This is a genomic window from Nonomuraea sp. NPDC049378 (assembly GCF_055586745.1).
This window is the reverse complement of the sequence record NZ_JBVJHP010000044.1, coordinates 1-44,114: the sequence shown is the minus strand read 5'-3', so window position 1 is coordinate 44,114 and position 44,114 is coordinate 1. Positions and strand designations below refer to the sequence as shown.

The window sequence follows — 44,114 nt, the reverse complement described above, 5'->3', positions numbered from 1 at the left end:
AACCCGGCCAGCAGTTTCGGATCGTCCAGAAGCGAGGCCACGCTCAGCGAGATCATGTTGGCGGTGGTCTCGTGACCGCCGACCAGCAGCAGCAGCCCGATTCCCGTCATGGTCTCGCGGTCATAGGCGTCGATGTCGCGGTACTTGTCGATGAGCCGGCTCAGCAGGTCCTCGCCCGGCTCGGCCTCCTTGCCCGCGACCAGGTCGTTGATGTACTGGCGCAACCACAGTGCGGTGTCACGTCGCTGGTCGCCTGTCGAGTTGCGACTGAGAATGATCTTGGTTCTGCTCTGGAATTGGCCGCGGTCGACGTAGGGCACTCCCAGCAGCTCGCAGATCACCAGCGACGGCACCGGCAGCGACAAGGCTTCCACGAGGTCGGCCGGCCGCGGTCCGGCCAGCATCTCGTCGATGGATCGGTCGGTGATCCGCTGGATCTCCGGCCGCATCTGCTTGACCCGCCTGACGGTGAACTCGTTGGTGATCATGCGCCGGTGCTGGGAATGCTCCGGCGGGTCCATGGCGACGATCGTGCCCTTCAGCGGCACCGAGGCCACCCCTGGAACGAGTTGCGGGAAGCCGGGGTTCGCGCGGTTCGAGCTGATCTTGTTGCTGGACAGGAACTCCCGCGCGAAGGCGTGCCCGGTGATCAGCCACGCTTGCGTGCCGTCCTGCAGGGTCACCCGCGAAATCGGTGCCTCCTGTCTGACCTGCGCGTACTGCGGCGGCGGACCGAACGGGCAGGAGCGGGGCATCGGGAACGCCGGAGGAGTCTGAGCGGCGGAGATTGTCATGATGTCACCTCTCGAAATAAGAAACCATTGGTTTCTTGTTCACAAGATAGGCTCGGCGATCAGGAAACGCAAGGTTTCTTGGGAGCTGTGATGCCGAACACACCGAGGACGGACCCGTCCGCAGTCGAGACCATGTCGCGCCGCCGGGGAGCCGAGCTCGAGAACGCCATCCTGGACGCGGCTCGCGAGGAACTGGCCGAACTGGGTTACGCGAAGTCCACCATGAGCGGCATCGCCAACCGGGCCGGCACCAGCAAACCCGTGTTGTACCGCCGCTGGAGCAGCCTGCCCGAGCTGGTGCTGGACACGCTGGGGAGCCGGTTCGCCAACGTGCCGGTCCCCGACACCGGCGACCTGCGCGACGACGTGCTGGCCCTGTTGCGCCAGGCGCAGGCGAACCTCGCCGACACCCGCCGCGACACGGTCTCCGGACTGATCGCGGACACGGTTCACGACCCGCAGCTGGCGCAGCGATTGCGGGACCTCATCGCCGGCTCGACCCTGTCGGACGCCATGTCCACGGTGCTGGAACGCGCGGCCGAGCGCGGTCAGATCCCACCCGGCCCCTGGCCGCGACGCGTGATAACCCTGCCGATCAGCCTGCTGCGGGACGACTTCGTGGTCTTCGGAATCCGGCCATCCGACGCCGACCTGGCCGCGGTCACCGACGAAGTCTTCCTTCCTCTGCTGGGTTACGCGTCCAGCATGGTCCGGAACCGCGATCGTCCGTCGAGGTGAGCATGGCTGCGGCGTGGCCTGGCCGTGTCTCGTGGTCGCGGGCCGGCCGGGGCGGAGCTGCTACTTCCGCGGCAAGAAAAAGGGGGATGCCGTGTCCGGCACGGCTCGTGAACAGCTAGCCGAGTTGCTTGATGCCTGTGCGAAAGCGGCCGGCGTCGAGCGTCTTGCGGAAACTGGCCGAAGGAGCGATCGTCACCACACCGCGATGACGAAACAATCAGGACCAGCTTCTGGATCTGGCGGCACCGCTCGGACGGATCGAAGTCGCGATGCATGACATCGATACTGATTATCGCGACATTGTGTCGGAGTGGTTCACCGAATCCATGAGCATCACTTTCTCCCATGGCATCAGCATCGACGAGGTGGCCACAGCCTTCGACGACCTCGACACCGGCCGCTACCTCACTTACCCCGAAGCGGTTGAGGAGAGCTACGAGGCGTTCGAGGCCGCCGGCATCGGATGCGCGGCCATCGTGGGCGAACTGGGCGAGTGGGTAGTAACCGTGGAGCCCGACGGCTACAAGGGAAATCTCTGGCACGTGTTGCAGCGCCTGTCACGGTTCGACCGAGCGATCAGCGTGTTATGCGGTCACGGAACGTACAATCTGAGCTACGTCGTACGCTCCCAGATGGTCGCAGACCTTCGACTCTGGGATTATTCGCACAGGTCGGCCATCGAGAGCAGCGAGCTGGATCCATATGTCGACGGCCTGGAGTTCACCGAAAACGATCTTCTTGTGAAAGCGTCTGCTCTCGCAGTTTGCGCGCGGATGACAGGTGAGCGTCTCGACAGCGACTGGCTGAACCGCCGGCACCGCCGGCTGATATGGGAGGATCCGGACTGAGCCGAGTTGTTCCTGGGCACCTGTGCGGCGCACGCTTGGGAACGACGACGTCCATGGCAGAGCGGGGTCAACGGTCACCCGCCGGGTGTGGGCGTGCGCTGGTCCGTGACCGGAGCGGGGCGTTGCCCCGTGTCCCTTCGCGCGAGGAGCGCTCGCCGCGCCGACACGATCACGGCCAGGACGACGAGGCCGAGGATCACCATCGTGACGGGCCGTCCGAGGACGTATCCGGGGTTTCCGTCGGAGTAGGCCAGGGTCTGGCGCAGCGAGACTTCGAGCGTGGGCTGGAGGACGACTGCCAGCACGAAGGGCGCCATGCTGAACCCTGCCCGGCGCAGCATGAATCCGAGCAGTCCCGCGACCAGCATGACCACGACGTCGAACATCGAGTTGTTCTCGGCGTACACGCCAACGACGCACAGGCCGATCACGAGCGGCATCAACGTCTGCGGCGGGATGGACAGCAGGCGGGTGAAGAGTCCCACCAGCGGAAGGTTGAGCACCAGCAGCATCAGGTTGGCGATGTACATCGCGGCGATCACGGTCCAGAACAGGTCGGGCTGGTCCTCGACGAACGTCGGGCCGGGAACGATGCCGTTGAGCAGCAGGGCTGCGAGTACGAGTGCCATGGTCGGCGCGAACGGGATCCCGAGCGCCAGCAGCGGAACGAACGCCGCGCCGGCCGCGGCGTTGTTGGCCGCCTCAGGGCCGGACACCCCCTCGACAGCGCCCTTGCCGAACTTGTCAGGGTTCCTGGAGATCTTCCGCTCGACGACGTAGGAGGCGAACGTCGACAGCACGGCGGCGGGGCCGGGCACCAGTCCCAGCAGGAAGCCGATCACCGAGCCTCGCACCGCCGCCGGAGCCGCCTGGCGGGCCTCCTGCCCGCTGGGCAGGAGTTCCCTGAGCCGTGGGGCCTTGACGGGCTTCGGGCGCCGGCGCCGGCCGACCATCGTGAGCGCTTCCGCCACGCCGAAGGCCCCCATGACCAGGGCGATGAAGCTGAAGCCCTCGGCCAGGGTGTCGGATCCCATGGTGAACCTCAGGTCACCGCCGGCCGGGTCGATTCCGACCGTGCCGATCGCCAGGCCGGCGCAGATCATGACGATCGCTTTCGCGACGGAGCCGTCGGCGAGCGCCGCCAGCAGCAGGAGTCCCGCGACGCACAGTGCCAGGTATTCGGGCGGACCGAGCTTGACCGCCAGCCCGCTCAGCCACGGCGCCGACATCATGAGACCGAAGATGGCGATGGTGCCTGCCAGGAACGACGAGAGCGCCGCGATGGTCAGCGCGGGCCCCGCTCTGCCCCGTTTTGTCATCTCGTGGCCGTCGAGCGCTGTGACCACCGACGACGCCTCACCGGGTACGTTGAGCAGGATCGAGGTCGTCGACCCACCGTACGTGGAGCCGAAATAGATGCCGGCGAAAAGGATCAGCGATCCTGTCGGGCCCAACTGCGTGGTCATCCCGAGCAGGACCGACATCGCGCCGATCGGCCCGATCCCGGGCAGCACGCCGACCATCGTGCCGAGGACCACGCCGACCAGCGCGAGGATGACGTAGGCCGGATCGGCGAAGGCGGCGAAGCCCGCGCCGAGGTTGTCGATCGCGTCGCCCACGGGGCGTCCTTCCGTTCAGAACAGGCCGAGCGTGCCGCCCGGCAGGGGGACCGACAGCCAGCGCACGAAGATCAACCAGGTGGCCGCGCCGAAGGCGAAGCCGAAGATCACGGCGCTGCTCCATCGCGAGACCCCCATGACCTTGGCCATCAGGACCAGGGAGATCGCCAACGTCACGATCATCCCCACGGTGTCGCCCACCGCCGGCACCAGCAGGGCGGCGGCCAGCACGCCGGCGATCCGCCACCAGCGCACCTCGCCGTCGCCCTGGCCTTCCGCGTCGTCCTCCGGTGGGGTGACGCCGCTCGGCGTCCGTCGGCGGCTCTGTAGAAGGACGACGCCACTGGCGGCGACCAGCACCAGCGCGACGACGAAGGGAAAGAAGCCCGCCCCGCTGTCCGCCAACGTCCCCAGGCCCTCATCGAGGGCCAGCGCGCCGTACAGCAGGCCCAGCACCAGCAGCGCCCCGGCGGCGATCGCATCCGGCTTGGCGATCCCTCGCACAGGACCCGTTCCCCTCATTTCGGCGCGATCAGGTTCGCCGCCTCCGCGGTCTTCTCGGCCAGCCGCGCCTTGGCCGTCTCACCGTCGGCCCCGCTGACGACCAGCCCCAGCTTCCGCGCCGCCTCGGCGAACTTCTGGCTCTTGACGGCCGAGCCGAACACCTCGCTCAGTTTCCGCTGGACGTCGCCGGGCAGTCCCTGCGGCGCGATCAACACGTTGTACGCCTCCCACTCCAGGGCGACGTCCTGCTGGGCGAAGGTGTGGATCTCGGGGGCGAGCTCGACGGACTCGGCGGAGGCGATCCCAAGCGCGCGGAGCTTCCCGGCCTTCAACTGCGCCATCCCGCCGGCCAGTTGCATGACGCCCACCTCGACGTTGTCGCCGAGCAGGGCCGTGACGGTCGCCTGGTCGCCGTCGAACTTGACGTGCTTGAACCGCGTCCCCGTCAGCTGCTCGAACTTCCCGGCCGGGATGGCGTAATTGAGCGGACCCTCGGCGATCGTGATGGCCCCTGGGCGGGCCTTGGCGGCTGCGACCAGATCGCCGATGCTCTTGTACGGCGAGTCGCCGGGAACCACGAACAGCACCGGCGACGTGGTGACCTCGCTGATCACCGAGATCGCCACCGGGTCGTAGGAGACCTCCTCGGTACGCGGGAGCAAGGTCAGCGGGCCGTCCGGCACGAGGCCGATCGTGTGCCCGTCCGGTTTGGCGCGCAGCGTCGCCGTGGTGCCGACCGAGCCCGCGCCGCCCTCCCTGTTCACCACCTGGACGCGCCGGCCGAGCTTGCCCTCGTCGTTGACGACCTCGACCAGCGAACGGGATGTGGCGTCGATGGCGCTTCCGGCTGGATAGGGCACGATGAGCTGGATGTCCCGTGTCGGATAGCCTCCCTGGGACGCGGGCGCACCGCATGCCGCGGCGACGAGTACGACGGCCGCGAGGAGCGCGGGCGCACGGCCGCGCCTGCCGACCGGACGAATACTCATGGGGCACCTCCTGGAGGGGGCAGGGGAGGATGGGTTCCCGGCCCGATGGTGGCCGTGGCGACGATCGAGTCGTGCCAGCCGTCGTCGCCGAAGTCGTGGGCGTCTCGGTGGAGCCGTTTGAAGAACAGGTGCGCGCTGTGCTCCCAGGTGAAGCCGATCGCGCCATGGAACTGCACCATCGCGGCCGACATCCGGCGGGCCAGGTCGGCGGCGCGGCTCTTGACCACCGACGTCATCAGCGCGGCGTCGTCGCGCCCGGTGTCGTGGGCGTGGGCGGTGTACCACAACGCGTCGGTGATCGTCGTCCATGCGACGTGCAGCTCGGCCAGCTCGTGCTGGATCGCCTGGAAGCCGCCGATCGCCCGGCCGAACTGCCGCCGCCCGCGAAGGTGATCAAGAGTGATCCGCATCGCCGTGCCCGCGGCGCCGACGAGGTCCGCGCTCACCAGCACGGTCAGCCGCTGGACGATGCGCTCGAAGACGTCGTCGTGCGCCCAGCTCAGCGGCTCGGCGGGCACATCGGCCACGGTCACCCGGGCCGCTCGCATGGTCCGGTCGACGGGCTCGACCGCGCGGATCGACACCCCGGGATGTCCGGCCGCCACGACGAACACAGCGGGGCCGCTCGCCGACATGGCGGCGACCAGCATGATGTCGGCGTCCTCCGCATGGCCGACGATTCCGGCGTCGCCGTTGAGCATGCCGTCGGCGGTGGCGGTGACGGCGATGCCGTCGCGGTCCCACGAGCCGCCCGGAGCGCGCAGGGCGGTCGCTCCGACGAGCTCGCCCGCGACCATCGGCGCGAGCCAGCGGCGCCGCTGCTCCGGGTCGGTCGAGGTCGCGAGGACGTCGCAGGCTGCCATGGCCGTTCCGACGCCCGCCGGCGCGAGGCCGGCCCCCAGCGCCTCGGCGACCACGGCGAGGTCGAGCAGCCCGAGTCCGAGACCGCCGTCCGACGGCGCGGCCGTCACCCCGAGCCAGTTGAGGTCTGCCGCCGCACGTCGCAGGCCGGCGTCGAGCCCGGCGGAGGGCGTGTCGGCGTGCTGCGCCACGCGCGCCAGGTTCAGGTGGCGATCGAGCCAGCGCCGTACGGCGTCGCCCATCGCCACCTGCTCTTCACTGAGCCCAAAGTCCATGTCACCGGTCCACTTACGCGAATGGCACACAGTCCACAGTGCATGTGTGAAGTACGTCAAAGACGTGAAATCAACCCGACTCATTGCATTTCCCAATGAGTCGGTCATGGGTTTTGCTCTTTGACGCTCCAGGACGGCGGTGCTCAGGATGGGCGTGCGCGCAGGGCCGGATCGGACAAGGAGTGGTGCACGGCATGGATCTTCGATACTCGTCGGCGGCGGAGAGGTTCCGGCGGGAGATCCGCCGGTGGCTGGAGGAGTCCGTGCCGGCGAGGTGGCGCCAGCCGCGTTTCTGGATCGACCGGGACGGGAGTGAGGAGTCCCTGGAGCTGCGGCGCCGTTGGGAGAAGGACCGGTTCGACAACGGCTTCGCCGGCGTCGACTGGCCCGTCGAGCACGGCGGGCGCGGAGCCGATCACGAGATCCGGGCGGTGCACGACGAGGAGATGGCGCGGGCCCGCGCGCCGATCGGCCCCTTCCTCGGCCTGACCTACCTCGGCACCGCGCTGCTCGGCCCCACGCTGCTGCGCTACGGCAGCGACGGGCAGAAACGCACGATCCTGCCGCGGATCCTGTCCGGCGACACGATCTGGTGCCAGGGGTTCTCCGAACCGGAGAGCGGCAGTGACCTCGCCGGCCTCTCGACCACCGCCCGGCGTGACGGCGACGTCCTGGTGGTCTCCGGCCAGAAGACCTGGACCTCGCTGGCGCGCCACGCCGATGCGATGTTCGCCCTCGTCCGCACCGATCCGAAGGCGGAACGACGTCGCGGCATCACCTTTCTGCTGATCGACTTGACGCTGCCGGGGGTGCACGTACGCCCGATCCGTCAGATGTCCGGCTCGCACGAGTTCGGGGAGGAGTTCTTCGACGAGGTACGCGTGCCCGTCGACGGCAACGTGGTCGGCCGGATCGACGACGGCTGGGCCGTGGCCCGCTACCTGCTCTCGGTCGAGCGGAACGCCTCGCCGATCAGCCAGTACGTGGAGTTCAGCCACGAGCTCGACGACGTGATCGCCGCGGCCCGGCACACCAGGAAAGACGGCCGCCCGGCCATCGAACACCCTGCGATCCGGACACGGATCGCACGCTGCCGGGCCGACCTGGAGCTGCTCCGCGTTCGCGGCTACGACGCGATGACCCGCGTGGCGCGGGGTCAGGACCTGGGCGCCGGCGCCTCGGTCACCAAGCTGCTGTGGTCACGGACCAGGTTGGCGATCGCCGATCTGGGCGCCGACGTCCTCGGTGCGGACGGCCAGCTGAGCGCCGACGGCGGGCATCTCAGCCATCTCCGCTGGCGCCACCTGCACGTACGCGGCCAGCGGATCGCCGGCGGCACCGCGCAGATCCAGCGCACGATCATCGCCCGCGACCTGCTGGGCCTCCCCCGGTGAGCGGGACGGCGATCGGCTCGGGAACCGTGCTGTTCCAGCTGCGCGACGGGGTCGGCACGGTGACCCTCAACCGGCCGGAGCGCCGCAACGCGATCTCCTGGCACCTCGTGCAGGACCTGCTCGCCGCCATCGAGCGGGCCGGTTCCGAACAGGACCTGCGCGTCCTCGTCCTCACGGGTGCGGGCGACGACTTCTGCGTCGGCGCCGACCTCGCGCGGGTCGGGTCGGACAGTGTCCAGGACCAGGAGACGCGCACGCTGCGCGGACGTTCGGTGGCCGACGACCGCGAACGGCTGAGCCGGGCCTCGGCCATCGTGGAGACGCTCGTGCACTTCCCCTCGCCGACGATCGCCGCCGTCAACGGCGCCTGCGCCGGTGCGGGGCTCTGCCTCGCGCTGGCCGCCGACTTCCGGCTCGCGGCGCGGGAGGCGGTGTTCAACACCGCGTTCATCAGCGCCGCGGTGTCCGGTGATCTGGGCAGCGCCTGGCTGCTGACCCGCGCGGTGGGCGGCGCCCGCGCGCGGGCGCTGCTGCTCGACCCGGTCAAGCTCACCGCCGCCGAGGCGGCCGACCTGGGACTCGTGACCGAGACCACAACCGATCTGGCGGCACGGATCGGGTCGCTGGCCGGCAAGCTCGCCGCGCAGGCACCGAAGGCGATGCGCTACGCCAAGCAGAACCTGGCGGACGCCGGAACGGCCACGCTGCCCGCATACCTGCGGCGGGAGGTGCCCCGTATGGTCGACTGTGCCCGCAGCGGCGATGCGCGGCGGGCCGCCCAAGCCTTCCTGGAAAAGCGCAGACCGGTGTTCACCGGAGAGTAGGAGTGGCATGATCCCCCCTCTCGCGGGAGTTCGCGTCGTCGAGTTCGGCCACTACATCGCCGCACCCGCGGCGACGCAGATGCTGTCCGACCTCGGCGCCGAGGTCATCAAGATCGAGCCGCCCGCCGGCGACCAGGCACGCGGCATCGGCGCCTACGGCGAGGGCATCGTCCTGGCCTACAACCGCGGCAAGCGCTCGATCGTGCTCGACCTCAAGCAGGCCGGCGACAGGGAGACCGCCCTGGGCCTGATCGCGGAGGCGGACGTCGTCGTGCAGAACCTGCGGGCCGACGCACTGGCCCGCCTCGGTCTCGGCCCCGACGACCTGCGGCCGGCCAACCCCAGGCTCATCTACGTCTCGATCCGCGGTTTCAGCTCCCGAGGCCCCTCGGCGAACCGGGCCGGCCTCGACATCGCCGCGCAGGCCGAGAGCGGACTGATGTCGATCAACGGCGAGCTCGACGGTGATCCGCTCCGGGTCGGCTTCCCCATCGCCGACGTCGCCGCCAGCTACGCGGTCGTCCAGGTCGTCCTCGCCGCGCTCCTCCGCCGGGAGCGCACCGGCGAGGGCGGGGTCGCCGAGGTCTCGCTGCTGGATGCCGCGATCCACCTTCAGTCGGCGATGTGGGGCGAATGGCACGCCTCCGGCCAGGAGCCGCGGCGCAAGGGAAACGGCCAGGCGACCGTCGCTCCCGCCGCCGACCTCGTACGCACCGCCGACGGGACCATCGTGTTGTCGGCCTACACCGCCGACCACTTCGCGCGGCTGTGCCGGCTCATCGACAGGAAGTGGATGCTCGACGACCCGCGCTTCGCCGACAACCCCGCCCGGGTCGCCAATCGGGAGGCGCTCCTGGCGGAGATCTCGCAGGCCATCGGCGTCCTGCGAACGGAGGAGTGCCTCGCGATGCTGGCCGACCACGGCATCGTCGCCGCGGAGGTGCGCACCTACCACGACGTGGCCGAGGCGCCGGACGTGCTTGCCTGCGGAGTCCTGACCACGGGGGTCGGGCCGGACGGTGACCGCTACACCGTTCCATCACTGCCCTTCACCCTCGACGGAGTCACCGTCGAGGCGGACAAGACGGTGCCCCACGCCGGGGCCGACTCGGGCGGGCCCGGCTGGCGCGGCGCTTGACCTGGTGAGCAGGGCGCACATTGGATCGCACCATGAACGTCCGCGAGCTCGAATGCTTCCTCGCCGTCGTCGACCAGGGCAGCATCACCCGGGCCGCCTCCGCGCTCTACCTGGCACAGCCGTCCCTGTCGCAGATCATCCGCCGCCTGGAGAGCGACCTCGGCGTGGAACTGTTCCGCCGGGTCGGGCGCGGACTGGTGCTCGCCCCGGCCGGTGAGGCGCTTGTCGGGCCGGCCCGCCAGGTCGTCCGTGACCTGCACCATGCCCGCCAGGTCGCCGAGGGTTACCGGGGGCTCGAACGCGGACGGGTCGACCTGGCGATCTCCACCTCCCTCACGTCCAACTTCCTGGCCGCGTGGGTAGGTCACTTCCGCCGCCAACATCCCGGGTTCACGGTCCGGCTCAAGCAGCACGACGGCGACACCGACGAGATCGTGCACCTGATCAGGTCGGGCGAGGCCGAACTCGCCTACGCGGTCGCGCCCGTGTCCCGGCAGGGAATCGACTGCTTCCGCATCGGGGAGGGCGAGGTCGTGCTGGCCCTGCCGCCCAGTTGGCGCGCCGAGTTCCCCGACCCGATCCCGGCCGCCCTGCTCGACGGCCTGCCCATGATCGTCGATCGGGGGTTCGGGCGTGCCTACCTCGACTCCATCGGCGTCGAGCCCACCGTCGTCGTCGACGTCAGCGAACCCGCCGGACTGGTGCCACTGATCATCGCCGGCGCAGGAGCCGCTGTCCTGCCGATGCGCCAGGCCCTGGACGCTCGACGCAGGGGAGCGAGCCTGCGCATGATCGAACCGCTGGCCGTACGGGCGATCTACGCCATCACCTCGACCTCCCCGCTGTCGATACCGGCCCGCCGGTTCCTCGAACTCAGCAGGGAGAACCTTGATCGCTGGCGGCGGGCCGTGACCAGACGCACCGACCGGGGCATGACGCTGCTGGAGGCGTCCATCGACGCCGACGATGTGATCGAAGCCGCGTATCAGCGGCTGGAGGAGACCCCTGACCAGCCGCCGGCGCCCCTAGCTTCCGCACCGCTCCCGCCGCAGGGGTCCTGACTTCCGGGCTCATGCCGGCCCGCTCCGGAGCGCGATACTGGCGAACACGTTGTGATCCGGCATCATCGTGGCGCGACTTCGAGGAGCGGCGTGTGGATCCCGTTGATGAGCACTTCGCCTTGCTGCTGAAGGCGGGCTGCCGAGGGAGCTCTGCCTGACCTGGTGCCAGGGGAACGACCTGGGGGGGTGGGTGGTCGCGCTCGAACCGCGGGGGTTCGAAGGCAGCAGGAAAGAGGTGCTGACGCGCCTGTCACGCTCGGGGCGGGCCTTGAGCGTCTACTGGAACGCCGAGATGGACAGCGCCGTCGCCTATGCCGCCGGCGGGCGGATGCTGACCACGTTCGATCTCGTGAACCCGGGCGAGCGCACCGGCGACGACCCGCACGCGCTCGACCCCCTGCTGTCCCAGATCGGCCTGGACGGCGGGCTGCCGACGCAGGCGAGGCGGCGACCGCGGTGGCCGTGAACCTGTCGCTGCCCCGCGCCGACGAGCTGCGCGTGCGGGTCCTGCACAACGCGGTCAGGCACATCGCCTACGACCTGCGGCATCCCTCCTGATCGTCCTTCGGCCCGGCCACGTGCTTGTCGCGTGAGGTTCGGTGTTGTCGACGGCCGTGGCGAGGTCGTGTCAAAGGAGAGGGCGGGATACCCTGCCTGCGGCGCCTCGAACCACGTGACCGGAGGAGTCGATGCTGGGATGACGGCAGAGCGACCGATGCCCACACAGGACGACGTGCTCGGCTACTTCGACACGCTGTCGAACTGGGGACGGTGGGGCGACGACGACGAGCTCGGCACCCTGAACCACATCACCGACGACGTCCGGCTGGCGGCGGCGCGGGCCGTGCGCCACGGCAGGAGCGTGTCGTGCGCATGGGAGGTTGCCGTACCGGAGGAGATGGAGCGGTCGACGACGACGTGCCCGTGCGCCGCCGACATGCCGGGGGCCGAGAACATGCCGGTGGCCGCATTCCACGCCGACCGGCGGTGGGGCTTCTCGTCCGAGCGGATCGGCGTCACGTTCCACGGCAACACCCTCACCCACATCGACTCGCCGTGCCACATCTTCTGGGACGGCACGATGTACAACGGGCGGTCGCACTCGCTGGTCGACGCCGCGACGGGATCGGCGTGGGCGTCCGTCACGGCGGCGGCGAACGGCATCATCACGCGTGGTGTCCTGCTGGACGTTGCGAGCGTGCGGGATGTGCCGTGGCTGGAACCGGGGCAGGGTGTGTTTCCCGACGATCTCGAGGAGGCCGAGCGTCGCCAGGGTGTGCGGGTACGATCCGGCGATGCGGTGCTCCTGCGGACCGGCTACGGCCGCGTCCGGCACGAGACCGGCGCGGTCAGCGGTTTCACGCAGGCCGGGTGGCACGCGTCCTGCCTGCCGTGGCTGCATGAACGGGAGGTCGCGCTGATCGGCGCCGACACCCCCCAGGACGTCCAGCCATCGGGGTACGAAGACGTGTTGATGCCGGTTCACGCGGTGAGCCTCGTCGCGATGGGTCTGTGGATGCTCGACAACTGCGACCTGGAGACGTGCGCGGCGACGGCCGCCGAGCTCGGCCAGTGGGACTTCCACCTCGCAGTCGCGCCGGTCCGCTTCGCCGGTACGTCCGGGAGCCCGGTCAACCCGATCGCCACCTTCTGACCGCGGTTCACGAGGAGGTGCGACGCCATGAGGGAAGCGGCCCGCATCTGGAACGCGAGCAACGAGGATTCCCTGGTCATGGGGCATGAGGTGCCGAAGGTTGTGGGCGCAGGCCGTCCATCATGACCGTGACGAAGCCGGCGGCCAGTTCCGGGGAGCTCTCGTTCGAGCGTGCGATCGCGTAGGCCGCCTCGCCCAGCAACACCGTGGTGACGGCCGGGTGAAGGTCGGCTCTGATCGCTCCGGCATCCTGCGCCCGGCCGATCAGGTCGTGCAACGTGTTGCGGAGTTCGGCGCGCCGCAAGGTGGTCAAGGGGACCTGCAGGCCTTCGAGCTGTTCGCTCATGATCCAGTGGGCCGCTTGAAAGTTGATCAGTTCGAGCAGGAAACCGCGCCGCCGCGCAGTCCGGTGGCGGGCCCGCGTGGGTGTCGTGGCTGACACCGCTCGGCTGGGCGGAGGCGCTGCGGCCCTACTCCGGGGAGCGCTGGTGGATCCTCGCGCTCGCGGCCGGCGCCGTGGTGACCCTGATCGTGCTGGGCGTGGCACTGTCGGAGCGGCGCGACCTCGGCGCCGGCATGTTCCACGCCCGCCGGGGCCCGGCCGCCGCCGGACCTCGCCTGGGCAGCCCGCTGGCGCTGGCCTGGCGGCTGCACCGCGGCCCGCTGATCAGCAGGATCGCCGGACTCGCCGTGGTCGGGCTCGTGGGGGGCGCGATGTCGGCGAGCCTCGGGACGCTGATGGACAACAGCGGCGCCGCGGCCCGAGAGGCGCTGGCCCGGCTCGGCGGTCCCGGCACGCTCGTCGACCAGTTCCTCGCCCCCATGATGACCATGCTCTGCCTGGTCAGCGTCGGCTTCGCCATCCAGGCCGCGCTGCTGCTCAGAGACGAGGAGCGCGACGGGCGGGCCGAGCCCTTGCTGGCCACCCCGGTGCGTCGGCTGCGCTGGGCGGGCAGCCACTTCGTGTTCATACTGCTCGGCCCGGCGCTCGGGTTGATCGCCTTCGGGACGGCCGCCGGTCTGGCGCACGGCCTCAACACGGGCAACGTCGCCCGCGAGCTGTCCCGCCTCCTCGCCGCCGCTCTCGTGCAACTCCCTGTCGTATGGGTGTTCACCGGGGTCGCGCTCGCCCTGTTCGGGCTGCTGCCCCGGCGGGTCGCCGGCACGTTCGCGGTGGCCATGGTGAGCCTGCTGTTCGGCTGGGTCGGCCTGGAGTTGCAGCTCGACCAGTGGGTCATCAACCTGTCGGTCTTCGAGCACGTACCGAAACTTCCCGGCGGGGTCATGACAGCCACGCCACTCATCGTCATGACCGTCGTCGCGGCGGCCCTCGTCGCGGTCGGCCTGGCCGGATTCACCCGACGCGACATGCCCACCACCTGAGCCTGGAAATCTCTGGCCCTACTGCCGTTACGACGTCGCTGCGGCCGTCCGTGGCGGACCTGCCCGCGGGGACACCCTGCGCACGTGGCTCCGCGAACACGACGTCGGCGACCACGCACTCACCGTCGTCTCAGCCGACATCACCCATCCGGCCCACGTCGCGGCCGCCGCGAAAGCGAACGTCCCGATCCACTGATCTCACAACTGGGAGGAACCTCGCGATCGAAATTGTGGATGCTGCGCTGAGATCTCGGCGATTCTCTGCGCTGGACATCCTGGAATACGCCGGTAACGCTGACTTCTGCCCTGCCTTGGGAAATGAGGATACGGGGGAACGGAGAGCAAATGTCTCGTTCGCGTGTGACGACCTTGAGAGACTGGGGCGCCGGCGCGGTCATGAGTCGTGAGATCGACAGAGGGGATCTCTGCGCCGGCGCACGCATGCTCGATCTCGGCGTGACCGTGCTGGAGGTGAAGAGGTTTCATCCGGTGACGGCTCAAGGCGAGCCGTGCCGGGCGGGCACCGAGCATGACGACGTGGTCCATCTCATCGTGCCGCAGCACGGCACCGTGAACGCGACCTGGTCGGGGCTGCGCCACACCGTGACCGTCGGTGATATCTACGCGCTCGACCTCGCCGGGTTGGAGGAGATGAACCTGCAGGCCGACGGACGTGACCATCTGGAGTTGGTCATGCTCGCCGTCCCGAAGCCGCTGCTGCCACTGCGCGGGGACGCGATGGCTGCTCTCCTTGGGCACGGCGTGTCCACCGACGGCGGAATGGCTGGGCTGCTCAAACAGTTCATCGACGACCTGTCCGACGAGAAACTGTCGCTCAGCCCGGCGGACCGGCGACGGCTCGGGGTGGTGCTGGTGGATCTCGTGGCCGCGTGTCTGTCCGGACCACTCGAATCCGAACATAACCCACGGTCGAGCTCTCAACGGGAGGCCCTGAGCCTGCGCCTACGCGCCTACATGCAGCGCCATCTGCATGACCCCGAGCTCAGCCCGCGGACGGTCGCGGCGGCGAACTACATCTCGGTCAGCTACCTCCACCGACTGTTCCAGGAGCAGGGCGACACGGTCTCGGCGTGGATCCGCGACCAGCGCCTCGGGCGCATACGCCGTGACCTCGCCGACGCCGCGATGGCCGACGTGCCGATCTACGAGATCGCTGCCCGCTGGGGGTTCGGCCAGCCAGGGGACTTCAGCCGGGCCTTCCGCACGGCCTATGGCGTGTCGCCGCGCGAGTTCAGGTCCGGAACAGCGTGCCGCTCCTGAACTCGTGGGCGGCGGAGGCCGCCTACGACCCGGCAAGGCCTTCCCGCCGTTCCGGTCACCGCGTCATCTTCGGCCATCTTCGTCGGCCCGCGCGGAGCCGGTCAGCGTTGCGGGCGGCGGCCCAGCTTGTCGGTCCAGCCGAACTCCTCGAAGGTCACCCGCGTCGTGTCCTCGCTCTTCTCGGTCACCGCGTACTCCAGCAGCTCCGCCGTGTCCTTGTTGACGATCAGCTGGAACTCGTACCCGTCGTCGCTCTTGACCGCCAGGCTGACCCCCTCACGCCCGGCGGCGTCCTCGACCTCGCCGTTCGAGGTGATGTCGGGCTGGTCGGCGAGGATCTGGAAGAGGGCCGCCCGGGTGCCGGGAGTGGTGGGGGCGGTCATGAGATCGACGGTGGTCTGCCACAGGTGGAGGTCGAACTCCTTGTCCGGGTCCGGCAGCTTCGCGAACTGGGCACGCAGGCGGCCGGCCAGCGCCTTCTTCGACGTGGGCAGTTCGCCGACGTTCTGCATGGTGATGTCCATGTTGGGGATCGACAGCGGCCGCGGCAGGTTGTCGTCGACGCTCTTGGGTCTGTCCTCCAGCAGCTTCGGCGAACCCTGCTCCCTCCACTCGGCCTCGTCCTGCGGCGAGGGGAAGACGACCTCGCGGTCCGCTCTCTTCACGCGGTGGGTGCCGCCCGTCCGCTTCGGCCGCCACCGCTCCTCGGTCTCGACGATGTACGCCTTGTACGGCGGCCCGTCGGGGTAGATGCTCTTCCGCAGCTGCTCCACCTTCTTGTTGTACTTCTCGTTGATCGCCACCAGCTCGTTGTCCTCCGCGCCGGTCCTGTCGACCTCCGCCTGCTCCTGGTGCCGGAGCTTCTCCGCCCCGGCCCAGAACTTCTCGGGCCAGTGGAAGGTGGGATGCGTCGTCCGCCGGCGGACGTACCAGTAGTCGCCGGACGTGGCGGTCTCACGCAGCGCGGTGTCCGCGGCGGCGAGCAGGAAGGACCGGGCGTCGATCCGGGTGGCCGGCGACGCCCCTGTGTCGCCGGCCGTGCTCCGCGGGGTGCGCGAAGGGTCCGCCGCGACCGGCGGGGTGTCACCGGCGGGCGCGCCGGGCAGCACGCCTGTGGAGACGACGACCGCTCCGGCGGCGACCGCGGCGACCGCGCCGGTGGCCAGGAGGAACATGGGACGGCGAGCCATGATCGCTCTCCACGTGGGTGTCGGGTTCCTGGTGCTGCGAAACGTTCTGGCGAGGTCCTCGCGGCGGCGCCGGCGGTAGCTCGCCTCGGCACTTTCGTCCAGCTCATCGGGCCTGAGCCGAGCGAACATACGATCGGTCATGTCTTCCCCCTACGGGTGGATCCTGCGGACGTCAGCTCTCCTCGGCGAAGCGGCTGCGGGCCGGTCGCACCGGTCGTCGCGCGGCCTCCACCTCCTGGCGCAGCCTGCCGTTGAGCCGCTTGCGCGCCCGGTGCAGCCGGACGTTGAACGCTCGCGCCGAGCAGCCCATGACCGTCGCGGCCTGATCGGGCGTCAGGCCGTACCAGGTGGCCAGGATCATCGCCTCCACGTCCTTCTCGGGAAGGGCGCGCAAGGCGGAGATGGCCTGCTCCCGGTCCACCACGTGCTCGGCGACATCCCAGGCGACGTGCTCCCGCTCACTGGTCAGCACGGCAATCCGCTCGACCAGGTTGTTGCGCCGGTACCGCACCTCGCGCTGCTTGGCGAGTTTGTTGCGGGCAACACCGAGCAACCACGGCAGCACCTGCTCGGGCAGTTCGTCGAGCCGGCGCCAGGCCACGAGGAATGTCTCGCTGCACACGTCCTCGGCCACGTTCTGCTCGACTCGGAGCAGCACATAGCCCAGCACATTCCGGTAGTGCCGGTCGTACAGCATGGTGAATCGCTCTTGGGGATCGTCCACACCCAGTAGTCCCGCCAGCCGTCCCTCGATTACCACCGGACCCGAACTCTTCCCGCCCATCGGGAGCGGTCGTGCCGCCGGCGGGCCCGGCCAATGTACGTCGGCCCTGATCCGGGAGCGCGGCGACCATGTGGAAGGATTTGGCCACGATGGGTCCGTTCTCCGTGGTGCGGTGGGTGCGCGCGGCGAGTTTCGCTGCCACGTGCGCCGTCCTGGCCACGCTCGGACACCTGGCCGGCGGAGGCTCCTTCGACTCGGCGGCGGCGCTGGGCGGTTTCCTGCTCCTCCTGCCGCCCGCGCTGGCCCTGACCGGACGCGAACGCACACTCGCCTCCATCCTGCCCGCGACGGCCGCCTCGCAGGTGATCCTGCACACGCTCCTCACGCAGAGCGCGCAGCGGCATGCGGCGGCCCATCATGCAGGGATGGACGGCATGGTCCATGCGCATCCCGGCGCGTTCCCCGGGTTCGGGATGCTGCTCGTGCACGCGGCGAGCGTGCTGCTCACCTCCGTGTGGCTGCGATGGCTGGAGGGGGTGCTGTGCTCCCTGGTGCGACAGCTGACCGGATGGGTGCTGCGCCCGCTGCTGGTCCTGTACTTCCTGACGGCCGGATGCGTGTCCGGCGCGCCGCGAACGATCACGCGGGCGCGCCCGGACGAGAGCGCGCGCATCCGGCTGTTCCTGCGCCACGTTCTCGTGCTCAGGGGACCCCCTGGAGACCGGACCCGGCCGGCGACGACCGCGTGATCCGGTGATGGCGAGCCTGCCGAACAGGCTCAGCCGTACGACCGCGCCGACGTTCTGAGCGTCAGCGGCACTCCGCTGCCCCGGCGCGTCCTCGCCGTGATCATTCGTGTTGTCCGCGGGTCCTCCCGCCGCCGCACCCGGCCGCCGTCGCGGCCGTCTTTGGCGTGCGCGCCTCCTGACACATCACAGCTCCCAGGAAGAGATGAACCATGAACAGAAGAACCGCTCTGAAAGCGGCGGCCGTCGGCGGCGTCGGGCTGCTGGGCCTGCAGGCGCCCGCACCGGCGGCGGCCGCAGCGCCGCCGCACGGCCGGCGGGTGGCGATCCTGCTGTACGACGGCATCACCGCGCTGGACGCGGTGGGCCCGTACGAGGTGTTGTGCCGGGTGCCGGACACCTCGGTGGTGACCGTGGCCAAACGAAAGGGCGCGGTGCGCACCGACACCGGCGTGCTCGGCCTGGTCGCCGACCGCACGCTGCGCCAGGTGCGGCAGGCGGACGTGCTGCTCGTGCCGGGCGCCGGCAACCGCGGGGTCATCGCCGCGATGGAGGACGAGGAGACCGTTGACTGGGTACGCCGCCTGCACAAGGGCACGACCTGGACGGTTTCCGTGTGCACGGGCGCGTTGATCCTGGGCGCCGCCGGGTTGCTGCGCGGCGTGCCCGCCACCACGTACTGGGCGTCACGGGACTACCTGGAGACCACGTTCGGCGCCCTGCCCGCGCCTGGCCGCTTCGTCGAGTCCGGCAAGATCATCACGGCCGGTGGAGTGTCCGCCGGCATCGACATGGCCCTGCATCTGGCGTCCAAACTCACCGACGACAGGACGGCGCAGGCGCTCCAACTGGCCGTGGAGTACGACCCGGAGCCGCCCTTCGACACCGGCAGCCCGGAGAAGGCAGGACCTGACCTGCAGAAGTACGCCCTGAAACTTCTGGAGGACGCCGCCCGCTGACGCGCTCCGACCACGTCCCCCCGGCTCGGCAGCGCCAGACCGGCAGAAAGCGAACAGGCACCGGCCGGAACCGGTGCCTGTTCGATGTGTCTGGCGCAGTCAGATGGAGCCCTGCGCGCTCTTCTGCGGGAGGCGTATCACCTCATCGCCGTCGGCGGCTCTCAGTGATCGGAGACCGTGATCTTCATGCGGACGGAGCCGTCGTTGTCGCGGAGGCAACCGTCGGCGTCGTTGACGCGCAGCTGGAGGAAGCCCGCTTCGCGGGCCCGGATCAAGCCCCTGCTGCCGACCCTGTAGAGGTCTCCGTTGATCTTCGCGATCATCGAGCCGTGCGGGTGCCTGCTGAGGATCTTGCATGGCTGGTAGATCCTGCGGTCGATGTGCCTGGGGTAGCCGGCCGAGGACACGTAGGGGAACTCGCGGTGGTCGACCGTCCACCGGCCGCCGGCGTAGCGGGTCCGGATCATGTCACCGGGCTCGACGTACACGCCCGCGTGCTGCCAGCCCTTCTCGGCGCTGATCCATTTGCTCTTGCCGTAGTACGACGTGGCCGAGGCGGGTGAGGCGCCGGCGAGCACGCAGCCGCCGGCGGTGAGCGTGGCGAGGAAAAGGGTGGCCAGCTTCGATCGCATCTGTGAATGCCCTTCCGGGTCTCTTTTTCTTTATGGTCGCCGTACATATGGGTTAGATGCGCCCGAGGAAGGAAGGTTCGGAGCGTTGCCATATTTTTTCGCCCCGAACATCGTTCTCCGCGAAAGGGATCGAAAGTCGAATCAAAAGACCTGTGGCCGGCTTCCCAGACCCTCAAAAAGGTACGCATGGGTCCTAAATGGTGGAATTCGGCCAGGTCGGAAGAGTTCGAGCGCTGATCGCCGCTGCCGCCCGGAATCCGGGCGGCACCGGTACGTCCAGCACCAGCCACGTTCCCGGCAGGCTGCCGGCCGGGTCCCGGACGAGCACGGGTGACGGCCCGTTGACCGGTAGCCGCAGACCCTGAGCCAGCCGCCCGCCGGCCGCCTTGACGCAGGCCTCGCGCCGCGTCCAGAGCCACGCGAAACGCTCCGGCGACCCGTCGACGAACTCGGCCTCCCCCGCTGGGAAGAACCTGCGGGCGAACGCCGCCCGGTCGAGCTCGGGACGCAGCCGCTCCACGTCGACGCCCACGCTGCGCCCGTACGCCACGACCAGCAAGGCCAGGTCCCCCGAGTGCGACAGGTTCCACTGCACGTCGGGCCTGGCCGGCACGTACGGCTTGCCGTGCCTGCCGGCGGCGATCCGCACCTCGTCGGGGCGAACGCCCATGCGCCGGCCGAGCACCCGTCTCACGACCACGTGGGAGACGATGAAGCGCCGCCTGGCGTCCGCGTCGGTGAGGTCCGCCGCCCTGGCCTGCTCGTGCTCGTCGAGCCGGCTCGACAGTTCGTCCAGGTCCGCCGTCCGGGCGGTGGAGATCCGCCAGATCTCCACGCCCCGCCACAAGGTCAACGCTTCCACCGGCGATCGCGTCAGCCGCGGAGGAGCGTGCCTTGGGAGATGCCCTGGAACACGTTGAGATGGTGGACGTTCCGCGTGCCCTCCATGTACTCGATGCCGCGCGCGTCGCGTGCGAACTTGTCGAGCAGCGGATGCTCCAGGCGCGCACCGGGCCCGAAGAAGTCGAGCGTGCGCAGGGTCACGTCCTCCGCCAGGCGGGCCGCGCGCGACTTCGCCGCGGAGGCGAGCGGGCCCACACCCGGACCATCCTGGTCCGACGCGAGGGCGGCCCGGCGGACGAGCTGCCGCACGCCTTCGATGCGCAGGCCGATGCCGTCGAGCTCGGCGCGTTCCCATGCGGTGAGCTCACGCCGGTGCGCGCGTACGTAGTCGTGGGCGCCGCGGGCGATCCCCAGTCCGAGGGCGGCCACAACGGGTCGCAGCTGGTTCAGCGCGCGGACGGCGCCGAGCAGCCCGCGCCTGGACGGGGACAGGTGCGCTCCGAGCAGCCGGCCGGCCGGGATCTCGACGGAGGTGAGGCGCACATCGGTGACCTGGTTGCCGCGCAGCCCCACCGTGGGAATCGGCGTGGCGGTGAAGCCGGGGTGGCCCGTGTCGGCGAGCACCGCGACGATGCCGAGCGGTCCCGGCTTGACCCGGGCGAAGATCACGCCGAGGTCGGCGCGGGCGGCGTTGCCGATGAAGCGTTTGGCGCCGTCGAGCAGCAGGCGATCGCCGTCCTGGGTGAGCGTGGTCTGCAGCGCGCCCGCGTCCGATCCGCGTTCGGGCTCGGTGAGCGCGAAGAAGGTCCAGGTGGGACGTTCGGTGATGCGCCCGAAGAAGAGCTCCTGCTGCGCCCTGCTGCCGAGGTGGCTGACGAGCACCCCGGACATCGAGGGGCCTGGTGCGGCCAGCATCATGCCCGCGTCGGCGGCTGCCAACTCCTCGCAGAGCGTGACCCGCTCCATCCCGCTTCCGCGGAAGGGGTGGCCGTCGAGCACGATCGGATCGTCGTCGTACTCCTCGGGAACCGGAAACCTGGCGAGGAACCGCATGGCGGGCAGATCGAGGAGCTCGTGCACCAGGCCGGGAGTGCGTTCCAGGTCGAGCGCCCACTTCGCGAGGTCCTGCGCCCACTCGCGGGCATGGGCACGCAGCACCGACTGCCGCTCGTTCAGCTCGATCATCGCGCTGCCTTTCCGGTGTAGGCGTCGGCCAGGAGTTCGGAGACGTGGGCGCTCTGGCCGGGGCCGTCGGCGCGGAAGCCGCTGCCGCCGAGCAACCTCAGCAGCATGCGGTCCGCCAGCGTGATCCGCTGGTGGAGCGCCGTCAGATGGTCGTGGTCGAGATCGCCGGGCTGCGCTCCCTCGAGCACCGTGAGGACCTCCAACTGCTCGATCACCGCCTCGGCCAGCTGGGCCTTGACCAGTTGGAGCAGCAGCAGCGGCGACCCGTCAGACGTGCGGCCGCCCAGATAGGAACGGCAGTGTTCGAGGAGCCCTTCGGACAGGCCGTAGCGCAGCCAGGCCAGCCCCAGGGTCCATGCGGCGTTCGCCTCCGCCCTCGCCGGCTCGCGCAGGGCCACCAGTGACCGCCCGTGCAGCGCCACCTCGCCGAGGCTGGTGGCCGTGGCCTGCGCGCCCGCCACCTCGCACGGGACGAGGGCGTGACCGGCAGGACCGTAGACGACCCTGCCCGCCGCCGGCCCCGCGTGCAGCAGGAGAGCCGCGGCGACCAGCCCTTCCGTCCTGGCGGTGTCGCGGATGGTCGCGTAGGGGGATTCGTCGTGGGAAGTCATCACGCCTCGCCTTGGGTGTCGAGTGTGCAGATGCTGAGGTTGCCCATCGTGCGGTCGTAGTCGGCGACGGCGACTCGCCGGCGGCGCCACCCGGGCAACGCGGCGGCCAGCGCCACCCAGACCCCGGTGCAGGGCAATCCGGGCGGCGCGACCCTGATGTCCTCGAACTCGTTCGGGAGCGTCGCCGCCAGGCCCCGTCCCGCGACCAGCGCCGTATGCCCTCCCAGCTCCGCGGCGAGCAGGCCGGCCACCCGCCCGGGGGGAATCTCGGTCCATTGACGCACCTCGAAGCCCTCCGCCAGTTCGCCGCCGCCGGTGAACACCAGGCCCGCGGCGCAGTCCCGCAGCGGCACGACCTCTTCCGTCCCTGCCACGTCATAAGGCAGGCTCCGCTGGTCCATCACCATCAGCACGCAGGCCGGCGCCCCGTACGTGCGAAGGATCTTCAGGGCGGTGAAAGGCGCGACCACCCCCTGATCCGTCACCCCGAGCGGGAAGGGCTCTCCGGGGAGCAGGTCCGCGAGGAGCGAGGTCGGCGACCGGATCAGATCGGTGTCGGGCACGGCGGTCGCCAGGGCGAACACGTCGACCGGCACCGGCAACGGCCCCAGCTCCGGGACCACGGCCGCTGCCATCTCCGCGTAACTGTTGAGCCGGGTGGACAGGTAGCCGGGGCGCGGAGGCAGGCCGTACAGGCCGGTGACGTCCTGGACGTAGCTGTCCATCAGCGCGTGGGCCCGGCCGGGGGGGAACGGCCGTCCCTCGTCGAACATCCGGGTTTCGATGCGATGCAGCCGCACGCTAGCCCTGCTCGATGACGTAGTCGGCGAGCGAGCCGACCGTCTCGAAATGCCGCTGCTCCAGAGTGTCGGTGTCGAACTCGATCCGCAGGTCGTCCTCCAGCCGCATCAGCAGCTCCAGCACGCTCGTCGAATCGAGTCCGAGGTCGTCGAACAGGCGGGTCGGCTCGTGGATTTCCGAGCTTTCCCTGCCGAGCATGGCGGCGAGGGCGCCCGCGATGGCGCCGGTGATCGCGGAACGCTCGATCTCCTGGGTTCTGCTCATGAGCTGGTCTCCTTACGTGGGATGAGTCGCTGCCTGTCCAGCAGGTCGCCGACACGGTCGCGGTCGCGGACGAGGTGGGCCACACCGTCGACCACCAGGACCTCCGCGGGATGCCCGTGGCTGAGGAAGAGCACCGGTGACGCGCTGGGGCCGTACGCGCCGGAGTTGAACACCCCGAGCAGGTCGCCGGGACGCAGTTCTGGCAGCTCGACCGCCTTGCCGATCGTGTCGTTGGGCGTGCACAACGGGCCGGTGACGTTCCAGGGTCCCGATGGCGGGTCGGTCCGGTTGAGCAGCCGCATCGGGAAGTTGCGCTTGACGAACGACCCGATGCCCACAGCCGCCATGTGGTGGTTGGTGCCGCCGTCGGCGATCGCGAACCGCTCCCCCATCGAGGACTTCACGTACCGCACGCGTACGACGTAGACACCGGCCGGCGCGGTGAGGTAGCGGCCCAGCTCCATGATCATCCGGGTCCCGGGATGGTGTGCGGCGAACCCCTCGATGACCGGGTTGAGCAGGCCGGCCAGGACGTCCACGTCGAGGTCCCGCTCGCCGTCGAAGTAGGCCACGCCGAGCCCGCCGCCGACGTCGACGATGTCGAGGGGAAAGCCGAGCTTCTCCGACAGCCGTTCCGCCATGTCGAGGATGAGCGCCGTGTTCTGCGCGACGACGTCCTCGCTGAGGATGCGGGTCCCCATGTACGCCTGGACACCGACGATCCGCACGTTCGCATGTCCGCCCACGAGGTCCGGCGCTCCCAGGAGCTGCTCCTCGTCGATGCCGAACTGGCGGGGCTTGCCTCCCATCGTCAGCTTCGAGCCCTTGACGGAGAAGGCGGGATTGACGCGGAGCACCACGGCCGCGGTCTGGCCTCGTTCGGCGGCGAGGCGGTCGATCAGGTCCAGCTCGCCGAAGGACTCGCACACGATGGCGCGCACCGGCGTGTCGAGACAGGCGCGCAGTTCCGCCTCGCTCTTGCCCGGGCCGAGGAAGATGATGTTCGCGGGCGCGATGCCGGCCCGCACGGCGGTGGTCAGCTCGGCCAGGGAGGAGACCTCGGCCCGCGCGCCGTACGAACCGAGCAGGGCGCAGATGGACAGGTTCGGGTTCGACTTGAGCGAGAAGAAGAGCTCGAGCCGTGCGTGCAGGCGGGCGCGCAACCTCTCGTACTGGTCTCGCAGGGCGTCACCGTCGTACAGGTAGAGCGGTGTGCCGTACTGGCCGGCCAGCTCACCGATCCCGATCCCCTGGACCTGGTACGCCGTCATGTCAGTCTCCTCACGATCTCGTGGTCGAGGGCGGTCCGCGCATCGTGGTCGTCGGCGATCAGCAGGCCGTACAGGCGCCCGTCGAAGGAGGAGCTCTCCCGTGCGGCGGCGTTCACCGTGGCGAAATTGTTGACGAGCAGGCCGGCGCCGCCCGGGCCCTCCAGCAGCAGCCCTGCCAGCTTCCCGCGCAGAACCCGGTACGGCAGGCGCTCGCTGAGCCGTAGCGGGTACTGCCTGGCCAGCGCGACCTGCCCCGGCGCCATGAAGCGCTCCTGAAGGGGCAGCTGGTAGGTCGACATGTTGTGGCGCGCGTTGATCTCGACCACGGGATACAGCCGCCCGCTCGTGTCCACCATGGCGTCCACGCCGACCACGCCGTGGAAGCCGTCCCGTGCGAGGATCTTCGCCAGCCGCTGGGAGGATTCCTCCAGCTCGGCCACCTGAGCGGCCGTGATCGTCGCCGGGATGCGGTGCCCCTTGTGCACGCCGTTCTCGGTGATGGCCTCCTTGACGAAGTCGAAGTGCGCGTTCGCGTCCGGGCCGACGGTGAACTGGTAGTTGAGGTCGGCGGACTTGGCCACCCACTCCTCGATGACCAGCGCGACCGTGTCGTCGCCGGACTTGGCGGCCCGGCGCCGGATCATCGCGTGCAGGCGCTCCAGTCTCCGCCGGTCCTCGACCACCACGATGCCCTTGCCCGAGACGCCGAAGGCGTCCTTGATCACCAGGCTCCTGCCCTGGTCGAGCAGGGGCAGCGCCTCGTCCAGCGCGGCCTCCAGCTCGGCCATGGTCTCGGCCGTCCGCCCGGCCACCTGGCGCAGGCCGGCGTCGTCGGCGGCCCGGCGACTGTAGATCTTGCTGTTCACCACCTTGCACACGTCGGCCCGCGGCGTGACCAGGGGCAACCCGGTCGCCGCGGACAGCCGCTCCTCCAGGATCGAGGTGCCGTGCGGGGCCAGCCGGACGCCTTCCAGCGCCGACAGGGTCGCCACAAGGTCAGGGTCGTCGAGCGCGTCGAGCGTCACGGTGCGTTCCGGGTCGTTGCGCGCGACCGTGTGGATCCGGGGCAGGTCGACGCCCAGCTCGGCGAGATGGGCGACGTAGTCCTCGTCGGGAGCCTCCTTGAGGATCACGTGGTCGTGAGGGCCCGCCAGGAGCAGGGTGAACTCGTCCATCCGGTTGACGACGGCGGCTCCGGCGGAGAATCCCGGGCGGGGAAGACCCTTCTCCCCCACCGCCCACTGGTCCTCGACCTCGAAATTGCCGACGAAGGCCAGCGGCGTGTCCGGCGAACCCGTCAGCGCCGACTTGACGCGTTGGAGAAACATGAGCATGCCTTTTCAGTGTTCGAACACCATGGCGGAGAAGAACCCGCCCAAGCCCACGGCGGCCATCACGTACCGGTCGCCCGGCCGTAACCGGCCGAGTTCCTGAGCCGTACGGAGATTGATGAAGGAGTCGGCGCAGAAGCAGTGGCCGGTCTCCGGGACGTTGTCCAGCAGGACTCGTTCCAGCGGGAAACCCATGAGCCGGCACACCCGCACCCAGGAGACGCGGTTGACGTTGTGCGGCAGGATCAGGGCCACGTCGTCGAGGGAGATCCCGGCCCGGTCCACGGCGGCCGTCAGGACGTCGGCCACCGCGTTCGGATAGACCTGCTGGAAGTCGGCGTTCAACTCGTCAGGGAGCACGTAACCGGAGTGGAACCTGCCGTACGTGCGCGTCGCGTATCCGAGCACCCGATCGTGCCCGCCGCCGACGCCGACCAGGAGCGCCGCCGCCCCTTCACCGTTCACGGCCGCGCCGGGCACCGTTCTCGCCATGGTGGTGAAGGTCTTCTCGCCGGTCAGGATCAGGGCGAGGGCGTCGGGATCGCCGTCGGCCGCCAGCAGCCGGCCGGCGAGGTCGACCGCGAGCAGCCCCGACGCGCACACCTGGTGGACGATGGCGAACGCCTGCGCCCGGCGCAGCCCGAGCGCCCGCCTCACCTCGTGAACGTCGCTCCTCGGGTAGACGGTCGCGACCGGCATGCTCCGTGCCTGGATCACGTAGCGAACGCGGTCCTCCTGGCCGTGCAGTTCGCTGAGCTTGCCGGCGGCGGCGAGCATGAGGTCGTAGCCGGTGCCGCCGGGCTCGCGGCGGACGTGCGAGAGACCGAAGAACCGTTCGAACGCCCTGAGCTGCGCGTCCGTCAGCCCCAGCTCGTCCTGGAGCGAGGCGATCGCCACGCGTTGCGGCGGAAGGTGGACGGCGACTTCCCGCAGGTCGGTCATCGCTGTTCCACCAGCGTGCTCAAGTGCTCGGCCAGCGCGTCGATGGTCTCGTAGTCCCAGGCCACGGTCGGCTCTATCCGCAGATCCAGATGGTCCTCGATGTCGCCGCACATCGCGAACGTGTAGACCGAGTCAAGCCCGTACGTCGCCAGCGACACCGAAGGACTGATCTCCGACGGATCCCTGCCGAGGTAGGACGCGACCCGCTGGGTCAGCCAGCTACGCAGATCGTCCACGGACGTCTCCTTCGTTCATGTCACCCGGTAGCGAGCGCGCACGGCGGGCGTGAGCTCCTCGTGCACGGCCTTGAGCTCGTCCTTGGTGAACAGGTCGCGCGTCAGCCCGCGCTGGATCTTCCCGCTGGTGGTCCGCCGGACCTGGGACGGCCTGACCAGGACCACGCCGCCGACCGCGACGCCGAAGTCACGCCGGATGGCGCTGCGGATCTGCGCGGCGAGGCCGGACGGCGTCATGTCCTCCAGGGCGTGCGCGCGGCACTCCTGGACGATCACGATCTCCTCGTCCGGGGTGGGCACCGTGAAGACCGCGCCGACCCCGCGAGCGAGCGCCGGGTGCGCCGCGCGCACCGTCGCCTCCAGATCCTGGGGGTAGAGGTTCTGCCCGTGGACGATCAGCACTTCCTTGATCCGGCCCGTCACGTAGAACTGACCGTCGTGGATCGTCCCGAGGTCGCCGGTGCGCAGGTAGTCGCCGCCGCCCCGGCCGGTGGTCGCTCCGAAGACGGCCCTCGTCGCGTCAGGACGGTTCCAGTAGCCGCGCGCCACCTGGGGACCGCGCACCCAGATCTCGCCGATCTGCCCGTCCGGCAGGATCTCGCCGTTCACGGGGTCCACGATGACGATCTCGTCGCGGGCGGGCCCGCTGGAGACCAGGTGCCGGGTGTGCTCCTCCGTACCCGCCGGCAGGGCGGGCACGAAGTGGCCGAGGGCGAGTTGGAAGGCGTCCGCGCCGGTGGTCACCGGGCCGCGCCGATGGTCGGAGCAGCTCACCGCCAGGGTCGCCTCGGCCAGGCCGTAGGCGGGGAGCATGGCCACGGGATCGAGCCCATGAGGCTGGAAGCGCTCGATGAAGGCCTGCTGGGTCGCGGCGCGGATCGGCTCCGATCCGTTCAGCACCTGGGTGACCGAGGAGAGGTCGATCCCGGCCGCCTGCGTCTCGGTGACCGCTCGCACGCAGAGGTCGAAGGCGAAGTTGGGGGCGGCGGTGAGGTTGACGCGGTGCCGGTCGAGCAGCCGCAGCCAGGCGTGCGGCCGTTTCACGAAGGCCAGGGGGGACATCAGCACCGTCGTGGCGCCCAGGCACAGGGGGGTCAGCAGCAGGCCGATCAGCCCGAAGTCATGGAAGGTCGGCAGCCAGCCGCCGAAGCGCGTCCTTGATGTGGCACCGGTCAGCCGGCAGAAGAGCTCGGTGTTCGCCCGGACGTTGCCGTGGTCGACCATGACGCCCTTGGGGTCTCCGGTGGAACCGGACGTGTACTGCAGGAAGACCAGGCTCTGCGCGCCGGTCGTCCCCGGGTCGGCCCACTGCTCGGCCGGCGGGAGCGCTCCGTCGACGGCCAGGCAGGTCATCGTCTCCAGAGCGGCGTCGGCGGCCCACTCCTGTACGCCGTCCAGCCCTGCCTGCTCGGCCAGCGCCACCTTGACGCCCGCGTCTCTGGCGATGCCCGCCAGGCGGGCCTGGTGGCTGCGGTGACCGCCGGGCGGCGGCGCCGGAACCGCGATCATGCCCGCGTAGACGCAGCCGAAGAAGGCCGTGACGAAGCCGAGGCCCGGCTCGTTGAGCAGCAGGACCCGATCGCCCGGGTCGGCGTGCAGGTGGAGCAGCGCGGCCACGCGGCGCGCGGCTCGATCCAGCTCGGCGTAGGTGAGGCACTGGTCTCCGGCGGCGTCCGTCGGGTCCGTCGCGAAAACGACCGCTTCCTGATCGCCGCGGACGACGGCCCAGTCCCGCAGGAGCGCCGTCAAGGTGTCGTGGTCAGGCATGCAACCCTCCCTGATGGGAACTTGATGGGATGATTTCGTCCGGTTCTCGGAGGCGACAGCCGCGTTCGGGCGGCCCAAGGGCTATGCCTGATCGGCTTCACAGCCCCGCCCGGACGGCCGCGTACCGGACCCGCGTGTAGAGGGTGTTCAGGTCGTCGAGTTCGGCGTGGGGCGAGAGGAAGTGCGAAGGCACCTCGTTCGCCACCCGGGTCGAGGCGGGCACCACCGCGTCGGCGCCCGGGCCGCTCCTGCCCGGATCCGCCCAGCTCTCGGCGGCGTCCAGGGCGGTCAGCAACTCGGTCACGTTCGCGGACGACGGTCGCCTGGCCACGAACACCCCCCGCGACAGGTAGCGCCCGGAGCCGGCGGCGAGCACCGCGAGCAGGGCCCGGTCGGCGAGCGTCTCGCAGGCCAGGGTCGTCACGACCGGCCGGTCGTCCGGCCGCTCGGCGAGCGCCTGCTCGGGCCGGGCGCCGCACAGGGGACAGGTGACGGAACGCAGGCTGACCTGGGGATCGAGCACCCCTGGCGGCGCGGGGATCGAGGGCGGGATGAGCAGCAGCGCCCGTGCCTCCCGCCGGGCCATCCGCTCGGTGATGGTCGCTGCCTCACGCACGGACGAGCTCCTCCAGACGCGGCCGGGCCGCCGCCCGACCGCGTTCGACGGCCTCGACGCCGAGCCCGGCCAGAGCCGCGGACGAACGCTCGTCCAGGCGGGCACGGTCGGCGGCGCCGAGCCCCGAGGCGACCCACGAGGCGATCGCCCGGTGGAGCATCCAGTCCGCGCCGGGGCCCGCGCGTTCACCCGCGTCCGCCCCGAGGATGTACGCGGCTGCCCACAACTCCCGCGCGTACGCGGGGACGTCCCGGCGCGGCAGGGCGGCGAGGATCCGCCGCGGATCCAGGCCGATCAGGGCCGACCAGTCCGCCCAGTACCAGCCGAAGGGATGCTCCACGGGCTCTCCCGCACGAAACAGCCGCAGGAAGCACCGGGAGTCGATGAGCTCGACCGCGAACGTCCCCCGCTCCCGGTCGTCCCACGTGCGCCAGTGTCCGGGGGCGAGGTGCGTGTCGCCCGCGTAGACGGTCGCGTGGAAGGAACCGGGATGTCCGGCCAGGCTGGGCGTGTCCTCATGGTCGAGCAGATGCGGCACCGCGGCGAGCACGGGCAGTCCGCGCTCGGCGCAGAAGAGCGCGACCATCTCGTCGTCGTCGCGGATGTCGTCGCTGATGGGAGCGAGGTACGCGGCCAGCTCCCTGGCGCGCTCGGCCGGGAGCACGAGCCCCTGGGTCGGGATCCACTCCTCCTGCGACAGCGGCGCCCACGCGGAGCCGGCCGCCGCGGCCCGCCTGACGAAGTACGAGTTCTGCGGGCTGTTCCAGTTGGAGTAGAGGGCGACGGCGTGCCGCGGCCGCGCGCGGACGGCATCGGCCAGGTGGGCGGCGAATCCGGCGCTCAGCCGTACGTCGTCCTGCAGGACGAGATGGTGGGTGGCGTCGTCGGGCACGGCCGCCCAGGCGCGCTTTGCCGTACGCAGCGGGCTGGGGGTTCCCGACGGGTCCGGATCCACGATCACCCGCGCGTCGAGCGGGGCACACGAGGCGAGCAGCGAGGTGACCCGGTCGGCCCGGCGCGGATGATGCATGATCGCGACGCTTATGCGGATGTCCATGAAGATCCCACGCGCTCTTTCTGCTCGTCGGCGTCGATCAGGTCCTCGACGGGCACGAATCTGCACCCGCTCACCATGAGGGTCTCCAGGATCAGCGGGAGCGCCTCGATCGTCTGCGAACGGTCGCCGCCGCCGTCGTGCAGGAGCACGACGGATCCGAAGTCCGTGTCGCCGATCACCTGGTGGGCGATCGCCGAAGCGCCGGGCAGCGCCCAGTCCGCGGCCTCGACGTCCCAGAGCACGGTGGTCTGTCCGTGCCGGGCCAGCCACCCGAGCACGTCGGCGTCGCGGCCGCCGAAGGGCGGCCGGAACAACGTCGTGACCTGCCCGGTGATCCCGGCCAGCACCTCGGCCGTCCTGTCCACCTGGGCGAGGACCTCCTGCCTGGTGAGGTCGGGCAGGTAGGGATGTGACCACGTGTGGTTGCCCACGCTGTGGCCTTCCTCCGCGATCCGCGCCACCAGGTGGGGATGGGCCGCGGCGTGCAGCCCGAGGCAGAAGAAGGTGGCGGGAACGCGGTAGTGGCGGAGCAGGTCGAGCACGCGCGGCGTGTGGTCGGGGTGGGGGCCGTCGTCGAAGGTGAGCGCGACCTTCGGGTGCACGCGGCTGCCGTGCGGCAGGCACCGGCCCGAGGCGACCTGCTCGGCCTCGACGAGCGCGGCCGACTCCAGGTCCTCCTCGATCCGCTGGTCGAGCCCGGTGAGCGTGCCCGAGTCGAGGACGATCCTGGTCAGGCGTGACCTGTCGGTACGCCCCAGCTCCGCCAGGACGGCCGCGTCCGGCGAGCCGAACGCCCGCCTCAGCGGTGCGACGTCGCCGTCGGCGCGGTAGACGTCGAGTCCCGCGGCCGTCAGATGACCGTCGACGACCCCGTTGGTGGCGTCGATGACGCACATCAGCGGTTCGCGTCCGGCCAGCCGGAGGAGGCGGGCCACGACGTCCTCCACCCCCACGGTCTCGAGGCGGAGCGGGGGCACGACGTGGGCTCCCGCGTGATCCAGGACGGCCAGCTCGTACGCGTCCTTCTCCCATCCGATGCCCGCGTACCACATCGGTCAGCCCTGCCGGAGCTGGACGGGCTGGCCGTCCCGCCGGGCCGACGTGTACGCCGCCTCGATGACCTCGGCGGTCGAGACGACGTCGTGGAGGGGCTCCGCCCACGACGCGGGTCGCGCCAGCCGGTCGGTGAAGTCGGCGAAGAGGTCAGCGAACCATTCCTCGTGGGTGGAGCTCCGCGTGGGCGACTCCAGCGATCGTTCCTCGTCACCGCCGGGCCCGGTCAGCACGGCGGTGCCGTCCGTGATGGTCACCGAGGAGGCGGGGCCCGCCAGGGTGTAGAGGTTCGTACGCCGGTCGCCGACCCAGCTCAGCTCGATGTCGGCGATGCCCGAGGGGAAGTGCAGCCGCACCTCGATGGCCTCGTCGAGGCCTTCGCTCTGCCAGCGGGCCACGGCGGAGACCTTGGCGGGTCGTTCCCCGAAGAGGCGGGCGGCCATGTAGACGCAGTGCGAGCCGTGGTCCAGCAGGATGCCGCCGCCGGCGATCTCCGGGTCACGCCGCCAGTCAGGCCGGTAGGAGTCGTTGCCCCTGGCGTGGGTCTGCCGCTCGATGCGGAAGCACAACGTCCGCGGTGTCCCGGCGCCGGCCGCGCACTCCTCCAGCAGCCGCATCATCGGCGAGAACAGGTAGTTGTGCGCCGGGTAGAGCAGCCGTCCGGCCCGCCTCGACGCTTCGGTCAGGTCGAGCGCGTCGGCCGCGCGGAAGGCGACGGGCTTCTCGCAGATCACGTGGCTGCCGGATCCTAGCGCGGCCAGGGCCAGGCCGCGGTGGTGACCGGGCGGGGCGCACACGTCCACGACGTCGGGCGCGTGTTCGGCGCTCAGCTCGGAGAGCTCGGCGTACGCGCGGATGCCGGCCTGCCTGGCCGTCTCCTGCCTGGCCGGCGACGGGTCGACGACCGCGACCACGTCCACGCCCGCCAGGCGGCGGTAGGCCGACAGCCGGGCCGCGCCGGCGACGCCGAAGCCCGCGATCGCCACCTTCATCGGGCGCCTCCTGCCAGAGTCGCGCGGATCACGCCGGCGGCTTCCCGGGCGAGGTCGTCGTCGACGTTGAGCGGCGGGTAGAGCCGTAACGTGTTGCCGCCCGTCATGACCAGGACGCCCGCCTCCAGCAGGGCGCGGAACGTCTCGCGTAACACCTGGCCGGACACGGGTTCCTTGGTGGCCTTGTCGGCCACCAGCTCGATGCCGATGGCCAGGCCCAGCCCGCGTACGTCTCCCACCAGCGGCGCCTCGTCGGCCAGCGGGCGCAGCAGTTCCAGCAGCTCGGCCCCGAGCTTGCGCGCGTGTTCCGCGAGGTCCTCCTCGACGAGCACGTCCGTGGTGGCGGCCACCGCCCGGCAGGCCATGGGGAACGCGCCGAAGCTGGAGGAGCTGGCGCTCGGGTCGGAGAAGGGCGCGGCGGACATGTGGTCGGAGGTGGAGATCACCCCGGTGACCGGGTACCCCCCGCCCATTCCCTTACCCACTGTCACGATGTCCGGGGTGACGTCCTCGTGCCGGTAGGCCATCGGCGCTCCCGTACGGCCGAAGCCGGTCATCATCTCGTCGGCGATGAGCAGGGCGTCGAACTCCTCGGCCACCTCCTTGAGCGCCGCGAGGTAGCCGTCGGGCGGGACGACGTTGCCCGACCGGCCCTGCACGGGCTCGACCACGATGGCGGCGAGCGCCCCCGTCGATTCGCGTTTGATGACGTCCCGCGCCAGGTCCACGCACGCGAATCCGCAGGAGGGGCTCTTCAGCTTCAGCGGGCAGCGGTAGCAGTTGGCGTAGGGTGCGCTGAAGTTTCCCGCGGGCAGCGGGCCCAGCCCGGCCCTGGCTCCTGACGTGAGCGCCAGGCTGCCCATCGTCTTGCCGTGGAAGCCGCCCCAGAAGGACAGGAACTCGTGTTTCCCGGTGACCGACTTGGCCAGTCGCAGGGCCGCCTCCACGGCTTCGGTGCCGCCGCTGTAGAGCTGGATGCGGTCGAGGGGCGCGCTGAGCACGCGGCTCAGGGCGTTCACCATGTCGAGTCGGGCGGGCGAGCCGAACGCGCCCGCGGGGGTGCCGGTGAGCTGGGCGGCCAGCGCCGCGACGTATCGGGGGTGGGAGTGTCCGATCGAGTTGACGCCGCCGGCGCCCTGAAAGTCCACGATCTCGTGCCCGTCGGCGTCCGTGAGCATGGCGCCTTCCGCATGCTCGACGCAGAGCTTCGACCACAACATCACGGCTTGCAGACCGGGCCCGATGACCCGCTGCTCCGCGGCCCAGTGAGCGTCCGACCTGCTGCGCTCGGACGTCAGTCCCATTGCCATTTTTCAGGCCCTTCCAGGTGTGTGTGCTCCAGCGTGCCGACCGGTCCGGACGGGACATAAGTGGCGATCGGCCGGGCGAGAGGGCATACCCGAACGAGCCGGTGCCGCGGGCCCCTCACCCGCCTAGGGTGAGGAGATGGATCACGTCGGGCTGGTCGCCCTCGCCGCCGCGGCCGCCGTCGAAGCCGGCTCGCTCCTCGTCACCCGTTACGGCCCCGGCGTCGAGACCCGGGCCAAGAGCGGCCGGCATGACGTGGTGACGGAGGCGGACGGGCAGGCCGAGTCGCTGATCCGCTCCATGTTGTCGGCGTCCTGCCCCGACAGCGTGATCGTCGGTGAGGAGACGGGCTCGAGCGGAGCGGGCGAGGTCGAGTGGTACGTCGATCCCATCGACGGCACGCACAACTTCGCGCGCGGTCTCGGGCTGTACGCGGTGTCGATCGGGGTGTCGGTGCGCGGCGAGCCGGTCGGCGGAGCCGTCTACGAGCCGACGCGCGGCGAGTTGTTCACCGCGGCCGGCGGCGTTCTCCGCATCGACGGCCGTCCGGCGCCCCCGCGCGTCGTGGAGCCCGATCCGCTGCCCGTCGTCCTGACCGACATCCCGACGCCGGGCGTCCGGGACCCCGCAGAGGCCCGGTTGCACGCGGAGCTGGTGGAGACGGCGGACGTGCGCAGGATCGGGTCCTCGGCGCTGGCGCTCGCCTACGTGGCCGCGGGCCGGGCCGACCTGGCCGTGAACGCGGACGTGTTCGTCTGGGACGTGGCCGCCGGGCGGTCACTGGTCAGGGCGGCGGGAGGGGGTTTCGCGGGAGTGCCCGGGGAGCCGGGAACGGGGCGCCGGTCCGGTTTCGTGGCCTGGGGTCCGCTCTTCGCCGCGCACGGGAGGCGCCTGTCGGACCGCCTCGCGGAATTCGCGGAGCTCGCTGTCCGGAACTCGTCAAATGCCTGGCCCTGCCCAACAACGACCGTATTTGATGCGAGTCATGACGCCGACCTTTCCTGAAGGCACAGATACCGCACCGATCAACGTCGCGATTCTCGTCGGCAGCGAGCTGCTTCATCGAGGTCTGGAGACCGTTCTGCGGCAGGTCCCCATGGTGAACCTCACGGTCGACGGCGACGCCTGTGATGTCCTGATCACCACGGAAGCGCTGCCCGGCACGCGCGAAAACGACGTCAAGACCATTCTCCTGCTCGACGAGGCCCAGGTGACCCGCCCCGAGTTCACCCTCTCCTCGCAGTTCGACGGTTACCTCATCCAGGAGGAGATCACGGCGAATCATCTGCGCGACGCCCTGCACCGGGTGGTCGCGGGCGAGCTCGCCATTCCCGACCGGCTGGCCCGGGAGTTGCTCACGCGCGCGTCAGGCCCGCCGTCCACGGCGGACGCGCCACAGCGCCGTCCGCCGGTCAGCCTCACCGCACGGGAAAGCGTGACGCTGTCCCTGCTCGCCGACGGCCTCAGCAACAGGCAGATCGCGCGTCGCCTGTCGATCTCGGAGCACGGCGCGAAAAGGCTGGTGGCCAGCGTGCTGCTGAAGCTGGACTCGCCCAACAGGACCGCGGCGGTCGTCACGGCGATCAAGGCCCGCCTGATCGAGTACGCCTGAGACGCGGCAACAGCGGCCGGAACATCCGCTCGCGCACCATCCCCTTCCACACCCCGACCGCGCCCACGACGTCGTCCAGCACGTGCGCGGCGACGTATCTGACCGGGTCGAGCGGCGGGCGGCGCTCCACCCACTCGGCCAGCGCGGGCAGCACCAGCGCGGCGACGAGCGGGAGGCGCAGCCGGGGGACGGCGATCGCGGCGGGCAGCGCCAGCGGCCACCACACCTGCGCCACCGACGTTCCGGCCAGGCGGCCCGCCGTCAGCGTGTCGGCGGCGGCCAGCGCGGCCGCCCGCGCCGGCTCGCCGGGCAGTTCCCTGGCCAGGCCGGCCGCGTGGACGGCCACGCAGGCGGCCGCCAGGCCCGCGCGGGCCGCCCGGCCAGGGGCGCACACCGCGGCGGCCCAGGCCAGGACGCCCCACGCGGACGCGTCGAGCGCCGGGACGGCGCCGGGGTGCCTGCGCTCCAGCGCCGCCACCGAGGTGCCGTACTCGACGCGGCGGGCCAGCCAGTTGCCCGGCCGGACCCTGTGACGGTGAGCGACCTCGGCGCCGGGCTCGTAGCGGACCTGCCACCCCGAACCGACCAGCCGCCAGACGAAGTCGACGTCCTCCCCCAGCGGGAGCCGCTCGTCGAAACCGGTGCCCGCCGCCGACCGCCGGACCACGAGCGCCGCCGTCGGCACGTACGGCACCGGGCCGTCGGGCCTCACCACCGCGGCGGTGTCACCCATGTCGAGCGCGGAACGGGTGGCCTCGTAACGCGACAACCAGCCGCGTTCCACTCCGTACGACACGATCCGCGGGGCGACCGCCGCCACCTCCCGGTCGGCGAAGTGCGGCAGCAGCCGGTCCAGCCAGCCGGGTTCCAGGACGCAGTCGGAGTCCACGAACGCCACGTAGGGCGTGGTCACAGCGGCCAGCCCGGTGTTCCTGGCGGCGGCCGGGCCGCCTCGCGTGTCCCGGCGCACGTAGGCGGCCCCGGCATCGGAGACGACCTTCGACACGGCCTCGTCGTCCGGAGAACCGTCGTCCACCACGATCACCGCGAGCCCGCGCAGCCCGGCCAGGCACGCGGCCAGCTCCCGCGCGCGCCCGTGCACGGGGACGACGACGGTCACCTCCGCCTCCGCCGGTCCCCCCGCTCCCGGCTCCGGCCGCAGCAGCCCCGCCTCCACCAGCAGGCGGGCGAGTGCGCGATGCGGGCCGGACACCGGCCGCCCGGCCCGCCAGCGGGCGACCTCGCCGGCCTGGGCCCGATCGAGGTGCATCACCCGGCGGGGATGGCCGCCCACCAGGACGCGTCCCTGCCCCAGGACCCGCGTGCCGGGGTCCAGCCGCGGGATCACGCGTACTCTCCGAGCCGAGCCACCTGCACGTCGTGGGAGAGCTGGTCGACCAGCAGCCGTTCGACGCCCCACAGGTACCGTTCGATGGCGTCGGGAGGCATGTACGTGGTGTCGGCGCACAGCGACAGCAGGACCGCGCCGGGATGCCCGGGCATGTCTCCCACCTGCACGAAAACGGTGATGCCGTCCTCGTCGGTGCTGTCCGCCCAGCCGAGCTCGGAGGCGGCCGGGGCGCCGGGGCGGATCACCGGCGCGGAGGGCGTCCTGTAGTCGTTGAAGAAGGAGCGCAGCTCCGGATGCCCGCCCCTCTCCTCGCCGAGGTCGGCGATGACGTCCCAGGCCTTGTCCGGATCGAACCTGCCGTGGCGGTAGGCGCGGATCGACGATTTCCAGGTCGCCCGGATCACGTCGGAGAACGCCGGGCCGGCCACCTCGATCAGCGCCGGGACGTCCTGCGTGAGGGTGCCCACGGCATGCCGCAACTCGGCCGGGATGCGGTTGCCCGCCACGAGCAGCAGGCCCACCTCGTCACGGCCGGTGACCGTGCCGAGCATCGCGGCCGCGGCGGCCAGGGCCACGGTCGAGCTGCCGACCCGGTGACGGGCGGCCAGCGTGTCCAGCGCGGCGGCGGCCACGTACGAGCTCAGGCCCGCCTGCCGGTAGCGGGGCGTCTGAGCGGGCCCGGCCGGCCGCGAGAAGTTGGCGCGCGGGAAGGCGCTCAGCGTGGAGCGGACGTTGGCCAGCGCGGCCGACTCCATCCGCCGCCCGGAGTCGGACTGCTCCGCGGCCGCCACATCGAGCGGCTGGGCGGCCGGCACGGGCTCGGGCAGCGGGCCTCCCTCCGCCCGGCTGCCGAGCATGCGCTCCAGCTCCGCGGCGAGCAGCCGGATGCTCTGCAGATCCGTCGCCATGTGGGTGGCGCACACGACGACCGCGTACGGCACGCCGTCGCGCGCCGCCACGGCCGCGCGGAAGGGCGCGTCGGCGGCGTGGTCGAAATCCTCTTCACGCAGCCGCTCCGCCAGCGCGTCCACCTCGTCCTGGCCTGTTCCCCGCTCGTCCAGGACGCCGACCAGGATCTCGCCGGAGGCGAGCACCCGCTGCGTGAGCCCGCCCTCGTCGGTGAAGACCGTGCGGAGGGACTCGTGCCGCCCGACCAGCTCGGCCGTCAACTCCAGCACGTCGTCCAGGCCGATGCCCTCGGCGACGGTCAGCGGGCAGGCGACGTTGTACGGCGTGCCGCCCGGCATCTGGCGCAGGTCACGCCAGACCTGCCGCTGGCCCCACGTGGCGGGCCCTGTTTCCGCGCGGTTCCCGGTGAAGGGGACCTTGTGCCAGGTCACGTCTTTCATATGCTTTCCTCGGTCATGGTCGTCAGCCGGACTTCCAGATACATGGCGTTGAGCCGCGTCTCGGACTCCGGCGCGTGCGGGCCGGTGAACATCGGCCGGAGGTCGCCGTCCCGCGCCCTGGTCACGGCGGGCAACGTCGCCTCGCCGTCGTCGCCCGCGGCGCCGCGCCCGTCCGCGAGGGCGTCCGCCCAGGTCTCGCTCCGGTCGACGGCCCGCAGGTCCTGAAGGCCCAGCCGCGCCACGGCCCGCGTCCGGTACGCGAGCGGCCCTGTCCCATGCTCGATCGCGACGGCCATGGGCAACACCGCCCGCGGGGTCAGCCATTCGCAACCGAGCACGGCGAGCGTGGGCAGCTCGCTCTCCTCGCCGCTCACGCTCCAGTGGTCGAACGGCGGATCGGCGCCCGCGGCACCGCAGACCGGGCACGGCACCACCCGCATCACCACGTCGGGAGCGGGCGGGCGGATGACACCCGGTGGCTGGTCGGGGGCGATGAGGCGGTTCAGCCGCGCCTCCCTGCGGGCCATCCGCTCCGCCACAGCCCGCAGGTCCTCAGCCGGCGACATCGGCGGTCCTCCTGACCGAGAAGCCTTCCAGGCACGCCTCCGTCAGCGCGGCGCGCTCTTCACGGCCGAGCCGCGACCGGTCGGCGGGCCGCAGGCCGGACTCGACCCACGTGGCCAGGGCCGGCCGGAGCCAGTTCGCGGGACCGAACGCGGGCGTGTCCGCGCCGAGCAGGTATCCCGCCGCCCAGACCTCGGCCCGCACGCCCTGCCCAGGGACCGCGCCCGGATCCATGCCGACGAGCGGCGCCCAGTCGTGCCAGTACCAGCCGTACTCGTGTCCGGCCGGCTCCTCCGTGTGCGGGCGGGTGAAGCGGAGGTAGCAGCGCGAGCCGCGGAGCTCGACCACGTGCTCCCAGGGATCCGCCCGCTCGAACCTGGCCGCCAGCGCGGCGTCCTGCGCCGGATCGCGCGCCCAGTGAGCCGCCGGCGGCGGGGTCCGGCCGGCGAACACGGTCGCGTGATACAGGTCCTCGTGCGCGGTGAGGGATTCGACCTTCCCCTTCTCCACGAGGTGCGGGATGGTGGCCAGCATCGGCGAGCGCCGCTCGCGGCAGAACCGGGCGATCATCTCGTCGTCGTCGATCACCTCGTCGGGAATCGGCGCGAGATAGCGGGCCAGCGCGCGGGCCTGGTCGGCGGGCATCATGAGGGCGACGGCGGGCGCCCAGTCGGTGCGGGAGAGCGGGGCCCACGCGGCGCCCGCCGCCGCGGCCCGGCGTACGAGATAGGAGTTCTGCGGGCTGTTCCAGTCGGAGTAGAGGGCCACCACGTGCCGCGGCCTGGCCGCGACGGCGGCCATGACCTGCGCGGCGAAACCGTCGCAGAGCAGCGCGTCGTCCTGGATGACCAGGTGGTGGGTGGCGCCCTCGGCCACGGCGGCCCACGCGCGTTTGGCCGTGCGCAGCGGGCTGCGGACGCCCGACGGGTCCGGATCGGTCACCACCCGGGCCACCAGCGGCAGGCAGGCTCTGACCAGGGCGTCCACCAGGTGGGCGCGGGCCGGATGATGCATGATGGCGACGCTGACCTTCATCGGTCCCCCTCGGGGAAGCGGCGGCGGACGAATCCGCGCGTGAGCAGGGGCGCGACCAGCACGCCCACGGTGTTCAGGGCGGCGAGCGTCCAGTAGAAGCCCTGGACGCCGACCTCCCGCGCGAGCAGCGCTCCCACGACGACGCCTCCCAGGAAATACGGGATGTTCAGCAGGAGCGCGAGGACCCCGCCACCGATCTGCTCGACGACCACGATGGCGGTGACCGTGATCCCCATGCACCCGTACGTGAGCCCGACGATGCCGAGGAAGAGCTCGGTCTGCGCGGCGACGTCGGGCGTCCCAGCGACCAGCGAGGCCAGCGGAGCGCGAGGCAGCCACACCGCGAGGGCCAGCACCGCGTAGGTCAGCCACGCCAGCCCCATGCCCGCCTTCATGACCGGCAGCACCAGATCGGGCCGGCCGGCTCCGCGCAACCGGTTGATCGTGATCGCCGTCGCGGAGCCGATGGCGGTGGACGGGACCAGGATGAGCGTCTCCAGGGCCACGGCTACCGAGAACCCTGAGACGACGTCGGGACCGAACGGCGCCACCACCCACATCAGGCCGAAGTTGCTCGCCGCGATCACCAGGAACGAGATCGTGATAGGCCCGCCGGCGCCGGCCAGGTGGCCGATCGCCTCCGGCCGCCAGCCGAACGTCCCCCTCGATCGCCATACGTCGGTCCTGGCCAGCGCGACGACGGCGTAGGAGAGCGCGGCGACGGCTCCGGTAGCCATGGCGATCGGCAGCGCGTACATGCCGAGGCCGGTGCCGAACCCGAGGACGGCCACCGTGGCGATCTCCGCACCGGCGCCCAGCAGGACCACACCTGCCGCGCTGCGCGCGTGGCCGTAGCCCCTGAGGCTGGACGAGCACAAGGACACCGGCAACCACAACAGGTTGGCACAGCAGATCCAGCGCACGAAGGACACGAAGTTCGCCGTGGAACCGGGCGGCACGTCGAGCAGCGAGGCGATCCAGGGTGCGCCCGCGATGACGGCGAGAGCGACGACCCCCCACACCGCGCCGCCCACGACGGCCATGCTCGCCGCCGAGGGCGGCACGTCCTGGGGTCGTCCCCGGCCGCGGCTCAACGCGGCGGCGACCTGGTTGCTGATGTCCAGGCCCATCTGCAAGGCGATGAAGAGGAAGGCGAGCGGCATGTAGAGCGACCTGAGGTAGAGCGCCTCCTCGTCCACGCGGCCCATGATGGCCAGGATGATGAGCGGCGTGACGACACCCACGATCTCGCCGTACAGGATCGGAAAAGCCAGGCGGGCGATCTCGAGGCGGCCCGCCCACGGCACGGACTCAGGTGGACGAACGACCTGCGCCACGATTTCCCCTTCCGGGTGAATGCAAAACACGCTGCATTTCGGCAACCATAGCCATGGCGGAGAAGGGCGACCAGCTGACTGAACGGCTATGCCCGTTCAGGGTCCTATTACCGTAATAGGGAACGGGTTAAGGTGCTGGGCATGCAGGAACCAATGGGCATCGCGATAGTGGGATGTGGATATGTCGCCGACTACTATGCGACCACTCTCCCCAACCACCCGCAGCTCAGAGCCGTCGGCGTCCATGACGCCGTTCCGGAGCGGGCCGCGGATTTCAGCCGCCACCACGGCATTCCTGTTTTCGCGTCCATGGCCGACCTGCTGGCCGACGAATCCGTCCGCATCGTGGTCAACCTCACCAATCCGCGAAGCCATGCGGACGTGACCAGGTCTGCTCTCGAGGCGGGCCGGCACGTTTATTCGGAAAAGCCTCTCGCCCTTTCTCTCGCCGAGGCGCGCGAGCTCGTGGAACTGGCCGAGTCCCGCGGCCTGACCCTCGGCGCCGGCCCGTGCACCCTGCTCGGGGAGACGGCGCAGACCTTGTGGCGTGCGCTGCGCGACGGCGTCGTGGGGCGCCCCAGGCTGGTCTACGCCGAACTCGACGACGGGGCCATCCATCAGATGCCGTACTGGACCTGGGTCAGCGAGTCCGGTGCGCCGTGGCCCTACCTGGACGAGTTCCGCGTGGGTCCGGCCCTGGAACACGCGGCGTACTACCTGAACTGGCTGACCGCCTTCTTCGGCCCGGTCACGGAGGTCACGTCGTTCTCGGCGCTGGTGGTCCCCGGCAAGGTGCCCGGCATGACCGGCTGTGACTTCGCGCCCGACTTCACGACCGCGACCCTGCGCTTCGCCTCGGGTGTGATCGCCAGGCTGACCTGCTCCACGCTGGCCCCCGAGGACCGCGCGCTGCGGATCATCGGCGACGACGGCGTGCTGAGCGTCACCGAGTGCTGGGACTACGGTGCCGGTGTCACCCTGCGGGCGGTGGTGCCCGCCGAGCGGCGGGAGACGTGCGATCACTATCTCGAGCCGCCGGTCACCTTCCCCTTGGTCCGGCCGGCCGACTACCCCCACCGCTACCGGGAGCCCGGCGAGGACATGCACGACATGGACTTCGCGCGGGGGGTGGCCGAAGTGGCCGACGCCGTCATCGAGCGCCGCAGGGCCCGCGTGTCAGCCCGCCAGGCCCTGCACGTACTGGAGATCATCCTCGCCATGACGGAGTGCGGCACAACGAAGATCGAGTCCGCGTTCGAGCCCGTGACACCCATGCCTTGGGCGGGGCTTCCGGCATGACGGCGCTCGGCTGGGGAGTGCTGGGGGCGGCCCGCATCGCTCGCTCGGACTTCCTGCCGGCGGTGGCGGCCTCCTCCGTGGCGCGCCTCGCCGCCGTCGGCGCCCGCGATCTCGGCAGGGCCGCGGAGATGGTCGAAGGCCATCCCGGCGCCCGGGCGTACGGCTCCTATGACGAGGTCCTGTCCGACCCGGCCGTCGACGCGATCTACGTGGCGCTGCCCAACTCCCTGCACGCCGAGTGGACCGTGCGCGCGCTGGAGGCCGGCAAGCACGTGCTCTGCGAGAAGCCGATGGCCAGATCGTCGGCCGAGGTGAAGGAGATCGCCGCCGCCGCTGCCGGTCGGGGCCGTCGGGTGGTGATGGAGGGGTTCATGTACCGCTTCCACCCCCAGTACGACGCCCCCGCCTTCACGACGCTCCTCGCCGAAATCGGCGAGATCACCACCGCGCACGCGCACTTCTCCGTTCCGCTCGGAGAGCCGGACGACTTCCGCCTCTCCGCCGAGCTGGGCGGCGGAGCGTTCTGGGACCTCGGTTGCTACTGCGTTCACGCTCTGATGTGGCTGCTCGGTGACGTGGCGGAGGCCCACGGCACGTTCACCGGCCGTCCGGACGTCGCGGGTTCCGCGTCGCTGCGCTTCGCGTCAGGCGCGACGGGCACGGCGTCCTGGGGGTTCACCGGCACGTTCGCCGAACGGCTCCTGCTGGTGGGCACCGCCGGTGTCCTCGATCTGGAGCTGCCCTTCCTGGCGTCCGGAGCGGGCTCCATCCGCCTCGCGACCGCTCACGGCGACCGGACGTGGACCCCCGCGGCGGCCAACCAGTTCCGGACCCAGGTGGAGCACTTCACCGCGGTGGTCAGGGGAGCCGCGGACCTTCGCATCCCCCTCTCGGAGACCCTGCGCTGGGTGACCGTCGCGGAGAACCTGCGCTAGGGAGACGGCCTTCCGCCCAGGCCTGCCGCGCGGACCCGGAGCACGGCCCCGCGCGATCGCGGCGACGCATGCCGTCGGACCGGAGCCGGGCCTCCTGAGCGGTCGTGTTACCGCATACCCGCTTTATACCAGGGGCCGCTAGAAAGATACCTGCGTTATACCGGGGGCTGTTAGAAAGCATTTACTCCAGGTGTTGCGCCCCGTGCGCCCGGGCGATCCAGCGGCGAAGGCCAGTAAGTCCAGCCAGCGACGTGAGCCGTCCGTATGTCTCGGCCCAGCTGTTCGAGGTCTGCATTCGAGAGGAGACACGTGTACGCATTGGTTGAATGGCTCAACGCCTGCATGCGTGGTGGACTGATCAGCAGGAAACAGCAGGAGGTCATCCTGCTGCTCGCCGCCGGATGGACCGATGAGGCCGTCGGCAACAAGCTGGACATCTCCTCGCGCACTGTCCAGCGGCACGTATCCCGCACCATGACCCTCGTGGGCGCGCGAAGCCGCCTCGAGCTCGGCGTTCTGCTGTCCAGCCGCGCGCAGTCATGGGCGATCCGCAGGGCCCGGACGAACCGGCAGTCATTCGCTCTTGAACCGGTGACCGGCTGAGGGGACATACCGGGGCCGCCCGGGTTCCGGGCGGCGGTGACGATCAGCGTTCGACCTCTCCGCGGATGAATTTCTCGACGTAGTCGCGGGCCTGGTCGTCGGAGTACTGCTCGGGTGGTGACTTCATGAAGTAGGAGG

The 44,114-nt window shown here is 70.7% G+C and carries 46 protein-coding genes; 17 read left to right on the top strand and 29 right to left on the bottom strand.

Annotated features, from left to right (window positions below; all coding sequences use genetic code 11):
- The coding region (locus tag ACZ6SA_RS48490; RefSeq protein ID WP_465836203.1) for a cytochrome P450 family protein at positions 1–794 on the bottom strand (794 nt) is incomplete at its 3' end.
- Positions 795–884: 90 nt separating this feature from the next.
- Between ACZ6SA_RS48490 and ACZ6SA_RS48485 the strand changes: the two genes are divergently transcribed.
- Together ACZ6SA_RS48485 and ACZ6SA_RS48480 are read left to right on the top strand one after the other, a co-directional pair.
- The gene (locus ACZ6SA_RS48485; RefSeq protein WP_465836201.1) at positions 885–1,532 is read left to right on the top strand and encodes a TetR/AcrR family transcriptional regulator; all 648 of its coding nucleotides are present in this window, start codon (positions 885–887) and stop codon (positions 1,530–1,532) included.
- A 269-nt stretch (positions 1,533–1,801) separates the two neighbouring features.
- Positions 1,802–2,380 (top strand): DUF6461 domain-containing protein, encoded by a 579-nt coding sequence (locus ACZ6SA_RS48480; RefSeq protein ID WP_347647706.1) that lies wholly within the window; start codon positions 1,802–1,804, stop codon positions 2,378–2,380.
- Positions 2,381–2,454: 74 nt separating this feature from the next.
- Here the strand turns inward: ACZ6SA_RS48480 and ACZ6SA_RS48475 are convergent, their stop codons facing one another.
- The 4 genes from ACZ6SA_RS48475 to ACZ6SA_RS48460 are packed head-to-tail and all read right to left on the bottom strand — an operon-like array spanning position 2,455 to position 6,628.
- Positions 2,455–3,999 (bottom strand): tripartite tricarboxylate transporter permease, encoded by a 1,545-nt coding sequence (locus ACZ6SA_RS48475; protein WP_347647705.1) that lies wholly within the window; start codon positions 3,997–3,999, stop codon positions 2,455–2,457.
- A 15-nt stretch (positions 4,000–4,014) separates the two neighbouring features.
- Positions 4,015–4,503 (bottom strand): tripartite tricarboxylate transporter TctB family protein, encoded by a 489-nt coding sequence (locus ACZ6SA_RS48470; RefSeq protein ID WP_465836198.1) that lies wholly within the window; start codon positions 4,501–4,503, stop codon positions 4,015–4,017.
- A 14-nt stretch (positions 4,504–4,517) separates the two neighbouring features.
- Complete coding sequence (locus ACZ6SA_RS48465; protein WP_465836196.1) at positions 4,518–5,492, bottom strand: tripartite tricarboxylate transporter substrate binding protein; 975 nt, start codon at positions 5,490–5,492, stop codon at positions 4,518–4,520.
- Positions 5,489–6,628 carry an acyl-CoA dehydrogenase family protein gene (locus ACZ6SA_RS48460; RefSeq protein WP_465836194.1) on the bottom strand — a complete coding sequence of 380 codons (1,140 nt, stop codon included), beginning with the start codon at positions 6,626–6,628 and terminating at the stop codon, positions 5,489–5,491. Before ACZ6SA_RS48460 ends, ACZ6SA_RS48465 begins: the two co-directional genes overlap by 4 nt.
- 194 nt (positions 6,629–6,822) lie before the next feature.
- Here ACZ6SA_RS48460 and ACZ6SA_RS48455 point away from each other — a divergent pair, with 194 nt between their 5' ends.
- The 6 genes from ACZ6SA_RS48455 to ACZ6SA_RS48430 all read left to right on the top strand — a co-directional run bounded on the left by ACZ6SA_RS48455 (position 6,823) and on the right by ACZ6SA_RS48430 (position 12,699).
- Positions 6,823–8,022, top strand: coding sequence for an acyl-CoA dehydrogenase family protein (locus tag ACZ6SA_RS48455; RefSeq protein ID WP_465836192.1), 1,200 nt, complete (start codon positions 6,823–6,825; stop codon positions 8,020–8,022).
- The gene (locus ACZ6SA_RS48450; RefSeq protein ID WP_465836190.1) at positions 8,019–8,846 is read left to right on the top strand and encodes an enoyl-CoA hydratase/isomerase family protein; all 828 of its coding nucleotides are present in this window, start codon (positions 8,019–8,021) and stop codon (positions 8,844–8,846) included. Before ACZ6SA_RS48455 ends, ACZ6SA_RS48450 begins: the two co-directional genes overlap by 4 nt.
- Positions 8,847–8,853: 7 nt before the next feature.
- The gene (locus ACZ6SA_RS48445; RefSeq protein ID WP_347647699.1) at positions 8,854–9,984 is read left to right on the top strand and encodes a CaiB/BaiF CoA transferase family protein; all 1,131 of its coding nucleotides are present in this window, start codon (positions 8,854–8,856) and stop codon (positions 9,982–9,984) included.
- Positions 9,985–10,016: 32 nt separating this feature from the next.
- Positions 10,017–11,045 (top strand): LysR family transcriptional regulator, encoded by a 1,029-nt coding sequence (locus ACZ6SA_RS48440; RefSeq protein WP_347647698.1) that lies wholly within the window; start codon positions 10,017–10,019, stop codon positions 11,043–11,045.
- 190 nt (positions 11,046–11,235) lie between these two features.
- Positions 11,236–11,511 (top strand): DUF6461 domain-containing protein, encoded by a 276-nt coding sequence (locus ACZ6SA_RS48435; RefSeq protein ID WP_465836187.1) that lies wholly within the window; start codon positions 11,236–11,238, stop codon positions 11,509–11,511.
- A 231-nt stretch (positions 11,512–11,742) separates the two neighbouring features.
- Entirely contained in the window at positions 11,743–12,699 is a 957-nt protein-coding gene (locus ACZ6SA_RS48430; protein ID WP_465836185.1) for a cyclase family protein, read from the top strand.
- Between the two features lie 76 nt (positions 12,700–12,775).
- Here ACZ6SA_RS48430 and ACZ6SA_RS48425 read toward each other — a convergent pair whose 3' ends face one another.
- Positions 12,776–13,045, bottom strand: coding sequence for an SbtR family transcriptional regulator (locus ACZ6SA_RS48425; protein ID WP_465836183.1), 270 nt, complete (start codon positions 13,043–13,045; stop codon positions 12,776–12,778).
- Between the two features lie 80 nt (positions 13,046–13,125).
- Between ACZ6SA_RS48425 and ACZ6SA_RS48420 the strand changes: the two genes are divergently transcribed.
- The gene (locus ACZ6SA_RS48420; RefSeq protein WP_465836181.1) at positions 13,126–14,082 is read left to right on the top strand and encodes a hypothetical protein; all 957 of its coding nucleotides are present in this window, start codon (positions 13,126–13,128) and stop codon (positions 14,080–14,082) included.
- A 441-nt stretch (positions 14,083–14,523) separates the two neighbouring features.
- Positions 14,524–15,363, top strand: coding sequence for a helix-turn-helix domain-containing protein (locus tag ACZ6SA_RS48415; protein ID WP_465836179.1), 840 nt, complete (start codon positions 14,524–14,526; stop codon positions 15,361–15,363).
- Between the two features lie 101 nt (positions 15,364–15,464).
- On the opposite strand, the gene ACZ6SA_RS48410 is transcribed toward ACZ6SA_RS48415, so the two are convergent.
- On the bottom strand, positions 15,465–16,553 hold the full coding sequence (locus tag ACZ6SA_RS48410) for a hypothetical protein (protein ID WP_465836177.1): 1,089 nt from the start codon (positions 16,551–16,553) through the stop codon (positions 15,465–15,467).
- A 172-nt stretch (positions 16,554–16,725) separates the two neighbouring features.
- A complete protein-coding gene (locus ACZ6SA_RS48405) occupies positions 16,726–17,277 on the bottom strand; it encodes an RNA polymerase sigma factor (protein WP_465836175.1) in 552 nt (183 codons plus the stop codon).
- A 149-nt stretch (positions 17,278–17,426) separates the two neighbouring features.
- Between ACZ6SA_RS48405 and ACZ6SA_RS48400 the strand changes: the two genes are divergently transcribed.
- Together ACZ6SA_RS48400 and ACZ6SA_RS48395 are read left to right on the top strand one after the other, a co-directional pair.
- A complete protein-coding gene (locus tag ACZ6SA_RS48400) occupies positions 17,427–18,026 on the top strand; it encodes a hypothetical protein (protein WP_465836173.1) in 600 nt (199 codons plus the stop codon).
- A gap of 209 nt (positions 18,027–18,235) precedes the next feature.
- Positions 18,236–18,982 carry a DJ-1/PfpI family protein gene (locus ACZ6SA_RS48395; RefSeq protein ID WP_465836171.1) on the top strand — a complete coding sequence of 249 codons (747 nt, stop codon included), beginning with the start codon at positions 18,236–18,238 and terminating at the stop codon, positions 18,980–18,982.
- 161 nt (positions 18,983–19,143) lie between these two features.
- On the opposite strand, the gene ACZ6SA_RS48390 is transcribed toward ACZ6SA_RS48395, so the two are convergent.
- The 16 genes from ACZ6SA_RS48390 to ACZ6SA_RS48315 form a co-directional block, all read right to left on the bottom strand.
- On the bottom strand, positions 19,144–19,614 hold the full coding sequence (locus ACZ6SA_RS48390) for a hypothetical protein (protein ID WP_465836169.1): 471 nt from the start codon (positions 19,612–19,614) through the stop codon (positions 19,144–19,146).
- A gap of 193 nt (positions 19,615–19,807) precedes the next feature.
- Complete coding sequence (locus tag ACZ6SA_RS48385; protein WP_465836167.1) at positions 19,808–20,476, bottom strand: 4'-phosphopantetheinyl transferase family protein; 669 nt, start codon at positions 20,474–20,476, stop codon at positions 19,808–19,810.
- A gap of 11 nt (positions 20,477–20,487) precedes the next feature.
- On the bottom strand, positions 20,488–21,642 hold the full coding sequence (locus tag ACZ6SA_RS48380; protein ID WP_465836165.1) for an acyl-CoA dehydrogenase family protein: 1,155 nt from the start codon (positions 21,640–21,642) through the stop codon (positions 20,488–20,490).
- Entirely contained in the window at positions 21,639–22,253 is a 615-nt protein-coding gene (locus tag ACZ6SA_RS48375; RefSeq protein WP_465836163.1) for a hypothetical protein, read from the bottom strand. Before ACZ6SA_RS48375 ends, ACZ6SA_RS48380 begins: the two co-directional genes overlap by 4 nt.
- Positions 22,253–23,053, bottom strand: coding sequence for a hypothetical protein (locus tag ACZ6SA_RS48370; protein ID WP_465836161.1), 801 nt, complete (start codon positions 23,051–23,053; stop codon positions 22,253–22,255). Before ACZ6SA_RS48370 ends, ACZ6SA_RS48375 begins: the two co-directional genes overlap by 1 nt.
- 1 nt (position 23,054) lies before the next feature.
- On the bottom strand, positions 23,055–23,318 hold the full coding sequence (locus tag ACZ6SA_RS48365) for an acyl carrier protein (protein ID WP_347647678.1): 264 nt from the start codon (positions 23,316–23,318) through the stop codon (positions 23,055–23,057).
- Positions 23,315–24,589 carry a type III PLP-dependent enzyme gene (locus ACZ6SA_RS48360; RefSeq protein WP_347647677.1) on the bottom strand — a complete coding sequence of 425 codons (1,275 nt, stop codon included), beginning with the start codon at positions 24,587–24,589 and terminating at the stop codon, positions 23,315–23,317. Before ACZ6SA_RS48360 ends, ACZ6SA_RS48365 begins: the two co-directional genes overlap by 4 nt.
- The gene (locus ACZ6SA_RS48355; protein ID WP_347647676.1) at positions 24,586–25,923 is read right to left on the bottom strand and encodes a preATP grasp domain-containing protein; all 1,338 of its coding nucleotides are present in this window, start codon (positions 25,921–25,923) and stop codon (positions 24,586–24,588) included. Before ACZ6SA_RS48355 ends, ACZ6SA_RS48360 begins: the two co-directional genes overlap by 4 nt.
- A 6-nt stretch (positions 25,924–25,929) precedes the next feature.
- Entirely contained in the window at positions 25,930–26,862 is a 933-nt protein-coding gene (locus ACZ6SA_RS48350) for a 3-oxoacyl-[acyl-carrier-protein] synthase III C-terminal domain-containing protein (protein WP_347647675.1), read from the bottom strand.
- Entirely contained in the window at positions 26,859–27,098 is a 240-nt protein-coding gene (locus tag ACZ6SA_RS48345) for an acyl carrier protein (protein WP_347647674.1), read from the bottom strand. The genes ACZ6SA_RS48350 and ACZ6SA_RS48345 overlap by 4 nt, the downstream gene beginning before the upstream one ends.
- A gap of 15 nt (positions 27,099–27,113) precedes the next feature.
- Positions 27,114–28,865, bottom strand: a complete 1,752-nt coding sequence (locus tag ACZ6SA_RS48340) for a fatty acyl-AMP ligase (protein ID WP_465836157.1) — start codon at positions 28,863–28,865, stop codon at positions 27,114–27,116.
- 97 nt (positions 28,866–28,962) lie between these two features.
- Positions 28,963–29,481: a hypothetical protein gene (locus ACZ6SA_RS48335; RefSeq protein ID WP_347647672.1), complete on the bottom strand. Its 519-nt coding sequence runs from the start codon at positions 29,479–29,481 to the stop codon at positions 28,963–28,965.
- Positions 29,474–30,538 carry a hypothetical protein gene (locus ACZ6SA_RS48330; protein ID WP_465836154.1) on the bottom strand — a complete coding sequence of 355 codons (1,065 nt, stop codon included), beginning with the start codon at positions 30,536–30,538 and terminating at the stop codon, positions 29,474–29,476. The genes ACZ6SA_RS48335 and ACZ6SA_RS48330 overlap by 8 nt, the downstream gene beginning before the upstream one ends.
- The gene (locus tag ACZ6SA_RS48325; RefSeq protein WP_465836152.1) at positions 30,523–31,590 is read right to left on the bottom strand and encodes a polysaccharide deacetylase family protein; all 1,068 of its coding nucleotides are present in this window, start codon (positions 31,588–31,590) and stop codon (positions 30,523–30,525) included. The genes ACZ6SA_RS48330 and ACZ6SA_RS48325 overlap by 16 nt, the downstream gene beginning before the upstream one ends.
- Positions 31,591–31,593: 3 nt before the next feature.
- The gene (locus ACZ6SA_RS48320) at positions 31,594–32,583 is read right to left on the bottom strand and encodes a Gfo/Idh/MocA family protein (protein WP_347647669.1); all 990 of its coding nucleotides are present in this window, start codon (positions 32,581–32,583) and stop codon (positions 31,594–31,596) included.
- Positions 32,580–33,893, bottom strand: a complete 1,314-nt coding sequence (locus ACZ6SA_RS48315) for an aspartate aminotransferase family protein (protein WP_465836150.1) — start codon at positions 33,891–33,893, stop codon at positions 32,580–32,582. Before ACZ6SA_RS48315 ends, ACZ6SA_RS48320 begins: the two co-directional genes overlap by 4 nt.
- A gap of 136 nt (positions 33,894–34,029) precedes the next feature.
- Here ACZ6SA_RS48315 and ACZ6SA_RS48310 point away from each other — a divergent pair, with 136 nt between their 5' ends.
- Complete coding sequence (locus ACZ6SA_RS48310; RefSeq protein ID WP_347647667.1) at positions 34,030–34,896, top strand: inositol monophosphatase family protein; 867 nt, start codon at positions 34,030–34,032, stop codon at positions 34,894–34,896.
- Positions 34,877–35,503, top strand: coding sequence for a helix-turn-helix transcriptional regulator (locus tag ACZ6SA_RS48305; protein WP_465836147.1), 627 nt, complete (start codon positions 34,877–34,879; stop codon positions 35,501–35,503). Before ACZ6SA_RS48310 ends, ACZ6SA_RS48305 begins: the two co-directional genes overlap by 20 nt.
- Here the strand turns inward: ACZ6SA_RS48305 and mftF are convergent.
- Genes mftF through ACZ6SA_RS48280 form a run of 5 tightly spaced genes read right to left on the bottom strand, consistent with a single transcriptional unit; the run spans position 35,475 to position 41,139 of the window.
- The gene (gene mftF, locus ACZ6SA_RS48300; protein WP_465836145.1) at positions 35,475–36,851 is read right to left on the bottom strand and encodes a mycofactocin biosynthesis glycosyltransferase MftF; all 1,377 of its coding nucleotides are present in this window, start codon (positions 36,849–36,851) and stop codon (positions 35,475–35,477) included. The genes ACZ6SA_RS48305 and mftF overlap by 29 nt on opposite strands.
- Positions 36,848–38,203 carry a condensation domain-containing protein gene (locus tag ACZ6SA_RS48295; RefSeq protein ID WP_347647664.1) on the bottom strand — a complete coding sequence of 452 codons (1,356 nt, stop codon included), beginning with the start codon at positions 38,201–38,203 and terminating at the stop codon, positions 36,848–36,850. Before ACZ6SA_RS48295 ends, mftF begins: the two co-directional genes overlap by 4 nt.
- Entirely contained in the window at positions 38,200–38,769 is a 570-nt protein-coding gene (locus ACZ6SA_RS48290) for a hypothetical protein (RefSeq protein WP_347647663.1), read from the bottom strand. The genes ACZ6SA_RS48295 and ACZ6SA_RS48290 overlap by 4 nt, the downstream gene beginning before the upstream one ends.
- Positions 38,756–39,802 carry a hypothetical protein gene (locus ACZ6SA_RS48285; protein ID WP_347647662.1) on the bottom strand — a complete coding sequence of 349 codons (1,047 nt, stop codon included), beginning with the start codon at positions 39,800–39,802 and terminating at the stop codon, positions 38,756–38,758. The genes ACZ6SA_RS48290 and ACZ6SA_RS48285 overlap by 14 nt, the downstream gene beginning before the upstream one ends.
- On the bottom strand, positions 39,799–41,139 hold the full coding sequence (locus tag ACZ6SA_RS48280; RefSeq protein WP_347647661.1) for an MATE family efflux transporter: 1,341 nt from the start codon (positions 41,137–41,139) through the stop codon (positions 39,799–39,801). The genes ACZ6SA_RS48285 and ACZ6SA_RS48280 overlap by 4 nt, the downstream gene beginning before the upstream one ends.
- 141 nt (positions 41,140–41,280) lie before the next feature.
- Here ACZ6SA_RS48280 and ACZ6SA_RS48275 point away from each other — a divergent pair, with 141 nt between their 5' ends.
- The 3 genes from ACZ6SA_RS48275 to ACZ6SA_RS48265 all read left to right on the top strand — a co-directional run bounded on the left by ACZ6SA_RS48275 (position 41,281) and on the right by ACZ6SA_RS48265 (position 43,976).
- On the top strand, positions 41,281–42,438 hold the full coding sequence (locus ACZ6SA_RS48275; protein WP_347647660.1) for a Gfo/Idh/MocA family protein: 1,158 nt from the start codon (positions 41,281–41,283) through the stop codon (positions 42,436–42,438).
- On the top strand, positions 42,435–43,373 hold the full coding sequence (locus tag ACZ6SA_RS48270) for a Gfo/Idh/MocA family protein (protein WP_347647659.1): 939 nt from the start codon (positions 42,435–42,437) through the stop codon (positions 43,371–43,373). Before ACZ6SA_RS48275 ends, ACZ6SA_RS48270 begins: the two co-directional genes overlap by 4 nt.
- Before the next feature lie 309 nt (positions 43,374–43,682).
- The gene (locus ACZ6SA_RS48265; protein WP_347647658.1) at positions 43,683–43,976 is read left to right on the top strand and encodes a helix-turn-helix domain-containing protein; all 294 of its coding nucleotides are present in this window, start codon (positions 43,683–43,685) and stop codon (positions 43,974–43,976) included.
- Positions 43,977–44,114: the final 138 nt, after the last annotated feature.

What these genes read in the sequence shown, in the direction of transcription:
- ACZ6SA_RS48455 (WP_465836192.1), top strand. Translation starts at nt 6,823, where the DNA reads ATGGATCTTCGATACTCGTCGGCGGCGGAGAGGTTCCGGCGGGAGATC.
- ACZ6SA_RS48320 (WP_347647669.1), bottom strand. Translation starts at nt 32,583, where the DNA reads ATGAAGGTGGCGATCGCGGGCTTCGGCGTCGCCGGCGCGGCCCGGCTG.
- ACZ6SA_RS48270 (WP_347647659.1), top strand. Translation starts at nt 42,435, where the DNA reads ATGACGGCGCTCGGCTGGGGAGTGCTGGGGGCGGCCCGCATCGCTCGC.
- ACZ6SA_RS48445 (WP_347647699.1), top strand. Translation starts at nt 8,854, where the DNA reads ATGATCCCCCCTCTCGCGGGAGTTCGCGTCGTCGAGTTCGGCCACTAC.
- ACZ6SA_RS48340 (WP_465836157.1), bottom strand. Translation starts at nt 28,865, where the DNA reads ATGCCTGACCACGACACCTTGACGGCGCTCCTGCGGGACTGGGCCGTC.
- ACZ6SA_RS48330 (WP_465836154.1), bottom strand. Translation starts at nt 30,538, where the DNA reads ATGGACATCCGCATAAGCGTCGCGATCATGCATCATCCGCGCCGGGCC.
- ACZ6SA_RS48275 (WP_347647660.1), top strand. Translation starts at nt 41,281, where the DNA reads ATGCAGGAACCAATGGGCATCGCGATAGTGGGATGTGGATATGTCGCC.
- ACZ6SA_RS48295 (WP_347647664.1), bottom strand. Translation starts at nt 38,203, where the DNA reads ATGAAAGACGTGACCTGGCACAAGGTCCCCTTCACCGGGAACCGCGCG.
- ACZ6SA_RS48415 (WP_465836179.1), top strand. Translation starts at nt 14,524, where the DNA reads ATGCTCGATCTCGGCGTGACCGTGCTGGAGGTGAAGAGGTTTCATCCG.
- ACZ6SA_RS48485 (WP_465836201.1), top strand. Translation starts at nt 885, where the DNA reads ATGCCGAACACACCGAGGACGGACCCGTCCGCAGTCGAGACCATGTCG.
- ACZ6SA_RS48390 (WP_465836169.1), bottom strand. Translation starts at nt 19,614, where the DNA reads ATGCGATCGAAGCTGGCCACCCTTTTCCTCGCCACGCTCACCGCCGGC.
- ACZ6SA_RS48315 (WP_465836150.1), bottom strand. Translation starts at nt 33,893, where the DNA reads ATGGCAATGGGACTGACGTCCGAGCGCAGCAGGTCGGACGCTCACTGG.
- ACZ6SA_RS48380 (WP_465836165.1), bottom strand. Translation starts at nt 21,642, where the DNA reads ATGATCGAGCTGAACGAGCGGCAGTCGGTGCTGCGTGCCCATGCCCGC.
- ACZ6SA_RS48440 (WP_347647698.1), top strand. Translation starts at nt 10,017, where the DNA reads ATGAACGTCCGCGAGCTCGAATGCTTCCTCGCCGTCGTCGACCAGGGC.
- ACZ6SA_RS48375 (WP_465836163.1), bottom strand. Translation starts at nt 22,253, where the DNA reads ATGACTTCCCACGACGAATCCCCCTACGCGACCATCCGCGACACCGCC.
- ACZ6SA_RS48480 (WP_347647706.1), top strand. Translation starts at nt 1,802, where the DNA reads ATGCATGACATCGATACTGATTATCGCGACATTGTGTCGGAGTGGTTC.
- ACZ6SA_RS48365 (WP_347647678.1), bottom strand. Translation starts at nt 23,318, where the DNA reads ATGAGCAGAACCCAGGAGATCGAGCGTTCCGCGATCACCGGCGCCATC.
- ACZ6SA_RS48410 (WP_465836177.1), bottom strand. Translation starts at nt 16,553, where the DNA reads ATGGCTCGCCGTCCCATGTTCCTCCTGGCCACCGGCGCGGTCGCCGCG.
- ACZ6SA_RS48360 (WP_347647677.1), bottom strand. Translation starts at nt 24,589, where the DNA reads ATGACGGCGTACCAGGTCCAGGGGATCGGGATCGGTGAGCTGGCCGGC.
- ACZ6SA_RS48465 (WP_465836196.1), bottom strand. Translation starts at nt 5,492, where the DNA reads ATGAGTATTCGTCCGGTCGGCAGGCGCGGCCGTGCGCCCGCGCTCCTC.
- ACZ6SA_RS48305 (WP_465836147.1), top strand. Translation starts at nt 34,877, where the DNA reads ATGACGCCGACCTTTCCTGAAGGCACAGATACCGCACCGATCAACGTC.
- ACZ6SA_RS48350 (WP_347647675.1), bottom strand. Translation starts at nt 26,862, where the DNA reads ATGACCGACCTGCGGGAAGTCGCCGTCCACCTTCCGCCGCAACGCGTG.
- ACZ6SA_RS48430 (WP_465836185.1), top strand. Translation starts at nt 11,743, where the DNA reads ATGACGGCAGAGCGACCGATGCCCACACAGGACGACGTGCTCGGCTAC.
- ACZ6SA_RS48325 (WP_465836152.1), bottom strand. Translation starts at nt 31,590, where the DNA reads ATGTGGTACGCGGGCATCGGATGGGAGAAGGACGCGTACGAGCTGGCC.
- ACZ6SA_RS48400 (WP_465836173.1), top strand. Translation starts at nt 17,427, where the DNA reads ATGGGTCCGTTCTCCGTGGTGCGGTGGGTGCGCGCGGCGAGTTTCGCT.
- ACZ6SA_RS48395 (WP_465836171.1), top strand. Translation starts at nt 18,236, where the DNA reads ATGAACAGAAGAACCGCTCTGAAAGCGGCGGCCGTCGGCGGCGTCGGG.
- ACZ6SA_RS48290 (WP_347647663.1), bottom strand. Translation starts at nt 38,769, where the DNA reads ATGTCGCCGGCTGAGGACCTGCGGGCTGTGGCGGAGCGGATGGCCCGC.
- ACZ6SA_RS48425 (WP_465836183.1), bottom strand. Translation starts at nt 13,045, where the DNA reads ATGAGCGAACAGCTCGAAGGCCTGCAGGTCCCCTTGACCACCTTGCGG.
- ACZ6SA_RS48460 (WP_465836194.1), bottom strand. Translation starts at nt 6,628, where the DNA reads ATGGACTTTGGGCTCAGTGAAGAGCAGGTGGCGATGGGCGACGCCGTA.
- ACZ6SA_RS48285 (WP_347647662.1), bottom strand. Translation starts at nt 39,802, where the DNA reads ATGAAGGTCAGCGTCGCCATCATGCATCATCCGGCCCGCGCCCACCTG.
- ACZ6SA_RS48355 (WP_347647676.1), bottom strand. Translation starts at nt 25,923, where the DNA reads ATGCTCATGTTTCTCCAACGCGTCAAGTCGGCGCTGACGGGTTCGCCG.
- ACZ6SA_RS48310 (WP_347647667.1), top strand. Translation starts at nt 34,030, where the DNA reads ATGGATCACGTCGGGCTGGTCGCCCTCGCCGCCGCGGCCGCCGTCGAA.